We start from the raw sequence: 57671 nt of genomic DNA, 5'->3' as shown, positions 1-57671 counted from the left end.
TCTTTTTTGACTTGGATTTGAGCCTGTTCAAGTTGATTAGACAAAGTATTGTAAATATTGAAGGCCAGGTTATATTCAAAAGTAAGGTATTGCTCTCTTGATTCAGCCAATTTGGTCATCCTGCCCTGATTGGAATCCCGAAACGTTGCCAACTCTTTTTGTGCCTTTAAATATTCGGTTTCAGCCTCTGCTTTTCTTTCGCTAATGAAATCCAAGTCCAGCCTCAGTTTTTCTGTTTTATAGTTGGAAAGGTAAGTTATGAGTTTTTCAATTACTATAGTGTTCAACTGTGCGGCAACATTTCTATCGGGCATTTTAACTGTAAGCGATATAATTCTTCCATCGCTAGCGATACTTATCCGCCTTTTAAGCTGAGCCATCACCTTTTTTTCTTCCCCAGACAAAATGAGCACGGAAGGATAGTCTTCCATTTTCTTTCTGATATGTTTAGGGGTTACTTGCTTTTTCTTTTTAGCAAGTCCCAGAAGAATTTTGACATTTAAGGGGAAGTCCTTCAAATAGTCTGCTGCTGCCGCAAAGAAGTGCTTAGGTTCTGGCTGAAGGAAAAATTCGTAAAGAGACATTTTCCTTTTTCTTCCAAATTGGAACTCCTCATCCATTAATTCCAGCAGGAAGGGACTACTTCGGAGAATCTGCGGGTACATGTCGGAGTCTAAACCACCAGAGCCGCCACCGCTGGATTTTCGGTTTGTTCGAACACCCGCCAGGCCGATAAGGTCACTAAGTCCGCCGACGGATCCGTCATCACCTCCCTCCGATAGAATCTCAACTGTAGCCTCGTATTCTACAGGTGTGGTATTTGCGACAATCACCCCTATTATAAGAAAAACAACAACTGAAACTGCCAGGTAAATTTTTCTGCTATAAAACAGCCAGAAAATATCAAGCAGAGCAATTTCTTCCCCAGAAAACGTTTCTCTTACAGTAATTTTTTTATTCCTCATAAAAAAGCTCATCAATTCCTAAGCACCTGAGAATTTACCAGTAAATAAAGCGTCAGGAGGCTTGTAGACAGGCCTACAATTTCCTGGATCGAAATGGGTCTACGGGCTGGCGCAAGAGGAACTATAATTTCTGCTCCGGGTTCAATTTGAGGGTAAAACCTGAACCCGAAAAACCGCTTCGTTCGCTTTACTTCCCCGTTTGCATAAACAACATAAGATCGTTTTCTACTAGCTACCTCCGAGAAGCCGCCTGCATTTCCAATATATCCTTTTAACCCTTTTCCGGTTTCATAGCGAGTCGTTGTCGGGTAAAGTACTTCACCCCTTAGCCTCACAGTTTGTAGCTCTTTTGGAATAGTTAGCAGATCGCCATCTTTCAGTATCAAATCATAGGGAGAACCCGGGTTTCTAATAATTTCACCAAGATTTATGCCCACCAATTCTGCTTCTTTTGCTTTCATTTCCTTCTCCTTGACCGCACCTGTACGAATAAGTCGTTCCGTCCTGGCCTCCTCAAGAAGCTCGTCATCGGATCGATTTAATTCACTCATTAGAAGTGCTTCTTTGCCCTTGGTAACATTTGCATCCACTCTTTCAAGTATTTTCTTTTCAGATTCGATATTTTCAGCATCCTTTCTAAGGGTGTTTGCCTGCAAATCCGTCAATTTGTCCAACCTTATTTCTTCTTCTGGCTTGGGCTCATAATACTCTGTCCTCCTCAGAAGCGTTGCTCCCTTAGCATAAGCAAATTGATTCAAACCTCCGGCTCGCTTTACAAGGTCTGATATTCTCATTGTGACGATATCGAGGGCATATTCTCCCGGATAATTGACCTCGCCTTCAATGGTTACCAACTTTTGTTCCTGATAACCGGGGCTTTTTCGAACAAAAACATGATCAAACGGGCTTAGAATAATCTCTCTTTCTTCATCGGCTATCGACAAATTGTTATTGACTGGAAAAGTAATAATTGAAGCTATTTTTCCAGAATTATCGTTGCTAACTCTTCTAGCAATCTCTATAATTGAGTTGGCCGCTGATTCTTTCAAACCTCCTGCTCTAATTAGCAAATCACCGATTGTCATGTTTTCGGCATATGGGTAGTTTCCCGCTTTATTAACCTCGCCGCTAACTTCCACAGAGTATTCTTCCCGAAGGTCAAAAATGCTCACAATACTCAGCAAATCTTCGTTTTGTAAAGGCAGGTCGTCAGCTTGCCCTTCAAGGATGGCACCCAAATCGATGGAAGCAGCTTTAAGGGTGAAGTTCTCGGAGGTCCTGTATAAGGTTGCCCTGCTCAAAAATGCATCCCCTTGAAGCCCCCCAGCTTTCTTTATTAGCTGTGAGACTGTCAATCCTTCAGTTAATTCATATTGTCCAGGACGAATGACCGGGCCTTGTATCTGGACACGGTTTGAAAATCTGTCCTGGATTTCACCAATGGTAAAAATATCCCCATCTCTGGGAAAAAACTGTTGCTGTAGGGCCTTGTCAAGGGTTTCAACAGTTTTCATTTCGTCACCTACCCTGGTAACAGTTACCATTTCAGTATAGGCCAGTTCATTAAAGCCACCTGAGAAGTAAATCAAATCTTCAAAAGTCTCCTGAGGTCTCATTTCAAAAAGTCCTTGTATTCTGGTAGCCCCAATAACTTCAACTCTATTTGAAATGGGTCTTGTGAGGATGACATCATTGTCTTCCAACCTTACATTGGCGCTGTCGTCACCTTTGGTTAAGAACGGATACGTGTCGACCTCGGTAACGAGTTTGCCCGATCGGTAGACCTGAATATGGCGAAATGTACCATTGGTAGTCGGGCCACCAGCTGCATAAAGGGCGTTGAAGACTGTAGACATGGAGGGCAATGAATAAGTACCAGGACTCTTCACCTCTCCAACAATATTTACTTTGATCGTCCTCACATTTCCGACTGTTAGCGATAGAAATGTGTTAGGGTTATTTCCTCTCAGGCCCGAATAATAGCTGCCTAGTTTACCGGTAAGGGATGAGATAGCGGCATCAACAGACAAACCGCCGATATGTATCAACCCGATAAATTTCATGTTGATTTTGCCATCCGGAGTAATGATCTCTTTGAAGCTATCCGTTGTCGCACCGTAAATATTGATTATAACCTCGTCGCCAGGCCCTAAAATATAATTCTTGGGCGTAGGCATATTCAAATTTGGAGAAAAATCGAGGGGCTTATTGTGAAAAATAGAATATCCAAAAATCTTCTTCTCAAGGTCGTTCAATTCGTAGCCCAAGCTATCACGACCCGTTATTGACTCAAACAGGTTGTCGCTGCCAAACCTTTGAGTCTTCCGTAATGCCTCGGCTGAAGATTCTTCTCTTTTTTCCCTCCTGAGTCTTACATTGCTAACTTGTATTACTCTTCTTTCAAATTTCGCATGCTCAGCGGGGAGCATTCCTCTTTGGCGTGCCAAAGCAATCAACCGATCTTGCGAAACGCCCAGGCCCTCTGCTTTTATCAAAAGATCTTCAATTTGTTGGTCCGTCAACAAATCGACTTTGATCGAGCCCAAATCCCCAAAGGACTGCGACTTCAGATCGTTTGGAGCCAGAATGACGATCAGAAGAAAGATTATTGAAGCTAATTTAAACAACCCTTGCAACCGAGAAAAGGATATACCTAATTTTACTAATTTCATTAAATGTTTTGAGTTTTCGTTTAAGAGAAACACTGTCTTTTATATTTCTGCCTAGCAGGGTTTATTACCAATGCCTGGTTGTAAACGGTCGCAAATATAAATAATTATAGCAAGAGTGCGCAGAATTCCCATATTTCTGAGGCATTATCGCTTTTACCTTATTTGCTGGTCAAAGTAGGGCCTAATCTGCTGACACAAGCTTAGTCCATTGGGCCAGAACGGGTTGTCTAAGTTCTTCTCAAGTTCACTCTTTTCTTCAATTGCAATAAGGGTGCACTAAAGTCGTTGCAATCAACGCACATCGCAACTTATTGTAAATCTACCTGCCAAAACGGTAAACAGTATTGACATTTACAAAGGCATTGAATTTCCTCTCGCCTCTCGGAAGTACTGCATTTTCTTCGCCAGGCCTAAAGCCCCATTGATAATTGTTCGAATTGACAAAGGAGAGGTTGGCGCTTATGAAGAACCTGTTGAAGTTTCTGTCAAAGAGCAAAGCTGCTGAGGTGTCCACCCATGGAGAATGAAGAGGGTTGTAACTAAACGCCACATTATAAAAGTCATTGTTGCGAGTCAGCCTTTCTATTCGCATTCCTATCTTATTTAATCCATTTACCCAACTTACCTCCAACGACTGTAGGTTACTCCCAGGGCCAATTCCAGCTCCAATCACTTGCCCAAGATGCGTAAAGCCGTTGGTGACTTGCGAATGGAGGTACCAACTCTTGGCATCTCTATTGATATAATTGCTGGACTGCTGCAGCTGTGTAAGCTCTGCATTCAGTTGAAGGTAACGATCCTTCCCAGGCAATGCAAAAAGCTTCGAAAAACCAAGTATGTATGCCCTTGAGTGCTCAGGAGTCATAATAAAATCCCTAAGGTTCCAGGATGCGTCATTGCGGCCGTATTCTGCATACAACTCAGCTTGGACCTTTTTCCAAACCCATCTAAAATACACTGAAATCATTTGATCCCTGTTAAACAAATCATCAGAAACCGGATCGTTGGCTTTAAAAATATTTAGTATACCAGGAAAATAATCTTTGTTCTTTTTGGTGTCGCCAAAATATTGTTGAAAAACTCTGGAGGCTCCAAAATGAAAGCCAGAGAACCACGATGGAGAATAATTAAAGGTGAATCCAGATAAATACCTCCAATCATCTATCGGAGTCAAATGAAGCGGATTGATAATCTGCGTTGGCAGGTAGCCAGAACCTTCGAGCTTTCCAACCAGCGTTTGAAATTCAAAGGCTCCTATCGAAGTCTCGATTGGTCTGGTAGTTTTTAACCCCAAGTGATAAAAGCCAGGAGCATTATTGCTAAAAATCAAAGCGTTTCTTTTTCCCGGGCCCCACCAGATGTTCTGAGAAGAAGCTCCAATAAAAACTGGCCCCAGGTTGAGGCCTGCAAAGCTCTGGCCGGGATGAAGCCTATAGTAAGCACCTTCACCAAATCTTTCAGGCGAATCTATATAATTATAGGTGTACCGGTAGTAAAAAGGCAGCACATAGGGATTGGTAAAACCTTGATACGCTTGGTTTGCCGACCAAACTGCTTCAGGACGTAGCTGCACTTGAAAGGGCCCGGCTTTAAAATAAAACCCTCCTGAGATGTAAGACTGAAAGCCCCTGGAGGGAATCATCAAACCATCGTTCCACCCATATGGATTAGTAGTGTTCAATTGGGCAGTTAATTCAAAAGGGAGCAACTCTAGGCGAGCCTTAGACTTCTTCCCACTGAAAACAATACCACTAAATGCATAGAGCTTTGTCGCTGAATCTGCTAAATAAACCTTACTGCTAAATGGCCGAATATTAAAGGATGGCCTAATCAAAGTATCTCCCAATAGCTGTAGACGCCGTATTCGCTCCTCAAAGGATTTAAAGCCAGTAGGCATATCTTGAGCATTGACTACAATGGAAATAGCCAACGTTACTATGAAGCCAAAAACTTTTATTCCCTTTTTCATTAGCCTATTTCTCGTTAGCGTGTTGAAAAGCAATGCCACCAAAACCTCAAACTTTGCCTGTCTTTCCTGCTAAGTAGTATTGAAGCAAAACACCTCAAGATACTCATGTGCACCGACCTTGTTTCAAATTAGCGTTGCCAAGATATAAATCCCACAGAAAAGCTTAGACGATATTGTCATCTACCTTTCCGGCGGGCAAATTTGAAAGCAACAATGGCAGATGGGTTTCATCAAACTATAACAGAACTTTCAGTATTTTGGTGGTTCCAGCTTCCAGGAACCCTCCTTAGCCACTGTAACTAACACTTCAAGCTCTTCAGAGAAAACATAACTTGTATTTCCAATTGATGAGAGGATCTTATAAATGCCTTCAACAGGGGTTTCCCATGAATACTGCTTATAGTGATACCTCTTAATATTCACGTGAAAGTCATCCGACAAAAGGTGGAAGTATTTTCTTATCTCTTTTGCAGAATACTCTTTCCAATGGTGGCCATACGTAACCCTCTCAAATATCTCCCCAACGCCAACACCAATCCCCGTCATAGTCAATAAGTTTTTTATGCTTCTGACGATGCTCATCAAAGTCAAAGAATTAGGTGTCGATATATAAATGATCCCTCCAGGCCTTATTATCTTATGAACACTCTTCCAAAATGAAATGGGGTTGAATGTTATGTGCTCCATAATCTCGGTAAAAAGAATCAAGTCGTACCTGGAATCAACGCCTTCCATGGACGTCAACTGTTCGAGATCGTTTTCAACTATCCCTACTATCCCAAAGCCTTTTTCTCTCTTCCTGACAAATTCAAGATCCCAAAAAGGACTTACATCCATGGCGTCTATCTGGTAGCCCAGTTTGGTAAGAATCATGGAAGAATGTAAATAGTGGCTGCCTATTTCCAAAATTTTGCTGCCTGGCGGCATTACCTTTACTACCGAAGACGCCATTCTCCGATACCTGCGTTTGTGGTAATTGAAATATTCCAGATCGCTTTCTTTTTCTTCAGCAAGTTGAGAATGCACCTCTTCTATTGCTTTTTCGACGTCAATAACTGACCTCATTAAGTTGCTTTATAAAGTTTATCCCGCAAGGAAATAATTTGTGAGGGTAAATATCTAAAGCTTTTTGTATTTATGTGACTTAAATTGAAAATAGATGATCCAATGGTAGTCTGAGAGAACAGACCTATTCAGTTTCCTTGAAAGATTTTCATCTAATGTCGGGTTGGGAGTCGCCTCCTCTAGCTATGAAAAGAAACTATTTTTATAATCTTATTTTTTCATTTTCGAATATCCTTTTTCCTATCATAACCTTTCCGTACGTGTCAAGGATATTGGGGCCCTCTGGCATTGGAAAGGTGCAGTTTGTCACTTCCTTCTCTCAGTACTTTACTCTTATAGCAGCGCTGGGTATCCCCGTATATGGTATTCAGGTAATTGCAGGGGCAAAAGGCGATTTTTTTAAACTTTCAAAGGTCTTTTCTGAGTTGACAAGCATATACATAATTACCAGTTTGTTGCTTTCATTAGCCTATTTTGCCCTAATTTTTTCGGTTCCTTTTTTTGGCAACCAGTTTCAACTGTTTCTATTTGCAGGTCTAATAGTGGTTCTGAGTTTTACTTCAATCGAATGGTTCTACTCAGGCCTCGAAGATTTCAAGACCATTGCTGTCAGATCCGTCGTCATAAAATCGATAGCACTTGTACTTACTTTCACTTTCATAAAGGAAGCTGACGATTACCTGGCCTATTTACTTATTGTTCTATTCACAATACAGGGAAGTCACTTCCTGAATGTGGTCTTGCTGAGAGGAAAAGTCTCTTTGTCATTTTCAGGTTTAAATCTAAAAAGACATCTCAAACCTCTTCTGTTTATCTTTAGCACTACCGTAGCCGCAAGCATGTATACTGTGCTTGACACGGTCATCCTTGGCTTCCTAACAAGCGACGAGTCTGTTGGTCTATACACAGCTGCTGTCAAGCTGACAAGGATCACTATTCCGATCGTGATTTCATTGGGTGCCATATTAGTGCCCCAGGTTGCACGGGCACTTGCAAGAAATGAGCAGGAAGACATGAAGGTAATGGTCAACAAAGCTTTTGGTTTTGTCTTACTTCTGGCTATACCAATTAGCGTGGGACTTCTGCTGCTGGCCCCCGAATTTATTGAAGTGTTTTCAGGTGAGGGATTTTTACTTGCAGTGCCAAGCATGCAAATACTTTCAATATTACCACTTCTTGTTGGTCTCGGGCATCTATTTGCCTTTGTTATTTTGGTTCCTGCTGGCTTTCACAAAGAAGTGTTTTACTCCGTAGCACTTGGTTTGGGCCTTTGCCTTGCCCTTAATTTTGTTTTGATCCCAGCCTTTCTGGAAGTCGGCGCTTCAATTGCCAATGTTCTAACCGAAGTGGTTGTCACCTGTTCCTACCTTTATTTTATTCAAAGGAACTTTCGCCTTTCATTTAACTGGATGCCCTCCCTTAAGTCGATTCTCTGTGCTTCACTGTTTGTCCCCATTATATTTGGGCTACGGCTGTTATCTTTAAGTGCGGCACTTACACTAACATTGTCAATAGGGTCCTGTGTACTTGTCTACATGACTTTGCAAATGCTCGTGCTAAAGAACGTGCTCATGATGGATTTATGGCAGGCCGTAATGAAAAAGCTTAACCTCTGATGCCTCGAAGGGTTATGAAAGAAAGAAAAGTTTCTGTGGCTATGGCGACATTTAACGGCGGTGCATTTCTGGCCGAACAGATTAACTCGATAGTCAACCAAAGCCTACCCCCCTCAGAAATTGTAGTCTGTGATGACTTATCCCAGGACAACTCTGCGGAAATTCTTAAGAGTTACGAATCGTCAGGCTACCTGCGCTACATTCCCAACGAATTGCGGCTCGGCATTATTGAAAATTTCAAAAAGGCCGTTTCCCTAACTGAAGTTCAAAACTACATTGCATTTTCGGATCAGGATGACATTTGGATGCCGCACAAGCTGGAGATGTTGTTACATCGCATGAGCGAAATAGACGATGGAACCACTCCAGCCTTGGTGTATTCAGACTTGGCTGTAATTGACAAAAAAGGTAAAGTGATTAGAGAATCGTTTTGGAACGAGCTTGGACAGGACACCTATGTTCACTGTTTCGAAACACTGTTATACGGAAATTTTGTTACCGGCTGTAGCATGTTGATAAATCCGCCAATGCGAAAGCTATTTCTCGAAATGCCCTCCTCCTCACCAATGCACGACCATTGGATGGCTTTAATTGGATATAGTTTCGGCACAGCATCCAAAATTGACCTGCCGCTTGTAAAGTATAGAAAACATGGCAGCAATGCTGCCTTTTCAGCTTCTCACTTAAAAAAAACTGCTTTCAGACGACGACTACAAAATCTTAAATTGTTAGTTACCGGGGATCAAAACTATTTAAAGAGTGAGATAGCAATCGCTTCGCTTTTTTTAGAAAAGTTCAAACCATTACTGTCAAAAAAACATCATACTCTGTTACTCCTTCTCTCACAATTGAGAGGACGTTCCTTCTTGAAAAAGAAAGTTTCACTTCACTTGGCCCTTCGCGGCCCGGGAAGAAAAGAGAAGTAGTTCTTATTCCACTGGAGCGGGATTGTGCAGGAAATAGCAGGGTGAAAATTTGTCACATCACGTCCATTGCGGAACCAAGGCAAATCAGGGTCAAACACTAGTTCCCACTGATAGTTAATTGACCTGACATAGACAGCTTTTGCGGATAACAATAGGTTAGAAATTTTCCAATCGATATGTAGCCCTGCTGTAAAATCGATCCAATGTCGTCTATAATCGCCTGTTCGGGAAAAAGCGTATAGCATCCAGTCATTGTCATGTGTGATTCTTTCTAATTGGATGCCTATTCTGTTAATACCCCTTATCCAGCTGAAATCCAAATACTGCGAGTTGCCCCCTGGCCCAATTCCTGCACCGAGAAGCTGGCCCTTGTGAGTAAACCCTTGACGAATATAGTCGTCGGAATACCAACTATCCGCATCAAAAATTCCTTCCCTTTGTGATTGTTGTAACTGAGTGACCTCTATTTGGAACTGCAAGTACTGTTTGTTCCTTAAGGGGAACAACTTAGTGAGACCCAGAGTATAGCCTCTGTTTTTTTCGGGCTCCTCAAGCCATCTCCTGAATTTTCTAGGTTTCCCATGGTTGCCGTATTCAGCGTAGATCTCTGCTGATTCTGGTTGAAAGACCCACCTCAAAAAAACAGAAGATTGGTGACTACTGTTTGATTGCCCAATTATTGGAGCCTCAAAGGGGTTTTCTTTCCTGTTAAAGACTGGAATAAAATCTTGAAAGTGCGCTAAATCGTCATGATAGAGCTGCTTTGTTTTATTGTAGCCGAGGAAAAGCCCTTTGACCCATTTTGGCTGCCACGAAAAGTTAATCCCCGAAATATATCTCCATTTATTTCTTTTAGGAGAAAAAAGAGTTGCTCCATAATATGTTCTGGCCTGCTGCGGCAGGGGTTTTCCGGAGTTTTCTATTTTCCCTGCAATAAATTGCCCTTCGAAACTGCCGACGGCAGTAACCACCGGTGCGTTTGTTTCCACAAATAGGTGGGGGAATCCCTGCGCATTGTTGCTCAATATTATTGCGTTTCGATGACCAGGCCCCCACCATATGTTTTGGGTTGATATTCCCACGGAAAAGTGGTCAAAGCTGTATTTCACGAGGGACTGACCCGGAAGAATTTTGTTGTATTTTCCGTTTGTCAGTTTTTCAGGTTGGTCTATTCTGTTCCACCAAATATACCTCCACATCCAAATGATGTCGTAGTGCACCGAAGGAAACCCATCGTAGTCGAGATCCCGTGCGAAAATGTATTCAGGCCGTAATTGAGAGGTCAATCTTCCATACTTAATATGCAGCCCAAGGCTTAGGAGGTTTTGGGCGCCGACAGCTGGTATAAAAGCTCCATCATTGCTACCATAAGGAATTTTTGTGTTGCTCTGAAAGCGATTTTGTAGAGGAAGGACAGCTACCTTAAATTTCTCTTGATCAAAAACCGAATTCCCTTCCCACAGATACCGGACATCGTTAATGTAAGACGAATCGTCATTTACAAAAGACAGTGATCGCCTGGAAAAAGAATATTTATCCGAAATGTTTTCCAATAGCTGGCCCCGTCTCAAATAGTCCTCGACAGCACCATACCCCACAACAGGGATCGACTGCCCAAAAACTTGATTGAACAAACATAAACTCAAAAGCCAGAACAGGTACTTTATCACATTAAATGTACTTTGAGCTTGATCCCGCTCTATGAGCTGGCATAACAATTAACATATCAGTTATATTCACCTTCATTCAATTGAAGCAAGACACCTCTTGATGTATTCGTAAAGTACGGTTGCCTACTCCCTTTTTTACTACTAGCATGTCAAAATAAACACACTAAGCCTGCAGCTCTCCCACTGAATATTTCCCTTTAGAAAAGAAGAATAGTAAATCAATTCAATATGGTCTAATTTAAAGTAAGCGTTTTCAAAGTCAAATTATCAAGAGACCAGCTTTCGTCGCATATGTCATTTGGAATAGGTTGGGTAAGCCTATCAAAAAATCTGACTTCCAGCTTACGTCCTGAATGGCCAACTGTTTTGCTGATTTTGTAAATACTCGTTCCATTACTGAGCTCAGAATAGTAACACAGCAATGGGAGGTCGGTCTTAAAAGCTCCGGTCTTCGGGTCATTCATCCTCCATCCGTTTTGAGGATAAGATTGTTGTATGCACCATAAAGCATTACATATCCCATTGGAAAAAGTGGTTTCGATGATTGACTGCCCGTCAACCAGCATCAACCACCAATCTGGCCCAGCCGGATACGATAAATTGCCATCCCACGAATCATGAATAAACAAGTCAAAGGAAATAGTTATATAATTATGTTCAGGGAGATCGTCCATTGCCATAGAAAATCCATCGTCAAAGTAATTTCCAATTACCTGATTTCCATTATAATTCATAAGCTTACCTCCGACAATATTATCCATATTGGTACTCTCAAAATCGTTGAAAAATACAATAGCGTCATTTTTCACCGTGGGTTCACACGAGACAAAAAAGATCGCAAAACCCATCCACCAAGAGTATTTAATTGATAGTGACATAGTCCCGATAACTAATTCCGCAGCTTCTTTGCGACTTTATTAAAAGTTTCAATGTACTGGTTGCTCACATTGTCCCAGTTGTACTTAGCTGTCAGCCCTTGCCGGACAACGACCCTAAACTCATTCGCCAGCTTTTCATCCATATCCAACACTTCTATTTTTTCCACCACTGAGTCAGCGTTTTTTTCGAAAAAAAGCCCATACTTGTCTACACCAAGTACTTCTCGACTAAATGGCGTATTCAAAGCCAATATACAACATCCATACGCCATTGCTTTGAGTAAAGTGGGGTTGGTTCCTCCAAATTCGTGACCATGCAAGTACACGAAGGCATTGTGATAAAGCTCGGCCAATTCCTCTGGATCTGTCACATATCCTGTAAATAGTAACCTGTCATCACTTTCAGCCATTGATTTAATGTTTTTGGCATAGTTGTCTTTGTAGGGCACGTCACCAACAATGACAAGTTTTCTTTCAGAGTTCGAGCGTAGAAAACCCTCTACCAAGAGGTCAGCGTTGTTGTCAGGTACAAGACGGCCTACAATTAGAAAATATTCTCCTTTAGTAAGGCCCCACTTCGATATTTTAGAGGGATCAATAGATTCTCTAACATTCGCTCCGTACGCAATAACAACTGATTCTCTTTTAAACAGATTTAGATATACCCTCCTCATTTCATCAGAATCATTGACCAACTGATCATATAGCTTTGTGGAAAGCCAGGATGCAAAATAAAAGTAGCTGGCACCTAATCCCTTCCATTTCGGGCGCAGCCATTCCAACCCATCAACATTAATAACGGTCTTCTTTTGGAACAACCTGGTTAGTAGGCCAAATGGCCCATTTGCAGAGTTAACAACAAATATCACGTCTACGTTACTAAAGCATGCATGTACAACCGAAAGAAAGGAATGGGTTAGCTGACTAAGCACTTTTGTCTCCAATGAAGGCAGGTAAACCAAATCGATGCCTTTGAGCCTTTTAGGCTTATCTTTGAAAAGATTTTTGTGACAATAGACAGTAACCTCGATGCCCCTGTCGACCAACCTTTCAGAAAGTTCTTTTACAAGGGTTTCATAACCACTATAAACGTATGGATAACCCCTTGAACCAATGATTGCAACCCTCATTCGAAAAATCAAGTTTTATTTTTTATCAAAAAGAATCTCACTTTTGCGCATTATTGCATTGTAACAATCTTTCATGAATCCGATAGTTTCAGCTATTTACGTTAATCACAACACCTCAGCCCTTTTGCTGGAATCGGCATCCTCGCTGATTGAAAAAAACGTCTCGTCTTCTTTCGAAATTATAATCATTGACAATGCCTCCAACGAAAAAGAAAAATCGATTTTAAGGTCAGCGTCTCAAAAAAAAAAGACTCAAAATATCAGACTTATATTTTCTGAGGTAAATCTCGGATTCGGCAAAGCTAACAATCTAGGGGCAAAACATGCTTCGGGAAAATATCTTTTCTTTATCAACCCAGACACGTTGATTTTGAACGATGTCCTCGAAATTTTCATCAGCTTTATGAGAGATTCTGGGCCCGCCGTAGCTGCGTGCGGAGGAGGCCTACTAACAAAAAACCTTCAGCCAAATCATTCTTATGGTAACTTCCCCGGCATACTGCTTGAAGTTTGTAATATAGGGCTTGGACTTAGTTTTCTTCTGAATGGATACTATGAAAGAAAAATAGCGATTGGTGCTAAAGTGCATGGGAGTGGAAAATTACAGGTTCCATATGTTGTAGGCGCAGATGTTTTTATAAGAAATGAACTCTTTTGGAAGGTGGGTGGCTTCGACGAAAACTACTTCCTGTACTATGAAGAAACTGACCTTTTTCTTCGCCTCAGCAAACTGGGGTTAACCTCTTACATACTCCCAGAAGCCAAAATTATTCATTTTGAAGGTGGGGCAGTAGGGAATAATCAACCTAGTACTTTCAACAGGTTTAAGCATGAAGTGCTTTTAAGAAGTAAACTTTATTATTATAAGAAGTGGTACCCAGCGGCTTATTTGCCAGTTGTAAAGACGCTTATTTTCTTTCAAATACTGGTTCAGTTCTTAAAAGGCAGGATGGGTAACGATATTAAGTCACTGATTCGTTCCTACCTTACTAGCATTTCGCAAGCCAACGCTCAAAACAGCGTGACAAATGAGTAGAGTCAAAACAATACTGGAGGAATCCACCAACAAGCCGCTTCAGGCCATGCTTCCTTCCAAGGCTTATCTCGATCTTCTCATCAGGAAACGAGGAAGTGAGGAGCCTGAGATGAGACAGGTTTATGATCTCTTCAATCGACCATCTTCTTTTGAATGATAATATGAAAAAATGCAATCCGGATGAAACTGGCAATTGATACTCACCATCTTCTTACTGAAAAGGCAGGCACCAGGAGAGTGACCGAAAATTTGCTTGAGCAACTAAAAGCAGCGCCCAATACAGAGCTGCTCGAGTTTCAGCCAGGATACACGTTAAAAAAAGGCTCCGGTCTACTCGTCAAACTCCGAAGCCACGCACTTCGATTTTTTTGGGTGCATATTCAACTGCCGTTTCTGTGCGCTAAACATAGGGTTGATTTCTTGCTTTCTCCTGAATTTAATACCCCACTTTTCACACCCTGTCCAAGGGCCGTAATCGCCCACGATGCTCACATGCGGGCTCAGCGAGAGTTTACCAGCACTTTATGGTTCTATTTCTACTATGTTCCATTTATAGAAGTTGCCATCAGAAGAGCTGACTTGATATTCACCGTTTCACAATTTGCTAAAAGACAAATCGTTGATTTAATGAGTTTGGACGAAAGGAAAGTTCATGTAGTATATAACGGAGTCGATCAACTATTCTTTAAAAGTACACCTAAGCTCAATTCAAAGCTTCCCGGTGGACTTGTAGCAGACCAATATATTCTTTTCGTTGGCACGTTTGAAGCAAGAAAAAATATCGGAAGGCTTCTTGAAGCTTTCAGCGTATTGAAAATCAGACACACCGAATCACTTCAAAAATTAAAGTTGGCGATAGTAGGGCAATCTGCTTCCGGGAAGCACTCCGATAGCACTCGGCAAATACGATCGCTGATTAAGAGCCTAAATCTAACGAACGACGTAATACTTTGCGGGTATGTGACCGACGCTGAGCTGCCAATAATTTACCAAAACGCTAAGGTTGTGGCGTTTCCATCTTTGCACGAAGGGTTCGGACTCCCGATAATAGAAGGGTTTGCCAGCAATGTACCTGTATTAACCTCAAATCTGTGTTCAATGCCAGAAATAGCCGGAGGCGCAGCTCTGTTGATAGATCCTTACGAAATAGACGATATCAGCAGCAAACTTGAAAGGCTACTTTTCGATGAGGCACTTCGCCAAGTGCTAACTACCGCCGGTACTGAAAGAGTGAAGGAGTTTACGTGGGAAAGATTCGGCTCAAAAGTGCTAGCAAAAATCACATCCTTTTTGAATAAAACAGATGTCAGCGCTGATACATAACAAAAAGAAAAGGCTACTGCTATATGCGGTTAATGCTGTTCTATGGCTACTTTTTCTGCCTAAGAATGTGTTTGGCAAAAGTGTGAAGTTTAAGTCCTTGCCAGCAAAGAAAATTCTATTGGTAAGGCTAGACTACATAGGTGATGTAGTTATGACGAGCCCCTCCTTTTCATTTATAAGGCACCGGTTTCCCAACGCCAAAATCACACTATTGACTAATCCTTCCGCCAAGGTGCTTTTTAGTAAAGACCCAAGGATTGACGAAATCGATACTTTTAATTGGCCTTGGGGGCATTTGAGAGCAAATAACCGATTTAGCTTTTCCTTATTCAAAGAGTTATTCCACCTCGTTTTTCGCCTAAGAAGAAAGAAATTCGATTTGATGGTAGATTTTCGAGGAGACATGAGGTTTGCGTTACTATTCGGCTTCTTTACAGGCGCAAAGGTGCTGGTTGGTAACTCAAGGTCAGGAAACAAATTCATGCTGGACTACGCATCGGAATATGATGCCTCAAAACACGAACTGGAGAGGACTTTAGATGTATTGGCCTGTTTCGGGGAGATTCCTATAGTGCGTCACCCTGAGATATTTCTTTCAGACGAAGCGAAGCTTCTGGCAACAAAACATTTAGAGGAGCTTCTGGGTACAAGCTCGCTAAAAAAACTTGCTATGATTGCTCCTTTCTCTTCAAAGGATATCAAGTCCTGGCCCCTTCCTTATTTTGAAGCCGTTATTAAGCACCTTTTAACCCTGGATTACAAAGTAGTTATAGTTGGAACAAGGGAAGACCAGGAAAATTCTGCATCACTTGCGAGTGTTTTTCCTTCAAAAGTGTACTCTTTGGCAGGCAAAACAAGTCTTAATGAGCTAGCTTGTATGACGTTAATTTCTACACTTGTGGTTGGAGTTGACACCGGTGTTCTGCACATAGCGTCTTGTTTTGACACTCCGATCATAGCCATTTTTGGACCAACACGCTCTTGTGAATACCGGCCTTATTCCAAATTTTCGATAGTAGTGGATAGTGGTGAATGCAAGTGCGATCAACTCACCCACGCAAAGTGTGATAGTCAAGTTAATGGCTATGCAAGATGCATGTTTGAACTAGGCCCACAGGCCGTAATAAGAGCTATTCAGAGCATATAAATCAACCATTATTTCCTTCCGCATGTGAGTTGTTGGCAGCATAAATCCTTATGATTCCGCCTCGTTGAAACAAGCTTGCCACCACTTCCAAAACTGTCGACACCGGTAGTAACAGTCCTACTAACAGATAAAGAGGAATATTTTTCTTGTTTTTTAGACTGTGAATAAGGTCTCCTTTGTAGCCCACCAAGCCCAGGCACGTACGCAACATTCCCAGTAGGCCCACGTGCGAAGAGAAGTAGCTAATTTCGACTGGGCGAAGGCCACAAGACTCAATTAGAGAGATAATAGAGTCTTGGCTAAAATGATTTATATGACGAGGAACGTCCAATTGCAGCCAATTCTTGCCAGCCCACTTTGATTGCCAGCTATCTATATTGGGAACTTCCACAACTACCAGTCCTCCTCGAATCAAATTATCGCTTATAAGATTCGTAAATAGGTCGTGGGGTTTGTTTAAATGCTCTAAAACGTGGAATAAACTTATCACATCAAAAGGAGCGCCCAAAAGTTTGCCTTTGGAATAATAGCTGGAATCTATTTCTAATTGATAAAATTTCCTGGCAAAGTCAGCTCTTGGTTCCGAGGTTTCCACTCCGTTTGTCCTGAAACCAGCCTCCTTACACAAGGAGAGGAATTTACCCTTCCCACTTCCAAAATCAAGGACTGCGGGTTCCGAACCATACCTCTTCTTAATCTTGCCAACCACTCGATTGTACTCAAAAGAAAGCATTTTGTCAAATATCGAATTTCGATTGTCAATCACTCTATACCGCTCGTCCCTATAGATTTCTTCTTCAGAAACATTCACAAGAAAATAGGTGTACTTGTGATCGCATATTCTGCATGTCACTATTGTGAAATCTTCTGAAATCTTCATTCCGTTCTCCAATACCAACGCATCTGGCTTGGTTGAACACAAAGGACAGGAAGCTTGTTTCATATGGTGTTTAACTTGGGTTGAAGTAAGGGCCTTCTGTTGATCTGATAAACTGAAACACTATATCCCACCATCCACCACGATACAAAGGCGACATAAAGATATATCTCGGCATTGGAGGTAAAAAGTGGCAAAAACATACCCACTTTCACCGTAGCAGCTGTAAACGGTATTACTTGATGCTCTTTAGAATTCGCTAGCCTATAAGCCTTAAATGAATACCAGACCGACAGAAATAGTAAAAGGCAATAAAGAAAAAGCCCTAAAACTCCCAGCTGAACGCCAAATATGATGAATTGGTTTTCGCCGCCAACACGAAGACCCTCTACGACACCTCGGGCATTCCCACTCATCGCCAGCCCTATGCCCTGAGGTGATGCAATCATACTATCAATTCCCTCAAACCATTCTATGGCATGACCCAGGGTGGACGGCTCTTGAAAAGTAACTGTATCGTAAATGAGATCGACTGTATCCTTTGGAGCCCAAAAATAGAAATATAAGCCAGCGAGTGCCAACAATCCGACCCCAACAAAAATCATTCTGTAATACCTAAATATGATCGTGACGAATACAAGCTCAACAAAGAGCGATGCCATAGAGGCCCGGGAAAATGTTAGCACAAGTGTAATCAGGAGCAGAACTATTAATGCGGCATATTTCCCTCTTGACAGATTTTCTGTGGCATTTAACAGCAAAATGAGCGAAAGAGGGAAGGCAAGTACTACAGCACTTGCGAGCTCTAATGGGGTAGAAAAAAAGGAAGAATACCGTTTATGGCCGGCCGCAGTTTCAAAAGTCCATGAAAGCATATATTCGCCAGTTGGTTCTATTTCATTTAAGGCTTTGTTATACTGAGCATATCCGGTAAAACTATGAAAGTGCGTTCCCATTGCGGCTTCCGCGGCAACAAAAAAGAATGCTATAACCGCTACGAAAAGTATGACGTTAGTAACGATTGTGGTATCACGACCACTTTTCGAGAAGTTTCTCCCAAAAAAGTACATGATCCCAAGCATAAGAATGTTTTTAAAATAGGCCAGCTTTTCTGTAATCCCAGCCCCTCCGAGGGGCAATATTACATATGTAAAAGCAAGTAGAAGGAAGGACATAAATACTATGTCAATACTTAGAAGCTTATAACTCCAGGAAAAAAAGTCTCTCTTAAAAAAAATGAAGGTGAGAAATGCAAACAGGACAATGAGCTCTTTTGCATATTGGAAAAAAACAACGGCTGCCGTTGATCCGGTTTGCTTGTACACTAAACTTAGAATGGTAATATATGCCGGCAGGTATAGACACATAAAAACAATCACATACTCACTCCCACCCTTAAAAAGGATTTTATAAGATGAATAGCCAATAGCCAAAAGTGCGGCCAAGAAAAACAACAGAAATAAGATCATTGTTTACTGACTCTTGTCTTAAAAAGCATGGTCGATCTGTCTTTCATCCCTGGCCGAAATTCTCATTGAGAGTTCTACCTTGCTTGCAACGCATGTGCAAAGAAAAACTTCACAACAAAAAACCCTGTCGAAAGTAATCCAGAGACGAACATGCCTACAACTAGGCCTTTATACCAGCGCCATTTGTTGTTTTCAAGATGCCTCATAGGTCTGTCAATTATTTGAATCAGTGGTTGCCGATCCAAGTGGTTTAGCTTCGCCAGTTCGAGATTCTTCACAATTTCTGAATATGCAGCGAAGGACGATTGTAAATCCATCTGCTTTTGCTGAATAGGTACATTTTGCTTTCGGTTCAACACATTGTAATTCAACGTTCTCTCTAGGTTTGTTGCAATATCAAGAACGGAACTGTCAAGCACTTTCTTTACACTGTCTGCTTGATGCTGTAGAGTAGCCACTGTCTCGGTCGTCTTTCTTGTTTTACTATAGAGGTAGAAGTCACTCACTTTTTTCACCAAAGTCGTGTCAAAGGCCGCTGAAAAAAACGGATCCTTAGAATTTACCTGCACACTAATAATGTTGAGTCTCCTTGACGGTTTGTCGACTGTTATGTAGCTTTTCTTAAGTTGCTCAACTACTTCAATCAAAATACTGTCATGACTGGCTGTGAACTGCGAACGATCCACATCAAAGGACAATCCCTTAAGATAGCTCTTTGATTGCCAGGACTTGTCCCATTTCGACTCCCTTCCAAATGTATTAATGAGTCTTTCTTTGCTTCCATTGTGTTTTACCTCAGTCAGCAGCGTCTCTACTAGCATTCTCTTCGACCTGTAGAGCTCCAAAATATTCTCTCCCTTAAATAGCCCTTCCTCATCTCCTCCGAGAGATCCAAGGCTTAGGCCAAGTGAAGAAGCAAGTCCGGAGATTTGACTCAAACTGCTAGACTCCTCAAGTGCGAAGGTTGTCTGCGCTGTATAAGTCGGCTTACGCAGCGTATACAGATAGCCTAAGACGCCCCCGACCACAACGACCAAGGCGATGATTTTCCATTTATGTAACACATAGTTCACCAGAGCTGCTATTCGTAACAAAAGCTCTCTAAGTGAAATGCTATCTTCCTGAATATATTTCTCTTTTGCCATGAGGTTCTACTTGAAAGCAATTTGACTAACCACCAAAGCAATGGTAGCTAAGCCCGTGGCAACACCAATAAGATCACCCGGCTTCAAAGGTATCTTTAATGGCTTAACTGGTATTATTATCTCAGCGCCAGGCTCAACATTTGGGTAGTTTCTCATAAACAAAAATCCTTTGGTTCTAGCCACCTCCCCGTTAGCATACACCACATAAGTGCGGCCTTTTCTCGCCCGGCTGTCGAACCCACCCGCCCTGTCAATAAAATATTTAACAGACTTGCTGTTTTCATATCGTACGGTGGTGGGGTAAAGTACCCTCCCCCTCAACCTTACTGTCTGTAGCTGTTTCGGAATACTGACCACATCACCTTCTTCCAAAATCAAATCATACTTTGATCCCGGATTCGACATTATTTCTTCCAGATTGATTCCTATAATTTCGGTTTCCTTCAGCCCTCCGCCAGCCAAAAAAGGATTAGTAAGTCCCATTTCGGCGAGCCTTTCCCGTTTAGCAAAACTGGAAAGGTCCTCATTAGAGGAAAGATCGGCTGCCTTCTCGTAGAGCTCTTCATCAATTTTGTTGGACAAAAGGTTCTGAGACTCTGTACGGTCTTTCTGGCTGCCTTCGATATTCTCCTGCACGCCCTCTAAGCTTTTCATCTTTCGTGAAAGTTCAGGTTCTTCGTTGAAAAACTCTGTCCGGCGAATAAGTGTTGCTCCTTTGGGATAGGCAGATTCTGAAAGTCCACCAGCTCGCTTGACAACGTCAGAAATCTTCTCATTCACATTCCTAATGGCATACTTGCCCGGATACAGCACTTCACCGTCAATTTGGATAAACCTCTCGATACGATAGTTGGGGTTTCTTCTCACAACTACATGGTCAAATGGCTCCAGCACTGTGCCCGTGGACGTCATGCCAAGGCTTTTGTCGACCTGAATCACTATTATATCAGAGATGTCTTTAGAGTTGAGGTCTTTTACTCTTCTGGTAATCTCAATGTTCGATTCCGCAGCAGCCTCTCTCAGCCCATTAGCCTGAGCGATAAGATCTTCCACCGTCATTTTTTCCGAATAGGAGAACTCTCCCGCCTGATTTACTTCTCCAGTAATCGTAACATAGTATTCTTCCTTGAGGTCATATTTTGAAAATATGGTGACAATGTCTTCCCTTTGGATAGCAATATCTTCGTTTTCGCCAGACAGAACTTTCGCAAGATCGAACGATATCGTTTCTGTCGACAAGTCATCCAGTGTTCTGGTAATCGTAGCCCTGGAGGCATATGCATCTCCGGTGGGCCCGTCGGCCCTTTTGATAAGCTCAGTCAAGGTGAGCCCGTCGGAAAGAGAATAAGAGCCCGCTCGGAAAACAGCACCCTTTATCTGCACCCTGTTAGCATAGCGGTCAAGGATTTTTCCAACCCTGTACACGTCCCCACTTTTCGGTGTGAATATTTCAAACTGGTCTTTAAAAACATCTGCCACCATTTTTTCGGCGTCATTGTTTCTGGTCACATTTACCCGATCCTTGTAGCTTTGATCGGTGAAGCCTCCAGCGTAGTGTAGCACGTCTTTAAACGACTCATCGCCGCTTAACTCAAATATGCCAGGTCGTTTTACCTCCCCTTTAACTTCCACTCTGGAGGTATACGGATCAACAATGATCACATCTTCCTCCTGCAGCATTATATTATTCTCAGCGTTTCCTCCTATCAGGAAATCGTAGGCGTCGACGGTGGCAATAAGTTTGTTTTTGCGGAAGACCTTTATATTCCTGAAAGTTCCATTAGTTGTAATTCCACCCGCAGCATATAAGGCGTTGAAAACTGTGGAAAGTGAGCTCAGCGTGTAGGTACCCGGTAGTCTCAACTCACCTACCATATTCACCTTAATAGTGCGCACCAGACCTAAAGAAACATTGATGAAAGTATTGGGTGTTGCTCCTTGGAGGCCAATATAGGCTACGGCAAGTTTGTCGGTAATTTGCTTTTTAGCCTGATCTATCGTCTGACCACTCACCGAAATCGGCCCAAAGTTGGCAATGACGAGCTTGCCTTCTGCATTAACCCTTGCTTCGAAGTATTGCTCTGAAGCACCGTAAATATCTATGAAGAGTACGTCGCCGGGGCCTAGCACATAATTTTGCGGCGTAGGCATATTGAGGCTTGGTTCAAAGGTGAGCTTGAGGCTTTCGTTGTTAAAAAGTGAATAGCCGAAAATACGTTCCTCAAGTGGGGCCTCTTCCTCCTTTTCTCCCGGCTTCTTAGGTCCCATAATCTTATCCCAATCATGCTGCCCTCTTATCTGGCTACCTGGATACGATTTTCCATCGCTCACCCGAGCCGAACTAATTTTATTGACCCTGCCTGAGAGTTTGTTTACCTCAGCAGCAGAAAGTCCCTGGCTCTGTGCCAACTGTAGCATCTGGTCTGGCGAGTACCCCATAGACGTGCCCTTGCTCATTAGCTCGACTATTTGAGCGTCAGAGAGGTTGTCAACATTGATAGTTGAAAGATCAGGGATGGCCTGACTACTTGCTTTTGGAGAGAGGCCAATGAAAATGGCCAGAAACAAAACGGTGAAGAGACGGTATTTTGCGTTCGAAAAGGTCATGATACCTTTTTGCTTAGTCTGGTTTCGAGAAATAATGCGCAAGATAGGATAATTAATTAGCTTACTAAATAGGAATACAGCCCTGACAACGAAGGCGACAGGATAGTTGGTGTGCTAAGAAAATAAAAAAGAGAACCTGTTAATCCTCTTTTTTTGCTTTTGCTATGAAAAAATTATTGAGCAATACCTCTTTGTTGTACCTAAGGGACTCGTTTGTTTTGTTGTCTATCACCGAGCCACCTGCTGCTTCCAGTACTGCCTGCGCTGCTGCTGTGTCCCATTCCATGGTAGGCCCGAAACGGGGATAAACATCGGCACCACCTTCCGCCAGCACCATAAACTTCAGCGAACTGCCCATTGATACTATTTCAGGCTTATCGTATTGACTGATAAACTCATGCGTCTCTTCGCTCATGTGAGACCGGCTGGCCACTACTCGTACAGAGCCTGAGTATCCAGACGATTTTCCACCATCAAGCCGAGTCGTCTGACCTTTTTCTTCCAGAAAAGCTCCCTGGCCAATAATACCCCAATGCAACTTTTCCTGCACAGGTGTGTACACCACGCCAGCCACTAGCTCCGTTTTGTTAACAAGGGCAATGTTGACTGTAAATTCACCGTTTCTCTTTATAAACTCCTTTGTACCGTCGAGAGGATCAACCAGCCAGAAATACTCCCAGCCCGATCTTTCGCTGAAATCTATCCCTTTGCCTTCTTCACTCAACACCGGGATGCCGGTGTTCTCAAGATGTTTCATGATCACGTCATGAGCTGCCTTGTCGGCCTTCGTAAGTGGTGAGTTGTCGCCCTTGGTTTCCACACCAAAATCTTCTGTGTCATAAATTTTGAGAATGGCCTTTCCACCTTCGATGGCTGCTTCTTTGGCTATACCTATCAGGCTCTTAATTTTAGTTTGCTCCATCAGATAATCATCCCCGCTGCAACGGTTTCGTTGGTGGCCTCGTCGACCAAAATGATACTGCCAGTATTTCTGTTTCTCCTATAGGAATCTACCAATAGCGGTTTGGTCGTCCTGAGTTGAACCCTGGCTATTTCATTGGACTTGATGTCTTTGTCCTCCTCCATACGGTGGAGTGTGTTGATGTCCACTTTGTATTGCACTTCCTTGATGATCGCTTTCACTTCATTGCTTGTGTGAAACAATGTGTACTTAGCTCTTGGCAATGGCCCTTTATTGTTCATCCAGCATAGCATTACATCTATGTCCTGGACTGCTTTGGGTTGATTGTTGTCACGCACGATCATGTCGCCACGGCTGATATCAATATCATCTTCCAGCGTCAAAGTAACCGACATAGGAGGAAACGCTTCTGCGATCGGGCCATCCGCCGTGTCGATCGATTTGATTTTCGAAGTAAGGCCTGATGGCAACACTGTTACAGCATCCCCAGGCTTGAAAATGCCGCCAGAAACCCTGCCGGCATAGCCTCTGTAGTCATGATATTCATCAGAATGAGGGCGTATGACCGTCTGCACAGGGAAACGACAATCGATATGATTTTCGTCGCTGGCGATGTGAATAGTTTCAAGTTCATGCAGCAACGTCCCTCCGTGGAACCAGGGAGTCTTCTCCGACTTGTTTACTACGTTGTCGCCATGAAGGGCACTAATAGGAATAAACCTGATGTCTTTTACATCGAGTTTGGCCGCAAAATCTTCATACTGCTTCACCACCTTGTCGTAGGCTTCCTCAGAGTAGTCAACAAGATCCATTTTGTTGACACACACAATAATGTGGGGAATTTGCAGGAGGGAGGCAATAAAACTGTGACGGCAGGTTTGCTCAATCACCCCTTTTCGGGCATCTACCAGAATAAGTGCCAGGTTGGCGGTAGATGCGCCAGTCACCATGTTACGGGTGTACTGGATGTGTCCGGGCGTATCGGCAATAATGAATTTCCTTTTTGGAGTAGCAAAGTACCTGTAAGCTACGTCTATCGTGATTCCCTGCTCTCTTTCATCCTTCAAGCCGTCAGTCAAAAGCGAAAGGTCCACGTGACCAAGTCCCTTTTTCTTGCTGGAGTTCTCGACTGAAAGTAGCTGGTCTTCAAAAATCGATTTTGAGTCAAAAAGCAACCTTCCTATCAAGGTACTTTTCCCGTCGTCTACACTTCCGGCTGTAGTAAACCGGAGCAGTTCCATGTCCAAATATCCGTCTGACATTATCTTCTAATTAAAAATAGCCTTCTTTCTTTCTGTCTTCCATAGCGGTTTCAGATCGCTTATCATCCGATCTGTTGCCTCTTTCTGTCTGCCTTAGCGCCGACACCTCAAATACGATCTTCTCCAGCGTATCGGCATCAGATTCTATGCCTCCGGTGATAGTGATATCGCCCAGCGTTCTGAACCTGATCTTCTTCTTTTCAATTTTTTCTCCTTCACGAAGCTGCGTGAACTCTGACTTGGGCAACCATGTGCCGTCACGCCTGATTACCTCTCTTTCATGGGCAATATAGAGCGACGGTATATCGATGTTCTCTGACAAAATATATTGCCAAACGTCCATCTCAGTCCAGTTGCTTATAGGGAACACCCTGAAGTGCTCTCCCTGGTTTTTCTTGCCGTTGAAGAGGTTCCAAAGTTCCGGGCGCTGATTTTTTGGATCCCACTGGCCAAATTCATCTCTATGTGAGAAAAAACGCTCCTTGGCACGAGCCTTTTCTTCGTCTCTTCTGGCACCTCCCATCAGGGCATCAAACTTATTTTCCTCTATGGAATCCAGCAGGGTTGTAATCTGCAGCCAGTTGCGGCTCGCATTTTTTCCGGTTTCTTCCCGAACCCGACCGGCATCTATAGACTTCTGCACAGATGCAACAACTAAATTTACTCCCAGCTCTTTTACCAGATTGTCCCTAAAGTCAATCGTTTCAGGGAAATTGTGACCCGTGTCGATGTGAACGAGGGGAAATGGGATTTTGGCCGGCCAGAAAGCCTTCCTGGCCAAATGGGTAACCACTATGGAGTCTTTCCCTCCGGAGAAAAGTATCCCGGGGTTTTCAAATTGAGCAAAAACCTCTCTGATAATAAAGATGGATTCTGCTTCCAGCTCCTTCAGGTGAGTAAGATTGTACCTCGCCATTAATTTTTAATTTTTTTCAAAACTACTTCCAAAATCTTTTTTGTGCACACTTCCAGCGACTCTTCGTTGGTTTTTACTACCACATCTGCATTTTTGGGTTGCTCGAAAGGTGAGTCGATCCCGGTAAAATTTTTAATTTTCCCTTCTCTGGCCTTTTTATAAAGTCCTTTCACATCTCTTTGCTCGCACACTTCCAGAGGGCAGTCGACAAACACTTCTATAAAGTTATCCGCCCCAGCCAGGTCTTTGGCTTGCTTTCGGTCGTCAATAAACGGCGAGATAAATGCCGTGAGTACAATAGTGCCCGAATCGATGAAAAGCTTCGATACCTCACCAATGCGGCGGATGTTCTCTTTGCGTGCGTCATCACCAAAATCCAGGTCTTTGTTGAGGCCTGACCTAATATTGTCTCCGTCGAGAATGTAAGTATTAAGCCCCTGGGTAAAAAGAGCCTTTTCCACTTCACTGGCTAATGTTGACTTGCCGGAACCCGACAAGCCAGTTAACCAAACCAGCACGGGTCTGTAGCCATTTCGCTCTACTCTGTCAACATGAGTGATACTGTGCTTGTGCGGAATTATATTTTCTGAAACCGAATCAGCAGACATATTTGAAGCCGGAAAAATGAATTAACTATATTCTCTATTGGGTTAGTATAGAATTGAGGCACAAAGATAATTGAAGGTTTCCCGAAAACAAGATGAAAACCCCCATAAACCAATAAAGGGCCATGAAGGCCCTTTATCAATGCTTATCAATGTAAATGCGTTACAATCTTCGAAGGAGTATGTCTCCACTGATCGACTTGAGCTGAAGGTTCTTCCCTCCGTTGTTCAGTTTGGCGTCCAGCTTTACTCCGACAATCTCTTTCAGCCCCTTCCCGCCATCAAGGTACTCGAAGGTCAGGTCGCTATAGATGTCGCCAGAAATAGTTGACGCCTTCAACGAAACGTTTTGTGAGGCTGGCAGCTTGATGTCTACATCACCAGAGATGGTCTCAAGGGTCAGCTCACCGCCTTCAAAGGTAGTTTCAATGTCGGCGCTGATGCTTTTCACACCAATATCTACTCCTTTTGGCAACCACACCTCCACCGTCATAGTGGGAGTGGAACAGTAACAGTTTTCCCGGCCACTTCTTTGCTTCTTCCAGTAGTCCTCAAACTGTTGCTTTTTCATGTAGATGCTCAGTGCCGAGGTAGTATTGTCTACGCTGATCGTGAACTCAGGAGTAGGCCAGTCTTCTTTTTCCTCCACACTTAACACTGCCTTTGCTTCCTGTTGATCCCAGTGATTAATCTTTATCACCGACGAGAAATCAAACTCAAGGTATATCTTCTGGCCTGCTCTCACCGGGCTATTGGCTTCGGTGATGTATTGGGCCAGGAGGGTGGTCACGCTTCCCAGAAACGTGACCAAACCCATTGCTATGGCTTTCATGGCTGAATTATTTCTTCCTTAGAAAAATATCACCACTTACCGCCCGGAGCGATATTTCAACACCGCCACCGTTAAACGTTGGGTTGGCATTCATGCCTCCCCACGACTTGAGGCCTTCCTTTTCAGCAAACTTTAAATCAAGGTCAGTATAGATTTCACCAGAAACCACGCTTAGCTTAAAGTTAACTTTAGCATCCGAGGGCATGGTAATATCAATGTCGCCGCTGGTGGCTGCAAGCGAAGTTGGCTTGGTTGAATTCATTTTGGTAAAGACGATATTAATATCTCCGCTCACTGTGTTTGCCACTATCGGGCCCGATACGTCGGTCAAGATGATATCGGAGTTTTTCGACTGCACATTAACTTCGCCACTAAGGCCTTTGACTACAAAGTCACCTCCTCCGTGCCATGATTCCTGCTCGTAGGACAATCCCATGGCAGTCGGCATCTTGATTATGTAATCAGAGTCGCTGGCCGCTTTGCCTGCCCCTGAAAGCGAGATGACATTTCCTTCTGTCTTGATATTTAACCCTATCTCCGTGTTGTCGGGCCCGGTAGCTGAAAGCGGCTTCAGTCCTTTCGCTTTCTCAGGAATCCCCTCGTAGTCAAGGGCTGTAATGACCAGTTCCGTGCCGGAATAAGCCTCAAAAGTAATATCGGTTTGGAGGTTTGACACTTTAAGAGTGTATTGCTCCGGCGAGCCAGGAACCTTAAATTTGAATTCCTTGGTTTGGCCATCATCGTCACCATCCCTAACCCTGTCAACCCTGGCCAGCGACCTTGATGCGACTTCCTGAGAGTTTGCCGGAAACTGACTAAACATTGTCAGCGCCAACACTGCTGTAAATAATTTGATTGTTTTCATTGTCCTATATGTTTTGTGCTTATCAATTATTGAATGCTTTATATCAATACTTCTATGCCCAACTGGGCTTGTTTTCTCACTTCCGGCAGCGTCTCTGTGTTGTCAATCAGCGATTTCAACTTGTTCACCGCACTCTTTTCTTCGAGTTCCACCATCATGTTGATGAGTGAAATTTGAACAATCGGCTCCGTCTGAAATTCCAGGGAGCGAACCAGCTCGGCTCTCACTGTGCTGTTGACAGTCGCAAACTTCTGCAAAGCATTGGCTGCCGCCAGCCGCACATTGGGGCTGGCATCGGTATTCAGTGTGGTCACCAACGCTTCAATCAGCTTCGGGTCAACCTTGTTGTAGCTTTCGACCTGGCTAACGGCTTGTATGCGCTCGCTTGGATATTGCGCCTTCAGGTTCGCCAGCATGAGCATTTCCTTTATTTCGCTAATCTCCTCCTTCATTTCGGCGACCTGATTGTTGTCGGCGACCGGAGCATCGTCTTTGTTTCCCCACCAGTAGCCCACTGCCAGCAGCATTACCGCCGCCGCCACCCTCGACATGGCTTGCCAGGAGAAGAAAAAGACCTGCCTTGCTTTCGGACTTGAATTCAAGCCTTTCTTCTCCTCCTCAATCATGGCAAACACATCCTTTTTGAGTTTTTGGCCTGGTTGAGCTGGCTTCACCAGAGAAAATTCTTGCTCCAGCTGCAATTCCTGCTCATAGGCCTGTCTACAACTTGCACACTCATCAAGGTGAAGCTTCACTGCTTCCTCCTGATTTTTTGAAAGCATTCCGCCGATGTACTCCGGCAAAAGCTCCTCTATATGTTTGTTAGTTTTCTGCATGATTGAAATATATTTCCCTCAGTTGCTGGATGGCCCGGTGCATTTGCACCTTGATGTTGCCAACCGTCGTATTCCTTATTTCTGCTATTTCTTCGTATTTCATTCCTTCCAGTTTACCTAGCACTATCAACTCTCTTTTATCTTCCGGCATTTTGTCGAGCGCCTGGAAAAGCACCGACTCCCGCTCCCTATCCATCTCGTCTTCTTCATCGCTGTGATGTAGGTCAGCCACGTCTTCTACTTTCTTAAAATCGTCGGTAAGCTGCTTGTTCTTCCGGTAATGATCGTGGTGCACATTGCGAGCCATTTGATACACCCAGGTTTTAAATTTATACTCAGGGTTGAACGACTTGCGGTATTTCATTAACCGCATGAACACGTTCTGCACCAAATCGTCACTTACATCCTGATCGAATGTCATGCGGAGAAAGAAATTGTACAGCCTCACCTGGTACCGCTCAAACAGGTCCTTCAAATGATCCAGGTCATCGTTTTGCACCTGAATCATCAGCCACTCATCCGTTATCATCTCCACAGTTTTGGTCAGGCGATTTTGCAAGCTTTTTCGATCGATTTGGTTTGGTTACCAAAAAAGGTACGGAAGGTTACAAGAGGGAAAAAGATTTATTTGGGAAATGATAAGAGCCAGGAGTTCGAACAAGCGAGGAAAATTCTTCCTTGCAACAGCCGCAGGAATTGAAGCAGCCTGTTAAACCGATCTTGAGTTGCTGCGGGACAACTGCTTATAGAAATAGAATAAACGAAACCTTAGGAACAGATTCTCAATAGTTATCTTTCCGAGAGTAGACAATCACATCAGCTCCAGTGGCTATTGCCAAGAATTGACCATTCGAAGAAAAGCCGTAGGCTCTTAACTCAGAATCACGAAAAATGTTAAAGCAATCGTGAGAAGATTTCTCTTGATATATCGAATTCCAATTGGGTTGAAACACAATATCACAAATCGGCCAGTCAAGCGCCATGAGTTCTAAACTATCTCCGTTTTCGGTAAGAGTTGAAAGGCCTCCTCCATTTAACCCGGCAATCTTTATTTTTTCTTGGCTGACCTTACCAATCCCAAAAGACCAAAGTTCTTGATAATTCAACCAATTTCCATCAACCTCGCTATCTCTGTCACTTAGAATAAATTTTTTGCAATCTATTAGTCCACGGCCTTGGGCTGAAACAACTAACAAAATTTCAGGATATAACAGCGAGAAACCAACATCAGTTAGGCCGCCCACTGAAAATGACTTCATCTCCCAGCCAGGTGGGCAAATCGTCGTGGTGGCGCTGTCGATCAGCTTCCGCAACCTTTTCCTATTTTCCCATTCTGGGCTATTTCCAAAGAGTCTCACTGCTACAATACCTACGTTCTCTAAAACAACCTCTTGAACAGTTTCGTAAACTTCAGCATCTCGTTCAGGTCGCTCACTTTGATTTTGCCCATCATAAAGGCCATTTCGGCGCTGCGTTTGCCCAGCTCAATTTCTTCATATACGGCGTCGCTTGTTTTTATTGTGCATTTGGCTTCACCTTCCAGGCCCTGGCTGACACGGCAGGCGCCTTTCTCGATCACAGCGGTAAATTGCCCGCCGTTCTTTCCTTCTATATCAAAATGAAATATCGTTTCAAATCCTTCCTCCAATTTTTCAGGCCTGAAGCGATCCTGCAATGACAAAACTATTTCCCGTGCTATCTCTGGTTTGGTTTCCATGGTTTCTTATAGGTATCTAATGCTATTTGTCTTTCTTTTATAAATTCTCTCCAATGGTTCAAGCGTCCGCTTGGACCTTATCCGCACCAGCGTCCGCTAAAATCTCTGCCTTTCGTGCCACTAGCTTGGCTTCCAACCCTCCAAGGGGTTTTGAACCCTTGGAGGGTTTTTAATAAGACTTCTATTGTCCAGGCAAGAGGCTTGAACAATCTGCCGTATCTGCTAATAAAAATTCTTCCCGTTCCCAGCCTGCTCCACCAGCAATTCGGCCGGCTTGAACCTGGCTCCTATTTCTTTCTCCAACTGAGTCATCTTTTCAACAATAGTTTTGGCTCCTCTGGCATCGACGAACCGGAATGGGCCACCCAGAAAAGGAGGGAAGCCCAACCCAAAAACAGCCCCGATATCTCCATCTCTTGGCTCTTTCAATATGCCTTCCTGCAAACAATAAATCGCCTCATTGATCATGATCAATGATAGCCTATCCTGTATTTCGGAATCTTTAAAGGCTTTGCTTCCCCGGCTTTCTATGAACCGCAACGCCTCCTCATTCACTTTACCTCTCACTTTCTTGCCGGTTTTTCCATCGTATTGCAGAAAACCCTTTCGGTTCTTGCGCCCTTTGAATCCAGCTTCTGCAAGTTTATTCAGTAAGTCCGAACTCTTCGCTCCCCGCTTGTTGAAGAAAGCTTCCAAATCGCCTTTGTTGATATGAGCACCTACATCAATACCTACCTCATCAATCAATGTAATCGGTCCGACAGGAAAGCCGAATTTCTTCATTGCCTTGTCCATTTGTAGCGGATCGGCTCCTTCTTGCATGAGCAGCAGCGCTTCATTGATGAAGGGAGCCAGGATACGGGTAGTGTAGAAGCCCGGGCCGTCTTTCACTACAATACAAGTTTTGCCCTGCTTCACACCAACTTCCAGCGCTGTGGCGGTTACCCAATCGGCTGTTTTACCCGTAACAACTATCTCCAGCAGGGGCATTTTGGGCACTGGCGAGAAATAATGCATGCCGATGACTGTCTCCGGCCGGGAGGAGGCTTCAGCGATTTTCGTAATCGGCAATGCGGAAGTGTTGGAAGCAAAAACACAATCCTTGCGAATAGCGGCTTCAGTCTCTTTCAGCACTTTGTGCTTAATATTAATGTCTTCAAACACAGCCTCTATGATCACATCCGCTTTGTGGAATCCCTCGTATGTAGTCGTGGTGTGTACTCTGTTGATGATAGTTTCGGCGTCCGCTTTGGTGATGGCTCTTGTTTTCATCTTTTTCATCAGCACCGACCAGATGTTCTTTTTGGCCTGGGCCAATGCTGGCTCCTGCAAGTCTTTCAGCAAAATATCGGTGCCATTTTGAACTGTGACTTCCGCTATGCCTTCGCCCATCAGGCCGGCACCCAAAACTCCTAAAGTTTTGACTGGCCTGGCAAGCTCTTTCATCGGGTTTTTGCGAAGGGCATTCATCGCAAAGAAAATATTGATCAGCTGAAATGCCTCGGGCGACTGAAGCAGTTGATCGAACAGTTCAGTCTCTTTTTCGGCAGCCTGCTCCCGGGTATGGCTCAATCCGTACTTAACTGACTCGAGTATTTTATAAGGAGCAGGGTAGTTGCCGCTAGTTTGGCGAAGCATCATTTTTGTTGCCTGGCTGAAAATAATTCCCCGGGTCAGCGGGTTGCTTTCAAGCACCTTTGAAGCCAGGGGCATTTTGCTTTTTCTCCTGTACTGACCAGTCGCCAACTTTCTGGCAAATTTGACAGCCGCATCAAGTAGCTTTGGTTGATAAACCAGCTCATCCACAAGCCCCATTTTCAGGGCTGGAAAAGCGTAAACATTTCTTCCCGTCAGAATCATGCTAAGGGCATTCTGCACACCTACGAGTTTTGGGAGCCGGTAAGTGCCTCCCAGGCCAGGAAGCAATCCTAGCTTCACTTCCGGCAAAGCCATCATGGTGCTGCTATGATTGCTCGCCACTCGTCCGGCACAAGCCAGGCTGATTTCCAGGCCCCCACCCATGCAGGCACCATGAATGGCGGCTACACAAGGTTTTTTGGAGTCTTCCAAGTCACGCAGCATAGCATGGCCAGCCTGCGCTGTTGCTTTCGATTCACCCGGCTTCATTTGCAAAAACTTCTCTATATCGGCACCAGCCATAAAACCCTTCTTCCTGCTTATCAACACAGAGGCTTTTAGGCCTGAGTCTGCCTCAATCTGCTGCATTACCTCCCGAAACTGCGCCTCAGTGTCAATGGAAATCTTGTTCCACTCTTCTCCAGGCAAATCCATCCAGATCACGCCTACGTCGCCGTGTTTTTCAAGAGTCAGAAAGGAGTTTTTTGCTTTTGAAGCCATGATAAATTGAATTAAGAATCGCCTGGAAACACTCCCAGACCTTTAGTATGCATGCAGAGTAAATATAGGCGATTATTTAGGATTATGTAAGGCAAATAAACACGAAGTTCTCTATTGGCTGATCGCCTTTTGTTGCGTACTATCTTTTCGTATTTCCTGCAGCCTTATTTCGGCCATGCCTCTCACCTGAATAATCATTTGGAGGTCTTTGGAAGTAATAAGAGTAGCCAGTGGCATAATCTCCCATGAATCAATATACACCTCCAGTGTCTGCGCAAGCTTTCCCTTTTCTATCCCGCTTGTGATGAGCATGGGGATCATGTCGGCATAGGGCTGGAGTTCATAGGTAAGCTGCTTTTCAACCATCACCTTTATGGAGCTATGGAGAAGCCAATCGGCAGAAGCCAGAACGGCATCATCAGAATCTACCACAAAGTCAAAATCTTCTATCCGAAAGCTTTTGGATGCCCTGTCTATCACAGGCCTCCCCTGAAGGTACACATCGCCCCTCACATCGCCTGTCAACCCCAGCTTCACGGCCAAACCATCCTTCGTGCCGTATACCTCCACATCCTTGATTTGCGCCGAATAACCCGCCGAATCGATCTTCATTCCCACAAGTTTTTTTCTACTGTAGTTGTTGACCCTGTCAAACGGAAGCGTACACAGCACGCTTGCCACCAGACTGTCCTGATGGTCTGTTTGAAAACTAAACTCAGGTAAGGGCACTGGCCAAACAGTCAGGTCATCTCCTTCTACGAGGGTTGATATTTGAGCCGTTAATTCAGCCTGAGCTGTAATTTGTCTTTCAGGGTCACGAGTCCATCTTGCTTTCAGCGTCTCGGCTTTGGCCAGCAGCCAAATCCTTGGCTCATCCTTTTTTAGTCGGATCGGTTGCTGCAAGTCGCTCCAGATTTTTTCAATGATTTTTCTCGTGTCGATGGTCTCTTTCATAAAACCATCCAGCTTCAGTGTAAGGCTGTCCTGGTGGTCGTTCAGCGCTTTCTCCACAGGTTTTCGGAAATTGATGGTCGCAATTCCAAGATTCATCACCGGGTCGCTTTTCCAAACTATCTCCTCAATAACAGTTTTGGGCCTGATGCTCCAGTCTTTTTCAAAACCAAGCTCCGTCTTAAAGAGCAGTTCCAATTCAAACTCTATCGGCGTTTGATTTTGGATCTTCACACCCAAAATATTCTTCATGTATTGACCTGAAACTTTCAGATGAGCCCGATAGCGAAGGTCTGGTGCTTTCCAGGTCAATATAATCGGCTGTTGCTTAGTAAGCTCAAAGTAAAGACTGTCGTTTGTATTAGCCGCTACTCTCTTTCTCAGAAAGGTACCATCGATTTTCTCGTTGATAAGGGCTTCTACCTTATCCAGACTAAAGCTGAGAGGGATGGTCAGCCTTGAAACCGGCGGAGCGAGCGTTGAGTCGAGCGTTGTTCTTTCCGGGGCATCGGTTTTTGTTTTCTTGCATGAAAAAAACGCCAATCCGAGGAAGACGGAAATCAGTACACATTTTAAGATATGCATTACACCTTTTCTAGGATCATGCCATGACCATGGGCCCCGGCAGCGCACGCTGCCAGCAAGGCCAATTTGCCATTCTCCCTTTTTAATCGATTCATGGCGGTTGTTACCAACCTCGCTCCAGTGGCACCAAAAGGATGACCCAAAGAAAGTGAGCCTCCGTGAATGTTAAATTTGTCCATATTTATCTCGCCAGCTTTTGCAGTCAATCCCATCTTCTCCTTTGCAAATTGGTCGGAATTCAATGCTTTGAGATTGGTGACAATCTGGGACGCAAAAGCCTCGTGAAATTCGATAACCTCCAAATCTTTCAATGTCAGGTTTTGGCGTTGCAGCAATTTGTAGGTGGCGTAAGCCGGACCTAATAGAAGCTCTTCATTCGGATCCTGGCCAGTAAAAACGTAATCCCTGATTTGAATGGATGTGTCATAACCCAGGGCCTTGGCTTTTTCCTCGCTCATCAGAAGCACCACAGCTGCTCCATCGGTAAGGAAAGAGGCATTGCCTGCCGTTATTGTCCCGTTCTTTTTGTCGAAAGCTGGCCGCAGCTTAGCAAGTTTTTCAACAGTCGTATCACCACGATAGGTATTATCCTCTTTGATCGCCTTGAATGATGGCGGAAATTCAGCTGCTGTAATCTCACGGGCCAATATGCCTTCCTCGGCGGCTTTGGCAGCCAATTGGTGCGATCGGGCAGCAAATTCATCCTGCTCTTCCCGGGTAACACCAAATCGGGTGCCCATCAGCTCGCAATCCTGCCCCATGGTGCGGCCAGTGGAATATTCTGCAATTTGGGGCACCTCTGGTTTGAAGTCAGCCGGACGGAGAGACAACACAAACTTCAGCCATTCACCGGTCGAACGAATCTTCTGAGAAGCGAAGAGTTTGGTTCTCATTTTCTTGGGAAAGCCTATCGGAATATCCGACACACAGTCGGTTCCACCCGCAACAACCAAATCGGCATGACCAAGCCTGATCAGGTCAGCTCCCTGAGCAATGGCCTGGTTGGCGGAAATGCAGGCCTGGGAAACAGTATGTGCCGGTGTGGTAAAAGGAATACCGCCGGTAAGGGCACATTCTCTGGCCACATTGGATGTCACAATATTATGCACCACCGTACCCATGATCACCTGTTCAACCTGAGCCGCATCGAGAGAGGCTTTTTTCAAAAGACCCGAAATAGCCACAGCGCCCAGTTGATAGGCCATAAGATCCCGGTAGCCCGTGCCCGACTTTAGAAAAGGCGTTCGGGTGCCATCGACTACTACTACTTTCCTTCCGACATATGATTGCTTTGCCATATCTGGGGCTGTTTAATTGGATATAATTATACAAAAAAACCCTCAGGACAATAAACATCCCGAGGGTTTGAAACGTCTCGTGAGGGTGGGAATTATTCTCCTCCTCCTTTTTTCTTCTTAAGCAGCCCCTTTAGTTTGTCGGCAGCCTCCTCTTTCACTTCTTCTTTCTTCTCTTCGACTTGTTCCTTCACTTCCTCCTTGGCTGCTTCTTTTTTCTCCTCTACCTCTTTAACAACGGCTTCTTTCTTTTCTTCAGCCTGCTTCACAGCCTCGGCCTTGGCTGCGTCAGCTTTCTGTGCGGCCTCTTTTTTCTTGGCATCCATTTCTGAAGCTATCTTAGCCTTGGCAGCATCTGTGGCCGATTTTCCACCCTCGCCTGCATCTACGCTTTTCAATGTCACTTTTGGATCATCATAAGTGCCACCAACGCCGAAGTTCATCACAATATTGGAGGAGATAGCTGAACTCACTCCAGTAACAGATGCTATGGCCTGATTGGCTGCGGCAGATGCGGCACCAGCAGGCACATTCATCGCCATTACGTAGTCCATTGTGCCATCTATACCATTACTTCCGGCAATCGTGGTTTTGTATTTGCCTACATTCACATCGAAAGGCTTCAGCCACACTCTCCCGTCCCTAATTTCGGCTTGCATAATCACGTCCTTCAGGCTCAATGTCCCTGAGTCGTCACCAAGTTTTGAAACAGACGACAAAGTGGTCAGCACTTTAAGGTCATTTACTTTGCCCTCAGCGACTTTCACCACACCCTGCCCCAGGATAGACTCCATCACAGGCATCATATCCTGACCCAAAGCACCAGCCATAACGAAGTCGGTAGAAAACTTTCCTTCCATTTTTTCGGCTATCGGAGCTAATTGTTGAACCGTTGTGAATGTATTATACGCCGACTTGATAGACATATCAGTGATTGAAAAGTCAAAGGCAAACACGGGCTTCTCAAGGTCACGGCTATCGTACTCCCCATCCATAGCAAACAGGCCATCCATTAGGTTGAACTTACCATCGTCAAGTTTTACCACACCATCCTTCACAATGATATTGCCCTTCATGTTTTTGATCTCCATGTTGTCATACAGCAGACTAGTAATGCTAGACTTTAAAATGAAATCAATGTTTTTTGGCACCTCCACTACTTCAAGGGCAGCGGTGTCGGCTTCCACGGTTGCTGTGGTATCCTCGTCGGTCATCCACTCGTTCAGATCGAACGAGTTCGAAGAAAAGTTCAGCTCACCTTTGATGGTCTCGTCATTCATAGCATACGCCATATAGTTGGTGATAGCTCCGGTCATGACCATGTCGCTACGGCCAAGCATAGCGTTGAATTTGTTCAAACGAACCTCTTTCGGGTTGAAACTCAGCTCAGACTCAGAAATGGCAAAGCCCTGCGGCAGGTCAGCATCGGCATAGTAGAAGTTGCTTACGGTCATCCCTCCGCTGGTAGCCAGCTTGTCGTATCTCTCCGCATCCACATCCGACATTTTACCTTTGGTCTGCATGTTGGCGGCGATTTTACCCTTCAGCTCCATGCCTTCCATTGGGAAAATCTGCATAATCTTTTCCAAATCAACACCACCGTTTACCGCCAGATCCCAGGTATAATCGTCGAGATTTTCAAATCTTAAAGTAGACTCAAGCTTTTCCCCATCTACCAACATGGTAAATTTGTCCATCAGCACCACTGTCTCTGCCATCTTACCACTTTCGTTTTTAATGGTAGTGTGCATGTTGATCTGCTCCATGGGGACTGGGTAGTCAGCATATTTGATGAATCCATCTGTCAGCCCCATTTCCATGTCGATGGTTGGGATGGTGTTGGCAATGCTATCATACACTCCCTGAGATTTGGCATTCATGCTAAACATACCCTTCATTTCAAGTCCTTCCATGGGAAACATAGTGGCCAGCTCACCCAGATTCAGTTTTGCCTGAATGTCAGCCACCATGTCGTAGTTGACCAGGTTCTTGATAGTCAGCTTGGCATCAACGGGATTATTGCCGAAGTCAAGATGAAATTGCTTGATGTCAACCAGCGTATTGTCTATGTTGCCATCAGCACAGTCGATCAACATATCAACATTCACATTGCTCACTGCAGAGGGCAGATCTGGATATTTGAAATTGCCGTCGATTACCTTCATGGCAAAGTTGAATGCCGGCATTTGAGTGTCGTTGTAGATGCCTTTAACAAACCCGCTGAACTGGGTGTCGCCAGAGGCTGTCAGCCCGGTGAAGCTATCACTGTACATACCAGGCACAAGCGACAACAATGACTTGAAGCTATTTTCAGGCGATGAAAAATTAATGTCCATGTCGTACCCTTCTTCTGGCATGGCAAAATACCCGTCAAAGTTGAGGCCGAAGTCATTGAGCGACACCACATTGTCCTTAAAGGTAAATTTCATCTGGCCTAAGTCCATATTCAGAGCCATGTCGGCTTTGAGCCTTTTATTGGACATGTATTCTACACCATCATAGGCGACAACCAGATTTTCTATTTCTGTATAAGTGTCCATATCAAACACCTCCAGCGTAAAGTCGCCGCTTCCCGTGTGGTTCATGCCTTTCATCGCCATGTAGAAAGGTATGGTAGCGTCGTCATAAACAATGTTGCCATTTTTGATCTCCCATTTGTCGATGCCAAACTGAACATCACCACTTTCTGTTGGGGTTTCTTCGGCAACTGGTTCCTCCGAGGGCTTGGCTATATCATAATTGGCTTTGCCATTGGCCAGCACCTTTACATAAATATTTGGCTCGTTGAGGTACAAGCCGCTGATACGGTAGTTGCCGTTGATCACAGACATGATGTTGACCACCACGTCTACCTGATCGACCGCAGCCAGAGTGTCTTTCTTAAATTCATCTATGCCAACAACCCCCAGGCCACCGAGTGTTACTGTTAGATTGGGAAAGTTTTTGAAAAGTGTAAGGCCAAAGCGTGATTCATCAAAATAGACTTTGGCGTTAACATTCTCCCCAATTGCATCGTCGAGCGCTGCCTTAATATCATCTTTATAGATGAATGGTAGTATGGCTGCTGCCAAAAGCACTACTACAATGAATCCACCAACAATCAATAGAAACTTTTTCATGGCTGAGTGATTTTAAATTCGGAAAGGACAATTACCCGTATATATTACGTTTTCGTTTGAAGTAATTAGATGCAAATTAACAATTTAGAATGCTGAATGATAATAACGAGGACATGATTTATTTATGATGTTTATGCATCAGCATCTATTGATTTTATAATTTTCGCAAACAATGATCTTTACACCCAAAATAATTCTTAGAATACTGCTATGGGCGCTCTTGCTGGTCGGCGGGGTAGTACTGTGGTTCAACAGTGGGTTGTTTGTTGAGCCAACCACAGTGAACCAGCGACACCAGGTGCTGCTGAAAGAAATCGAAGCTTTGGGCAAGCTGGAGTTGGTGAAGTACCGGATGCAGGATGTAGTGGAAATAGAGAGGCTTAGCAAGCGCTACCTGGATCTGGGCATTTTCAGGATTCAGGACGGTGGCGACTCAAGGGCGGTGCTGATTGCCGCCGGAGAGGCAGTAGCATGCATCGATCTTTTGAAAGTGACGACATCGGACATTATCGACGGAGACACGCTGGTGATTCAACTACCAAAACCGGAGCTTTGCTACCACAAAATTGACCACAGCAAAAGCAGGTTTTACGACTTAAAAAGGGGCATTGGTCTGGAAGACAAAGAGTTCAACCAGTTTATTGACACTGCTTACGCTCAGGCAGAGGCTCAGATGATGAAATCTGCCCTTGAGGGTGGCATCCTTGAGGAGGCAGAGGAAATGGCTTACAAAATTCTCTTGCCGCTTCTCAATAAAGTTGCGTCCCGGCCTGTAATCATTTATTTCAAAGAGGAGGACGTTATCCGCTTAAACTAAGCCCGTTGAAAACTCTCTACATCAAATGAATCTAGACTTTCAGGAAAAAGAATTCCGCCAATACACCGAGCAAGCGGTATCCATCTACTACGACTGGTTAAAGCACCTTAGGGGCTCCAAAATCTATCACAACTATACACCAGCTCAAATTCAGGAGCGATTCAATGAAAAGCTGCCAGAGGAAGAAACACCTATGGAGTCGCTGCTGGCCACGGTTGGTTCCGAAGTTTTCGAGATGTCGAATTTCAACCCGAGCCCCAACTACTACGGATACATCACAGGCGGAGGCAATCAGGTTGGCATGCTCGCTGAGTTTCTGAAAGCCGGTCTTAATCAAAACAACCTGAAGTGGCACAACGCCCCAGCCAACTCAGAAATGGAGAAAATAGTCATCAAATGGCTCTGCCAGTTCATGGGCTATCCTGATGATAGCGCAGGTGTGTTGGTAAGTGGAGGTTCGGAAGGTAACTTCCTTCACTTGGCTGTGATGCGAAAAGTGATGGGGCCTGCCTCTCTTTCTCAGAAGGGCCTTTATAGCCAAAAACCCATGACAGTTTATGTTTCTAGTCAGGGTCACTCTAGTTTCGACAAGGCCATGGATCTGCTGGGCATGGGAAAAGAATACCTTCGGAAAATCCCCGTAGATGATCAGTTTCAGGTAAGGGTTGATTTGATGGAAGAGGCCATTCAGAAAGATCTGAACGAAGGCTTATTGCCTATTGGTGTCATCGGTATTGCTGGTTCTACCAACAACGGCGCCATCGACAGGCTCGATGAACTCGCAACGCTTGCCAAAAAATATAAATTGTGGTACATGGTAGACGCTGCCTACGGCGGCCCTGCGGCTGGCACCGCTGTTGCTGGTCATCTTTTTAGGGGCATGAGCGAGGCCGATGCCGTTCTTGTGAACCCACATAAATGGCTCTATGTGCCGTTTCAGGTGGCAGCTGTTATTGTGAGAAAAAAGGAGCACCTCAAAAACACTTTCAGCCTGGTGCCTGACTACCTCCGGGGAGGTTTGGAAAAAACCGAGCGAGAAGACCTGATGGATTTGACGCTACAGCTCACCAAAGACTTTAAAGCGCTCAAGGTATGGATGACGTTCAAAGCCTATGGTGCCAAAAAGCTGCGGCTGGCAATCGAGAATGATATTGCAGTAGTGAGGTATTTCCAGGAGCTAGTGAATGCCTCCGAAGATTTCGAAATGCTGGGGCCAGCCAATTTGTCGATAGCTACCTTCCGTTATGTTTCCGAGAACGATGGAATAAAGAGTAACCAGGCAAGAGTTGACGGAGTAAACGAGCGGATACTCGAACTGATTGAAGAAGACGGGCGCATCTTTTTTGCTGGTACCCGTATTAATAACAGACCTGCTTTGCGCATCAACTGCAATAATTACAGAAGAACAAAAGCCGATATTGACTTTTTACTGATTGTACTGAGAGAATTGGGGGAGAAGGCACTGTTGAGATCCGTTTAGTCGATTTTGCATTATATTTGTCTTACATGAAATAGCCATAAGGAAAGCCATACCCAGCGGAATGAATAAATCGGTCACGAGACTAAATATCCATTCCTCAATGGTAGAGGCTATTCCATCTGGCCGCTAAAAATTAAGTTTTATACAGATGAAAACAATTACGCTCAATCTTCCGGAAGAAACCGACGAGAAAGAAGTCAAAATGATCGTTGCTTCATCACTCTTCGAAAAAGGGATATTGTCATCTGGCCAGGCTGCCACCTTTGTTGGCATCTCCAAACGAGAATTTATTGAAACCGTTGGCAACTACGGAGTGTCGATTTTCGGAGAAACAGCAGATGACCTGAAGAGGCAGTTTCCCAATGGCTGAGATTATTATCTCCGACACAAGCTGTCTAATTGCTTATCAACGAATTGACAGGCTAGACATCCTTCAAAAGTTATTTCATGAGGTGATCATTACTGAGCAGGTTCTCTCAGAGTTTGGCTATGCTGTACCTGAATGGATAAAGGTCAAATCAGCGCCGCCCCCGTTCAGTCATAGCATTCTTGAAACGCTCGATTTGGGAGAAGCAAGTTCAATTTCGCTTGCTCTAAAAACACCTGGTTCAATTCTAATCCTTGACGAGCGGAAAGGAAGGAAAGTTGCCACCGACCTGGGCCTGGAAATTATAGGATCATTAAGAGTCCTCCTCCTCGCAAAAGATAAAAAGATTATTCCAAGTGTGCGTGAGATGGTGGATCAGCTTTCAGAACACAAATTCCGATTTTCCACACACGTCGTCAGGCAGCTTTTGATAGAGGCAGGAGAAGCATCGCTACACCGCCACCATCACCCTCTTATAAAACTTCTCTATAGAAGCGCCAATGGCTTCCCATTCTATAAGAAAGCCATCATGCCCATAGAGCGAATCGATGATATCCAGCGAGGCATCGTCTACGTGGGAGGCCAAAAACACCTGCTCATCTATGGGGAACAAAATGTCAGATCTGATGCCAACAAAGTGTGAATTGGCTTTTATCTGCGAAAGAGCTTTCTCTATGCTGCCTCTTCCTCTGCCCACATTGTGCGAATCCATTGCTTTTGACAGCCTCCAGTAGCTATACGCATTGAACCGCTTCTTCAGCTTTTCGCCCTGGTACTGCTGATAACTCGACGCCAAATAGTCGTCTGTTTTCTCCGTTGTATCCTCCTCCTGGGTTCTTTGGTAGGTGAGGTAGTGCCTGTAGGAAAGTAAGGCGATTGTTCTGGCGGTCTTCATTCCCTCAAGTCCTGCATCCGGTTTGCTTTCTTTAAAGGTAGCGTCGTTCGCAATCGCCATCCTCTGCGACTCGTTGAAAGCAATGCCCCAGGGTGAATGGTGGGCGTTGGTGGAAACACCAATGAGATTTTCAAACACGTCAGGCTCAATAATGGCCCACTCCAGTGCTTGCTGCCCCCCCATAGAGCCGCCAATCAGGGTGTGGACTTTTTCAAAGCCAAGGGATTTTCTCAATTGAATAAAAGCGCCAACTATGTCTCTATTGGTGGGTGTGGGAAAATCGTGAAAGTAGGGCTTGGCTGTGGCGGGATTTTTGTCGAGTGCATTGGTTGAGCCGTAACAACTCCCCAGCATGTTGGCACAGATCACAAAAAACTTCTCAGGATCATACACTTTACCGGGCCCAAACAAACCTGGCCACCACTCTGAAGGATTGGAATTGCCTGTAAGTGCATGACACACCCACACAACATTGTTCCTTTCGGGGTTTAGCTTACCAAATGTCGTATAGTGCAAATGGTACTCTGTCAATTCCCGACCGGACTCAAGTTTCAATGGCTGGGTCGATCTGTATAATTCCTCGGTTATTTTCACTAAGTCCTCTTCTTTTGGGTTAAAATTCCTCCCGGCCACTGGATGTATAGCCGGGAGGTAAGTCATCAATTAACCTGTATATATATAATTAACTAAAATTTACTTTTTCAGCTGGTCAAAAGCCTGTATCAAGTCAGCTTTAATGTCATCTACATGCTCGGTACCAGCCGACAGTCGCAATAAATTAGGATCGACCCCAGCTTTTAGCTGCTCCTGCTCGCTCAACTGTTGGTGCGTCGTCGACGCTGGGTGAATAATCAGCGTTTTCGAGTCACCCACGTTGGCCAGGTGGCTCACGAGTTTCAGCGAATCAACAAACTTTTCTGCGTTGGCCTTACCTCCTTTGATTTTGAATGACAATACACCACCAAAGCCTCTTTTCAGGTATTTCTTGGCCAATGCGTGGTATTTGCTGCTAGCAAGTCCCGGGTAGTTCACGCTTTCAACCAAAGGATGTTTCTCTAGCCATTGCGCCAGCTCAAGGGCGTTTTGCACAGTTCTGTCTAGCCTGAGAGAAAGCGTCTCAATGCCCTGAAGCAAAAGGAAAGAATTGAATGGGCTTATGGCCGGACCGAGGTCACGCAAACCTTCTACCCTGGTTCGGATAGCAAAAGCTATATTAGGCAGCCCCAGTGGGTTTCCTTCACCAAACACTTCCCAGAAGTTCAGGCCATGGTAGCCTTCAGACGGCTCCGAAAACTGCTTGAATTTCCCATTGCCCCAGTTGAAGTTTCCACCGTCAACAATGATTCCTCCGATACTTGTGCCATGACCACCTATCCACTTAGTGGCAGATTCAACCACCACATTGGCCCCATGCTCTAGCGGGCGAAACAGGTAGCCACCGGCGCCAAAGGTGTTGTCAACCACCAAAGGAATATTATGCTTCTTCGCTACTGCTGCTATCGCTTCAAAATCGGGAATATTGAATTCCGGATTGCCTATCGTTTCAAGGTAGAGTGCTCTGGTATTTTTGTCGATCAGCTTTTCAAACTCGGCTGGTGAGTCATTTTCTACAAACCTCACGTCAATCCCCAACCTCTTGAAGGCAACTTTGAACTGATTATAAGTGCCTCCGTACAGGTGATTGGTAGATACCAGGTTTTGGCCTGCCTCCAAAATGTTGTGCAAGGCCAAAAGCTGTGCGGCCTGGCCCGATGCTGTTGCCACTGCAGCAACACCACCTTCCAGGGCCGCTATTCTCTTCTCAAAAACATCCGTTGTCGGATTCATGATCCGTGTGTAGATGTTCCCAAATTCTTTCAGGGCAAACAGGTTGGCACCATGCTCAGAGTTTTTGAATGTATAGGAGGTGGTTTGGTAAATAGGCACCGCCCTCGACTGTGTGGCTGAATCTACTTCCTGACCTGCATGTAATTGCAGTGTTTCAAATCTTAATTGTGACATATTATAAGGTGTTTTTAAATTGAAGTTGAATTAAAAAATTGCCTGTAACGGGTTGGCTCCCTGGCCAATAGTCCGTCGTTTGCTGCTAAGCGACAAAGGCAAAAGCGCCTAGCAGCACATACAGCAACAACAGCAGGCAAAAGCCGCCCTGATTGAAAAATTTAATACACGAAATGTGTGAGCCGATGACCGGCCGTGCGATGAGATAGCGCTTGTCGCTAGAAGAGATTCCTGATTTTTCATTTTGCTCTCAATTTATATTCTCCGCCAACCGACGGATCAGGATTTAGCACCTTACCACCTTGAGTGGCCGGTTGCTAGCGCTTCATAGAGCCTGTCTCTCCACGCTTCTTTATAAATCAATTGCTAAGAATTGACTTGAAGGCACAAACGTAGATATGCCGAATTATGTTTCCAAACATTTTGTAGAAAATTTCCTGAGCGCCGATTTTGGAGGTATTGCCTCTAAAATGAAGCATTTTATTTTGTGCTCTCCTGACAATTAACTCAAATGCGGTCTTCTAAATATTCATATTCAGCTATATTTGGGCCCGATTAAAATGAAAATCATGAGAAAGAAGATTGTAGCAGGAAACTGGAAAATGAATAAGAACCTGGAAGAAGGACATCAGCTAACTTCCGAGGTGGTTAACATGGTGAAGGATGAAGTGACCAGCGACGTGCAGGTGGTTTTATGTACCCCTTTTGTTCATTTAAACTCTATCAGCAAACTTTTGGCAGGAAGTAAAAACGTAATGCTTGGTGCGCAAAACTGCAGCGAACATGCGTCAGGTGCTTACACAGGCGAAACGTCAGTTTCGATGCTCAAGTCTGTCGGCACTCAGTTTGTCATCATAGGCCACAGCGAGCGAAGGGAATACTTTGGAGAAACAGATGCTCTTTTTGCAAAAAAGGTTGATGCGGTGCTTGCAGCTGGCATGACGCCTATTTACTGCTGCGGAGAGAAGCTGGAAGTGCGTGAAGCCAACGATCATATTAAATTGGTAACTGCGCAGGTATCTGAAGCGCTTTTTCACCTTTCAGCAGACGCTCTTCAAAAAGTAGTGATTGCCTATGAGCCTGTTTGGGCTATCGGAACCGGTAAAACAGCCTCCTCTGCACAAGCGCAGGAAATGCATGCTGAAATCAGGGCTCACCTGGCTGGAAAATATGGCAAGAATGTTGCCGAAGAGATTACTATACAATACGGAGGCAGTGTGAAGCCGGACAATGCAGTGGAAATTTTTGCCCAGCCCGACGTGGACGGCGGGCTGATCGGCGGCGCTTCACTAAAGTCACGTGACTTCGTCGACATTGTAAAAGCAATGAAGTAAATGAACATTTTCGTTTTCCTCGGTTTAATTGGTCTAAGCCTTTCTTCTGTTGACGAACCAATGGTTGGTGCAGATCAGGATTTCTGTGGTGTTTATGGTGCCATATATGTGGAAACTGACAGAAGAAGGGCTGACTACCTGGTTTTTGAAGATGAAAACGAAGCTTTTGCCGACATGCTGATTTTCAAAGAAAGCAGCAGGGTTTTCGCCGACAGGCAGGGGATTTGGTACTTCACCAAAAACCGGGGCATGGCCGACTTCACGATATATTATGTCAAAGAAAAAGGCCAGCAACACTTTTCTGTTAATTTCACTGACACCGAATCATTTGTCGGCTGCAGATAGGCAGTTAACCACCCTAATCCAGGTCAACGATGGACTTTATCGAATTGCAAATTAAGACCTCCAGGGATCTTGCAGACATTCTCATAGCCGAGCTGGGAGAAATTGGCTTTGACACCTTTGAGGAAACTGACGAGGGGTTTAATGCCTATATTTTGGAAGGGAGCTTCAAAGAGGCTGACGTCAAAGAAATTATCCAGAAGTATTCTTTCCTTGGCATTGCCAGCTACGAAACAGTGAAGATTCCAAAGGAAAATTGGAACCAAAGCTGGGAAACAAACTACCACCCCATCGAAATCCCTGGCCGCTGTAGGGTCAGGGCTTCTTTTCATAAACCCGACCCATCTTTTCCGTTGGAAATAGTCATCAACCCAAAAATGTCGTTCGGCACGGGGCACCATTCCACCACCTATCTCATGATGGAACTACTGCTTGATAGTGACTTGCAGGGAAAGTCAGTGTTTGATTTTGGTACTGGCACCGGCATATTGGCCATTTTGGCCGCTAAACTTGGTGCAGCGCACATCGACGCCAGCGACATCGATGAGTGGTGCATAGAAAACGGCATGGAAAACATCGCTATTAACGATTGCAGTAATATCAAAATCCAGCTAGGCACTGTAAAGGAAGTAAAAAAGAACCCTTCTTACGACCTCGCCATCGCCAATATCAATCGAAATGTGTTGCTGGAAGAAATGCCGGACTATGCCGCTGTGCTTCCGGAAGGCAGCAAGCTGTACCTAAGCGGCTTCTACGAAACTGACCTGCCAGTAATTGAGGAAAAAGCCTCGTCACTTGGCTTTCGCAAGACCACCCATAGGGTGCGAGAGAAGTGGGTGGCTACTGCTTTCGAAAAAAAGGCGGTTGAATAGATAGTAACAGGCCCTCATTTTTCGTTACCTTTGAAGTTATGCAGGTGTTTTTAAGGGAACGGTTATCTCTCAAAATGAGATTCTTAGCAATATTGCTATTGCTGTCCTCACATCTATGGGCTCAACAGTTTACCTTTTCGACTGACCCCAACACATTCGGGCAAGATTTATCAAACGGCATAAGACAGATTGACAATGAAGGTGCGGCCAAGATCGCCGCTGACTTTGTCACCGTGTGGAATTCGGGTCAGATCAATGCCGACCAGAAGAAAATCATTATCGACATCGCCGTCAAAATGCGGGATCGGAGAATGCGCACCTACCCATATTTCGAGTTCTTCGGTGCCTACATAGCCTACGCCATTCAAAAGGAAAATATCAGCTCCACCGAGCTCACAAATCTTCTCAAGATCAATAACCAGGTAGTCGACACCTACCGCAACAAGGAGTACAGCGAGTTTTTGCTCATGCTCAATCAATTCTTTGCCCGAAGGGCTTTGTACTACACCAAATACTTCAAACTATATGCCGAGGGAGGCACTTATGGCTTTGAATTGGACGAGGCGGAACCGGCTTATGTATTGCCTGCTGAGGAGCCCCCGATCGAGGAGGAAATTCCGGCAGATAGCGGCTGGGGAACCGCCGACAGCAGCAACGATGGTTGGGGCACACCGTCTAATAGCGGATGGGGCAATGACTCAGGATGGGGCAACGACCCGGTAGCGGAGCCTGCGCCAGTGGCTGATGCTTTTGTGGCCGAAGTGGTTAGTCAAGCACTACTCCCGGAAGTGAGCGGCCCTGTGATAAAGCTCAACAATGTAAATTTCAGGTTAGTAACACCCTATGACTCCGTCGGCATCCAAAACACGTCGGGCTCGGTTGTCATCCACGACAAAGTGTTTGTGGGCAGCGGGGGTAAATTTAGCTGGCCCGGCGAAGCAAATGGTGCCGAAGCCGCCTCTGTTACCTTTACCGATTACAGCTTTGAAATCACTAAACCAAGAATAAGTGCGGAGAAGGTCACTCTCAGCTTCCCTGCCTGGTTTGACGGAGAAGCAGAGGGAATTTTCGACTTCAAGAGCTATCAGAGAACAGACAAAGAGGAGCTGTATTTTCCCCAGTTTACTTCCTACTATGCCGACATCACTTTAAAACTCAAAGCGCCAAATGCTGCGTATACGGGGGGCTTTTCTATTATAGGGAACAAATTTTACGGCACCTCCGCTCTCAAGCGACCATCTGTACTAAATATTAGAGATGACTTTGGTCGTTCTTTTACAGCAAGGGGCGTCAAGTACGCCTTCGAGGACTCCTTGATAACGTCGGACAAGGCAATGGTCGCTATTTACCACAATGGCGATTCGATCTTCCATCCGCAGAATAAACTGGTTTTTGATGAGGGCAAAAACCTACTCACTCTATACAGAGACCAGAATAAATTCAAAGGCACGCCTTACTCTTCGTCGTTTTTCGTGATGGACTTTAGCGCCGACAAAATTAGCTGGGATTTGAAGACCGACAGCCTCGATATCTCTATTATGAATGCTCGAAATCGTGTCCCAGCGGTTTTCGAGTCTCAAGACTACTTTAGCGAAAAGAGGTTTTCAATGTACCCGGGCTTGTTCGGATATCATCCTATCATGGCCGTGGTTCGGTATGCCAGGAATTCAGGAGCAAGTGAATTTTACCTTCGCGACATGACAACGGCCTATAAGCTTGACTACAATCAGGCGCTTGCGGCAATGAATTTCCTTTACCAAAATGGCTTCATCAATTTCCAGGCTGAAACGGGGTTCATAAAGGTGAAGGACAAATCTTTTCACTACATTCTATCTAATCAGAACAAGAAAGACTACGATAACCTTATCGTACCTTCTCTTACCGAGCGGTATCCTAACGGCACGCTTAATTTTGGCACCAAAGAACTCACTCTCAGGGGCGTTGACAGGGTATACATTACTACCGACCTGAAGGTTTACATGGAACCAGACAGCGGTGTAGTCAAAATTCTGGAGGGTAGGGACTTGCTGTTTAATGGAATGGTGAATGCCGGAGATTTCGTATACAAAGGAAAAGATTTTCAGTTTCAATATGCGGACAATCTTTTTGCCATGCCGACAATTGACTCCATCAGGATTCAGATTCCAGTGCCAGACTCGCTTAAAGTTGAAGGCGGTGAAGAAAAGACTGCCTTGCATAACCACCTTGAGCTTACCTCCGGAACCCTATTTGTAGAAAGCCCCGACAACAAGTCAGGGAAAAAGCAAAACCTCCAGTATCCTTACTTTACTTCCGATTCCGAAGCCGTTGTTTTCTTCGACTCTAAAGAGATTCTTAAGGGAGCTTATAACAAAACAGTCAGATTTGTGATACCGCCATTCGAAATAGACAGCTCCAACAGAAGTGATGGGGCAAGTATAAGTTTTGAGGGCACCTTCTATGCAGGAGACATATTGGAGCCGTTTGAGGAGAAGCTTGTTATTCAACCTGATAAGTCGCTGGGCTTTGAGCACAAAATACCTGAGAGCGGCTACAAGCTGTATGGGGGCACGGGAACACTCTACAACAACCTAAGCCTGAGCTACCAGGGCTTGAGGTCAAATGGAAAGATTGACTATTTAACGACTACCGTATACTCTAACGACTTTATTTTCTATTTGGATTCTACTTCAGCCATTGCTCAAAGTGGCGAAATCAGGCCGGGCAACTTAGGATCGGCGTCCTTCCCACAAGGAATAATGGGAGCCCTGAGAATGAAATGGCTGCCCAAAAAAGACAGTATGTTTCTCAAAAATATCGGTGACCCCATTGAGTTGTACAATGGCACAGCCAAGCTTCAGGGGGCTGCAAACATTACTGCCAAAGGGGCCTTTGGGCTTGGCACGCTGGAGACACGTGGGTCGAGGGTGAAATCGAAGCAGTTCAGTTTTTCAGAAACAAAATTCAGCGCCAGGCATGGAGCGTTTGAAATTTTGACTGACAACCCACAGAAGCCAGCCATGGCTGGAGAGGATATTGCGCTGAACTTTGACCTCGCCAGCAACATTGCAGACGTGCACCCTGAAAAGGCCGGTGTAGCGGCCATAGGCTTCCCTTATGCGCAAATGAAGACGTCAATCACCAACGCCATTTGGAACCTAAACGACCAAAAGATTACGATGAGCAAGCCGGCCAACGTTGCTATTGAAGACTCCTACTTCTACTCAACCCGACCCGACCTCGATTCGCTGGCGTTTAACGCAACGGCGGGTATTTACGATATCAACCGCTACGAGTTGAACCTGCAGGGCATTCCGTACATCACGGTGGCGGATGCGGAAATCACGCCGGAAAACGAAGAGATTACGATCCTTGAGAACTCAACTCTACAGGAGCTTAAAAATGCTATTGTAAGGATTGACACTGCCAATCGTTACCATACCCTGACCAGTGGACTCATCACCATTGTCGACAGAAATAAATTCACTGGCAGCGCACTGTATCAGCTCGTCAATGCGGCGCAGGACACTTTTACGATCAAGTTCAATCAATTTGAGCTTCAGAATGTGCCCATAGCCAAGAACAGGTTCAAAACGATGACCGTGTCGGAAGGCGATGTGCTGGAAGATCAGGATTTTGTGATGTCGCCGGGGTTTCTGTACAAAGGTCGGGCGAAAATGTATGCAGACCGGAGGGCGCTTGAGCTGATTGGCGGAGTGAAGCTCGACTGGAAGAAAGAAAGAGACTCTCAGTGGATCAGCTACACCAACAAAACTGAAAACCCTGAAGTGCTTGTCAACTTTGATGCCTCAACAGCGGAAACAGGCCAGAAACTAGTCGCAGGCCTACACTATGACTCATTTGACGACATTATATACCTGACCTACATTAACGACAAAAACGACCCGATTGACTTTGATCTTTTTACACCTCATGGCACCCTTTCTTATAATCTTGAGGGGGATTTCTACAAAATAGAAGACCAAGCCAAGTCAGACGGGAATTCCTATGCTGGTAGCACGTTCATTTACTCCGAAAACACCAATAGTGTGATCTTTGAAGGCCCGGTAACCTTTATAAAAAACAGCCCCGATTTCACTTTGAAGGCATCTGCAAAAGGGATTGGCCGACTCGACTCCTCCTACTTCAAAATGACGGCTTTTTTAACGGCCGACTTCAAAATTAGCCCAGCGGCAACCGAGGTTATGACGAAAGACCTCGTTGACATTATTGAGCGCCTGGGGGCTCCACAGGCAAATAACATACAGGGTGACTTGGTTTATCTCCTCGCCAACCTTACCAGCGATCAGATAGCCAAAAGCTATGAAAACAACACTTTGAAAAATTACGTGCCGTTGGTATCTGTGTCACCAGAGCTTCAAAAAGCACTGTCTCTCTCGGAGGTCAACCTGCAATGGAATGCTACTCACAAGGCCTGGTACAACGATGGCAAGATTGGCATTTCAAACATTTTCAGAAACGACATAAATGCAGAAGCTGACGGCTTTGTTGAAATTAAAAGAGACCCCCTTGGAGACATCGTAAATATTTTCATCATGTTTTCAGAAGCCACCTGGTACCACTTCAGGTTCGACCAGAACAGGCTCCTTATTCTCTCTTCCAACCAGAAATTTAACGAGGAGATAAGAAACTCCTCTACACTTGAAAAAGCCGCACTAGGTGCTTTTGCTCTTGGGCTTGGCGAGGAGTCCGAAACGATGACTTTTATCAATAATTTTCGCAAAAATTACTATAATATCGACAAACCTTTCAAACTACAATTCACTACCGACCCTGCCTTTGGAAAGGACAGCTTTGATACAATTGAAAAAGACAAAGACGGTTTCTAATCCTGCGACTGCCAGGGTAAACAAGCCCTTCCCGAAAGTTCAACCTGGTTGTAACTTTTTTCAATACAACCATGGACAAATACCATTGATACATAGCAGATTTGCCTTTGCAGCGTCTTGGTAATATTCCTTACTTTTACCTGATGAACACACTGATGTTTCATTCCGAAGAAATGCAGCACAGCAACCTTTAAAACATTAGCCCGATAAATTAAAATTTCATGAGTGTTAAAACCAAGATTCCCTACATCGAGGAAAACCAGCAAAGGTTTTTAGATGAGCTTTTTGAGTTGTTGAGAATTCCATCGGTGAGTGCCGACAAAAAGTTCAAGGACGATGTAAAAAGAGCAGCGGAGTTTATAAAGAAGAAGCTAGTCGAAGCTGGCGTCGATAAGGCTGAAATTTGCCCTACTGATGGCCATCCCATTGTTTATGGAGAAAAAATAATTGACCCCACACTTCCAACTGTTCTCGTATACGGGCACTACGACGTGCAACCTGCCGATCCTTATGAACTTTGGGAAACCCCTCCGTTTGAACCCACCATTAGAAATGAGAAAATCTATGCCCGGGGTTCTGCCGACGACAAAGGCCAAATGTACATGCATATTAAGGCCTTTGAAACGATGATGCAGACCAATTCACTCACCTGCAACGTAAAGTTCATGATCGAAGGTGAAGAAGAAGTGGGCTCCAACAATCTGGGCATTTTCACCGAAGCCAACAAACAGAAGCTGAAGGCTGACATGATTATGATTTCTGACACGGGCATCATCAGCAATGAACATCCTTCCATCACAGTTGGGCTTCGTGGTCTCACTTATGTGGAAGTGGAAGTAACAGGGCCAAACAGAGATCTTCATTCGGGTATGTATGGCGGCGCTGTAGAAAATCCCATCAATGTTCTTTGTGAAATGATCCACAAAATGAAGGACGAAAATGGTCACATCACAATTCCCGGGTTCTACGATAAAGTCGTGGAGTTGTCAAAAGCAGATAGGGAAGCTATGGCGAAGCAGCCCTTTTCTCTTGAGAAATATAAAAAAGACCTCGACATAGCCGAAGTTTTCGGAGAAGACGGCTTTTCGACTATTGAGAGAACCGGCATCAGGCCGACTTTCGATGTCAACGGCATTTGGGGTGGATACATTGGTGAGGGTGCCAAAACAGTGCTTCCCTCGAAAGCCTACGCCAAAATCAGCATGAGACTGGTGCCAAACCAGAACTCTGATGAAATCACAAAACTGTTTACGGACTATTTTCTGAGTGTGGCCCCTAAAACAGTTAAGGTCAAAGTAACGCCCCACCATGGCGGCGAACCCGCTATGGTATCTACCAAGTCCACGGCCTACCAGGCTGCGGCATTGGCAGTGGAAGAAGCCTGGGGAAAGGCCCCGATACCCACCCGGGAAGGGGGGAGCATACCGATCGTAGCACTGTTTCAAAAAGTATTAGGCCTCGACTCTTTGCTGATGGGATTTGGGCTTGACGAAGATGCCATCCATTCTCCTAATGAGAGCTATGGCATATTTAACTACATCAAAGGAATTGAAACCATCACGCTATTTTATAAACACTTTGCTACTTTAAGCAAAGCGAAATAAAAACAAGCAAACAAACTCTCTGCGAAGGGATTGCGTTAAGGAGTGAAATTTGGCTCTTTCTCTTTTTGAAAAAAGAAGAAACTGATGAAAAGAATACTATTAAGTCTGGTTGGAGTTGTCACCATTTTTGCCTCCTTTGGGCAGGTACAAAAGCCCATATCGTGGAGTTATGAGTTGAGCAATAAAGACCCCAAGGTAGGCGATACGCTTAGCCTCGTTTTCAAAGCTAAAATAGATAATACCTGGTACTTATATTCTTCAGACTTCGACCCTGATCTCGGTCCTATTGTCGCAGAGTTTGACTTCGTGGGCGATCCTTCTTACGAAGCAATCGATAGCATAAGACCCATTGGCGCCAAAAGAAAATACGACGACCTATGGGAAGGGGAATACACGTATTTTAGAGAGCACGCTGAATTTCGTCAGACCATTCTCGTCAACAGCCTGCCGGTTAACCTTTCAGGCAGCTTTTTCTATCAGGTTTGCACCGATGTAGATGGCAAGTGCATCAATTTAGATGAAGACTTCACATACGCCACCTTCACTGGCGATTCCAAGAAAAGCCCCACCGAAGTTAAAAAGGGTTCGGAAGGCACCGAAACGGCAGTCTTGAACAAAAGAGATTCAACAGATGCCTATTCGCTCTGGGGCTTTATGGTCGTTGCCTTTTTAGCAGGGCTTGCGGCGCTGCTTACGCCCTGTGTGTTTCCAATGATTCCCATGACCGTCACCTTTTTCACTGGAAAAGGTGATAAGAAAAGTGGCAAGGGAATGGCTTTGTTTTATGGCTTCAGCATCGTGCTTATTTATACCCTCATCGGCTCTCTTGTTGCTCCATTTATGGGGCCTGAAATTGCCAATGACCTGGCCACTGGCTGGGTGCCCAATGTCATTTTCTTTTTGGTTTTCATTATTTTTGCACTGTCATTTCTTGGGCTTTTCGAAATCACTTTACCACATAAGTGGGTCAATGCCATGGATCGAAACGCTGACAAGGGCGGAATGATTGGCGTTTTCTTTATGGCCTTTACGCTGGTGTTGGTTTCTTTCTCCTGCACCGGCCCCATCGTCGGAAGTATCCTGGTGGAGTCCGCCGGAGGATTGATCTTGAAGCCGATTTTGGGCATGGCGGCGTTTTCAATGGCTTTTGCAGTGCCATTTACATTGTTTGCTTTTTTTCCGAATTGGCTAAGCACACTGCCAAAATCAGGCGGCTGGCTCAACTCGGTGAAAGTAGTGCTGGGCTTTCTCGAACTCGCTTTGGCGTTTAAATTTTTGAGCATTGCCGACCAGGCCTATCACTGGAATATCCTCGATAGAGAGATCTACCTGGCTATCTGGATTGTGGTTTTCACCTTGTTAGGCTTTTATCTGCTTGGCAAAATTCAGCTGCCTGGCGACAGCAAAATGGAGAAGCTGCCAGTGCCAAGACTAATTCTCGCTGTCGTCACCTTTACATTCGTGGTTTATATGATCCCAGGCATGTTCGGTGCCCCCCTGAAAGCCCTGGCTGGTTATTTACCTCCACAATCCACAATGGACTTTGACTTACCTGGCATTGTTCGTCAGCAAGGGGGTTCTTCTAATTCAGGCACAGCATCCAACAGCATCTGCGAACCGCCAAAATACGCCGACATGCTTCACTTCCCTCATGGTCTCACTGGCTATTTCGACTACGACCAGGCCATTGCCTGCGCACGGGAACAACAGAAACCGCTTTTTATCGATTTTACCGGACATGGCTGCGTGAACTGCAGGGAAATGGAGGCAAGGGTGTGGTCTGACCCTCAGGTGCTCGAAAGACTAAAAAATGACTTTGTACTAGTGGCGCTTTACGTGGACGAAAAGACCGAGCTCCCCGAATCACAGTGGTATGAGTCGGAATATGATGGTAAAATCAAAAAATCCATTGGGAAGCAAAATGCAGACTTGCAGATCACGAGGTTTAACAACAATGCCCAGCCTTTTTACGTGATTTTGGATCCAAACGAGAACCTTTTGGCTGCTCCCAAGGCCTATGACCTCAATATTGCTAACTTTGTAACGTTTCTGGATGAGGCGAGTTCTTCTATGACGAAGAACAAACCCGTTTTTTCGACCATAAACCCCTGATTCGACCTGATGAAGAAATACGTTCTGGCAGGAACCATCTTAGTAATAATCTCTTGTTTATTTTTCCTCGCATATAAACACCAGCAAGCTACCTACCAACCTGAATACACCGGCGAAACGGAATTGGTTACGGTAGACACAGTCACAACGGTCTACGAACCCGAAAGACTCTACGGTTTTAATTTGGATTCTTTTAACGTTTACGAAGACATCGTTAAAAGAAATCAGACACTGTCTGATATTCTGAAGACCTACAATATTGACCCCACCAAAATTTATGAGGTGGCCACTAGCTCAAGAAAAGTCTTCGATGTAAGGAAAATTGGCTACAGAAAAAACTACACCGTTTTCACCACAAAAGACTCTGCGGCGAAGGTCGTAGCCATGGCTTACGAACCGGACAAAACCGAATATGTGGTCTTCCACATGTCCGACTCTGTTTATACAGAGCGAGTACAAAAGGAAAAAGCGCTTCAAGTTCGGGCTATTGCTGCCAAAATTGAGTCTTCGCTCTATGAAACGCTCATCAACGCCAATGTTTCACCTATGCTTGTTTCGAAGCTGGTAGATATGTACGCCTGGCAAATCGACTTTTTTCATATTGATGCCAACGATTACTTCAAAGTCATATTTGAAGAAGAGCTAATTGAAGGCGAGGTGGTAAACATTCCAAGGGTGGTGGGGGCCTATTTTTATCATGCTGGCCGTGATTTTTATTCGGTGTACTACAACCAGGGAGACGGGCTGGATTACTTCGACGAGGAAGGAAACAGCCTCCGAAAGGCTTTTCTTAAAGCCCCGGTTAATTTTAGCCGGATAAGCTCACGGTATTCGGGTAGACGGTTTCACCCCGTGTTAAAGAGGTACAGGTCTCACCTGGGGACGGACTACGTAGCAGCTAAGGGAACACCAATTTATACCGTGGGTGATGGTGTTGTCACGGAAGCCACCTACCATTCAGGAAACGGTAATTATGTGAAAATACGGCACAACGCCACCTACACTACTCAGTATCTGCACATGAGTAAAATAGCCAGCGGCATGCGGCCCGGCAAAGCGGTGAAGCAAGGTGAGGTCATTGGCTACGTGGGAAGCACAGGGTTGGCTACGGGGCCGCATGTTTGCTTCCGGTTTTGGCGCAATGGCGTTCAGGTCGATCCTTTCTCTGTCGAAATCCCACCGTCGCAGCCTATTGCTGAGGCGCATAAAGAAGCATATTTCAAAGAAAGGGATAAGATTCTTTCGGCTATTGATACCATCTCCTTTTTAACCGAAAAGCCAGTTCTCAATGCTTCTGTAGATTAACCTTCTCTTCCTGCACACTTTTATTTGTTGCCAGCAGTTTTGACAGTATATTCTCGCAAAATTTTCTAAAACTGTCAAGTATGGGGAAAAGGCTGACTTTGCTCCTTTCAATGTCACTCATTTACTGTTGCAGCTTTTCCCAAAAAGTGGCGCTTGTACTTAGCGGCGGCGGCGCCAAGGGGCTGGCACATGCTGGGGTAATCAAAGCCCTCGAGGAAAACAACATCCCTATCGACTACATAGTGGGCACTTCAATGGGCAGCATCGTAGGTGGGTTCTATGCCGCCGGATACAGTGCAGACCAAATCATGGAAATAGCTCTATCACAAGACATCCAAAACTGGGTCAAGGGAGTGATCAGAGATGACTATAACTACTACTATACCCAGAAGGATCCTGACTCCCGATGGATGTCAGTCGAATTGTCACTTGACTCTGCCTTTACGGCCTCTTTCAGTGCCAATATAGCTGAGGATCATGCGCTGAACTTCGCCCTGGCCGAACACCTGGCACAGGCATCCCGAAGGGCTGGCTACAATTTCGACAGCCTTTTTGTGCCCTTCAGGGCAATGGCCGCAGAAGTTTTCACTCAGCAGGCAGTGCTGCTGAGTGATGGAAACTTGTCGGATGCACTCAGGGCTTCAATGACGGTTCCCTTCTTCTTCCGCCCTATAAAGTTTGATGGAAAGTATCTTTTCGATGGTGGCATTTACAACAACTTTCCCGTGGACATTGCCATCGAGGAATTTAAGCCCGACATCATCATTGGTGTTAATGTAGCCTCAAAGGTTTACAAGGAATACCCCTCCAAAGAAGCCGACCACCTTGTAAACGAGCAATTGCTCTTTCTTATGCTTGATAAGTCTGACCCAACCAGACTGGAGGGTAACATCTACATCGAGCCCAACCTGGAAGGGCTCAGTTCAACTGATTTTGCAAGAGCCAAAAGTATAAC

44 protein-coding genes, 1 pseudogene and 1 riboswitch (2 of these 46 cut by a window edge) are annotated in these 57671 nt (G+C 44.7%); of the genes and pseudogenes, 18 read left to right on the top strand and 27 right to left on the bottom strand.

What is annotated here, in order from left to right; genetic code table 11:
- The 4 genes from GC130_RS26155 to GC130_RS26140 all read right to left on the bottom strand — a co-directional run.
- On the bottom strand, positions 1-620 hold the 5' portion of the coding sequence (locus GC130_RS26155; protein WP_201568584.1) for a hypothetical protein. Its footprint begins 178 nt before the window's first position; 620 of the gene's 798 nt are visible here — the first part of the coding sequence; it begins with the start codon at positions 618-620; its stop codon lies beyond the left edge, outside the window.
- 356 nt (positions 621-976) lie between these two features.
- Positions 977-3637, bottom strand: coding sequence for an SLBB domain-containing protein (locus tag GC130_RS26150; RefSeq protein ID WP_152001327.1), 2661 nt, complete (start codon positions 3635-3637; stop codon positions 977-979).
- A gap of 319 nt (positions 3638-3956) precedes the next feature.
- Positions 3957-5606, bottom strand: coding sequence for a capsule assembly Wzi family protein (locus GC130_RS26145; protein WP_152001326.1), 1650 nt, complete (start codon positions 5604-5606; stop codon positions 3957-3959).
- 249 nt (positions 5607-5855) lie between these two features.
- Entirely contained in the window at positions 5856-6671 is an 816-nt protein-coding gene (locus GC130_RS26140) for a bifunctional 2-polyprenyl-6-hydroxyphenol methylase/3-demethylubiquinol 3-O-methyltransferase UbiG (protein WP_152001325.1), read from the bottom strand.
- 155 nt (positions 6672-6826) lie between these two features.
- Between GC130_RS26140 and GC130_RS26135 the strand changes: the two genes are divergently transcribed.
- Both GC130_RS26135 and GC130_RS26130 read left to right on the top strand, forming a co-directional pair.
- Positions 6827-8287, top strand: coding sequence for a flippase (locus GC130_RS26135; protein ID WP_370455861.1), 1461 nt, complete (start codon positions 6827-6829; stop codon positions 8285-8287).
- Positions 8288-8301: 14 nt separating this feature from the next.
- On the top strand, positions 8302-9213 hold the full coding sequence (locus GC130_RS26130) for a glycosyltransferase family 2 protein (RefSeq protein WP_193218025.1): 912 nt from the start codon (positions 8302-8304) through the stop codon (positions 9211-9213).
- Here the strand turns inward: GC130_RS26130 and GC130_RS26125 are convergent.
- The 3 genes from GC130_RS26125 to GC130_RS26115 all read right to left on the bottom strand — a co-directional run bounded on the left by GC130_RS26125 (position 9174) and on the right by GC130_RS26115 (position 12891).
- The gene (locus GC130_RS26125) at positions 9174-10883 is read right to left on the bottom strand and encodes a capsule assembly Wzi family protein (RefSeq protein WP_152001322.1); all 1710 of its coding nucleotides are present in this window, start codon (positions 10881-10883) and stop codon (positions 9174-9176) included. The two genes, GC130_RS26130 and GC130_RS26125, sit on opposite strands and share 40 nt — an antisense overlap.
- 233 nt (positions 10884-11116) lie before the next feature.
- A complete protein-coding gene (locus GC130_RS26120) occupies positions 11117-11761 on the bottom strand; it encodes a hypothetical protein (RefSeq protein ID WP_152001321.1) in 645 nt (214 codons plus the stop codon).
- Positions 11762-11772: 11 nt separating this feature from the next.
- Complete coding sequence (locus GC130_RS26115; RefSeq protein ID WP_152001320.1) at positions 11773-12891, bottom strand: glycosyltransferase; 1119 nt, start codon at positions 12889-12891, stop codon at positions 11773-11775.
- A gap of 73 nt (positions 12892-12964) precedes the next feature.
- On the opposite strand from GC130_RS26115, the gene GC130_RS26110 reads away from it, so the two are divergent.
- The 4 genes from GC130_RS26110 to GC130_RS26100 are packed head-to-tail and all read left to right on the top strand — an operon-like array spanning position 12965 to position 16397.
- Positions 12965-13927 (top strand): glycosyltransferase family 2 protein, encoded by a 963-nt coding sequence (locus tag GC130_RS26110; protein ID WP_152001319.1) that lies wholly within the window; start codon positions 12965-12967, stop codon positions 13925-13927.
- On the top strand, positions 13920-14084 hold the full coding sequence (locus GC130_RS28760; RefSeq protein ID WP_193218024.1) for a hypothetical protein: 165 nt from the start codon (positions 13920-13922) through the stop codon (positions 14082-14084). Before GC130_RS26110 ends, GC130_RS28760 begins: the two co-directional genes overlap by 8 nt.
- A gap of 23 nt (positions 14085-14107) precedes the next feature.
- Positions 14108-15250: a glycosyltransferase family 1 protein gene (locus tag GC130_RS26105; RefSeq protein WP_152001318.1), complete on the top strand. Its 1143-nt coding sequence runs from the start codon at positions 14108-14110 to the stop codon at positions 15248-15250.
- Positions 15231-16397 (top strand): glycosyltransferase family 9 protein, encoded by a 1167-nt coding sequence (locus GC130_RS26100; protein ID WP_152001317.1) that lies wholly within the window; start codon positions 15231-15233, stop codon positions 16395-16397. Before GC130_RS26105 ends, GC130_RS26100 begins: the two co-directional genes overlap by 20 nt.
- A 1-nt stretch (position 16398) precedes the next feature.
- Here GC130_RS26100 and GC130_RS26095 read toward each other — a convergent pair whose 3' ends face one another.
- The 18 genes from GC130_RS26095 to GC130_RS26010 all read right to left on the bottom strand — a co-directional run bounded on the left by GC130_RS26095 (position 16399) and on the right by GC130_RS26010 (position 38758).
- Positions 16399-17340 carry a class I SAM-dependent methyltransferase gene (locus GC130_RS26095; RefSeq protein WP_152001316.1) on the bottom strand — a complete coding sequence of 314 codons (942 nt, stop codon included), beginning with the start codon at positions 17338-17340 and terminating at the stop codon, positions 16399-16401.
- Complete coding sequence (locus GC130_RS26090; protein WP_152001315.1) at positions 17337-18743, bottom strand: O-antigen ligase family protein; 1407 nt, start codon at positions 18741-18743, stop codon at positions 17337-17339. Before GC130_RS26090 ends, GC130_RS26095 begins: the two co-directional genes overlap by 4 nt.
- A 74-nt stretch (positions 18744-18817) precedes the next feature.
- Positions 18818-19888, bottom strand: coding sequence for an exopolysaccharide biosynthesis protein (locus GC130_RS26085; protein ID WP_152001314.1), 1071 nt, complete (start codon positions 19886-19888; stop codon positions 18818-18820).
- Between the two features lie 6 nt (positions 19889-19894).
- On the bottom strand, positions 19895-22495 hold the full coding sequence (locus GC130_RS26080; protein WP_226940613.1) for an SLBB domain-containing protein: 2601 nt from the start codon (positions 22493-22495) through the stop codon (positions 19895-19897).
- Positions 22496-22634: 139 nt separating this feature from the next.
- On the bottom strand, positions 22635-23417 hold the full coding sequence (gene cysQ, locus GC130_RS26075; protein ID WP_152001313.1) for a 3'(2'),5'-bisphosphate nucleotidase CysQ: 783 nt from the start codon (positions 23415-23417) through the stop codon (positions 22635-22637).
- A complete protein-coding gene (gene cysN / locus GC130_RS26070; protein ID WP_152001312.1) occupies positions 23417-24679 on the bottom strand; it encodes a sulfate adenylyltransferase subunit CysN in 1263 nt (420 codons plus the stop codon). Before cysN ends, cysQ begins: the two co-directional genes overlap by 1 nt.
- A 10-nt stretch (positions 24680-24689) precedes the next feature.
- Positions 24690-25595, bottom strand: coding sequence for a sulfate adenylyltransferase subunit CysD (cysD, locus tag GC130_RS26065; protein WP_152001311.1), 906 nt, complete (start codon positions 25593-25595; stop codon positions 24690-24692).
- Positions 25595-26203, bottom strand: a complete 609-nt coding sequence (cysC, locus tag GC130_RS26060) for an adenylyl-sulfate kinase (protein WP_152001310.1) — start codon at positions 26201-26203, stop codon at positions 25595-25597. The genes cysD and cysC overlap by 1 nt, the downstream gene beginning before the upstream one ends.
- 160 nt (positions 26204-26363) lie before the next feature.
- Positions 26364-27032: a DUF4097 family beta strand repeat-containing protein gene (locus GC130_RS26055; RefSeq protein WP_152001309.1), complete on the bottom strand. Its 669-nt coding sequence runs from the start codon at positions 27030-27032 to the stop codon at positions 26364-26366.
- Between the two features lie 7 nt (positions 27033-27039).
- Entirely contained in the window at positions 27040-27897 is an 858-nt protein-coding gene (locus GC130_RS26050; protein WP_152001308.1) for a DUF4097 family beta strand repeat-containing protein, read from the bottom strand.
- 38 nt (positions 27898-27935) lie between these two features.
- Positions 27936-28733 carry a zf-HC2 domain-containing protein gene (locus tag GC130_RS26045; protein WP_152001768.1) on the bottom strand — a complete coding sequence of 266 codons (798 nt, stop codon included), beginning with the start codon at positions 28731-28733 and terminating at the stop codon, positions 27936-27938.
- Positions 28720-29292, bottom strand: a complete 573-nt coding sequence (locus GC130_RS26040; protein ID WP_152001307.1) for an RNA polymerase sigma factor — start codon at positions 29290-29292, stop codon at positions 28720-28722. Before GC130_RS26040 ends, GC130_RS26045 begins: the two co-directional genes overlap by 14 nt.
- A gap of 223 nt (positions 29293-29515) precedes the next feature.
- On the bottom strand, positions 29516-29992 hold the full coding sequence (locus GC130_RS26035; RefSeq protein ID WP_193218023.1) for a hypothetical protein: 477 nt from the start codon (positions 29990-29992) through the stop codon (positions 29516-29518).
- Positions 29993-30111: 119 nt separating this feature from the next.
- Positions 30112-30450 (bottom strand): SCP2 sterol-binding domain-containing protein, encoded by a 339-nt coding sequence (locus GC130_RS26030; protein ID WP_152001305.1) that lies wholly within the window; start codon positions 30448-30450, stop codon positions 30112-30114.
- 222 nt (positions 30451-30672) lie between these two features.
- Entirely contained in the window at positions 30673-32808 is a 2136-nt protein-coding gene (locus GC130_RS26025) for a 3-hydroxyacyl-CoA dehydrogenase NAD-binding domain-containing protein (RefSeq protein ID WP_152001304.1), read from the bottom strand.
- A gap of 111 nt (positions 32809-32919) precedes the next feature.
- Positions 32920-34344, bottom strand: a complete 1425-nt coding sequence (locus GC130_RS26020; protein ID WP_152001303.1) for a DUF4403 family protein — start codon at positions 34342-34344, stop codon at positions 32920-32922.
- On the bottom strand, positions 34344-35642 hold the full coding sequence (locus GC130_RS26015; protein ID WP_152001302.1) for an acetyl-CoA C-acyltransferase: 1299 nt from the start codon (positions 35640-35642) through the stop codon (positions 34344-34346). Before GC130_RS26015 ends, GC130_RS26020 begins: the two co-directional genes overlap by 1 nt.
- A 92-nt stretch (positions 35643-35734) precedes the next feature.
- Positions 35735-38758, bottom strand: a complete 3024-nt coding sequence (locus GC130_RS26010; protein WP_152001301.1) for an AsmA family protein — start codon at positions 38756-38758, stop codon at positions 35735-35737.
- Between the two features lie 172 nt (positions 38759-38930).
- On the opposite strand from GC130_RS26010, the gene GC130_RS26005 reads away from it, so the two are divergent.
- The 4 genes and pseudogenes from GC130_RS26005 to GC130_RS29300 all read left to right on the top strand — a co-directional run.
- A complete protein-coding gene (locus tag GC130_RS26005) occupies positions 38931-39575 on the top strand; it encodes a DUF4230 domain-containing protein (protein ID WP_152001300.1) in 645 nt (214 codons plus the stop codon).
- A gap of 25 nt (positions 39576-39600) precedes the next feature.
- On the top strand, positions 39601-41055 hold the full coding sequence (locus tag GC130_RS26000) for an aspartate aminotransferase family protein (RefSeq protein ID WP_152001299.1): 1455 nt from the start codon (positions 39601-39603) through the stop codon (positions 41053-41055).
- A gap of 148 nt (positions 41056-41203) precedes the next feature.
- The gene (locus GC130_RS25995; protein ID WP_152001298.1) at positions 41204-41425 is read left to right on the top strand and encodes a UPF0175 family protein; all 222 of its coding nucleotides are present in this window, start codon (positions 41204-41206) and stop codon (positions 41423-41425) included.
- Positions 41418-41843 (top strand): annotated as a pseudogene (locus GC130_RS29300) (DUF3368 domain-containing protein); the annotation flags it as partial. The gene GC130_RS25995 and the pseudogene GC130_RS29300, both read left to right, overlap by 8 nt.
- Positions 41844-41873: 30 nt before the next feature.
- On the opposite strand, the gene metX reads toward GC130_RS29300, so the two are convergent.
- Positions 41874-42977, bottom strand: a complete 1104-nt coding sequence (metX, locus tag GC130_RS25985; RefSeq protein ID WP_152001296.1) for a homoserine O-acetyltransferase — start codon at positions 42975-42977, stop codon at positions 41874-41876.
- A gap of 33 nt (positions 42978-43010) precedes the next feature.
- On the bottom strand, positions 43011-44318 hold the full coding sequence (locus tag GC130_RS25980) for an O-acetylhomoserine aminocarboxypropyltransferase/cysteine synthase family protein (protein WP_152001295.1): 1308 nt from the start codon (positions 44316-44318) through the stop codon (positions 43011-43013).
- 252 nt (positions 44319-44570) lie between these two features.
- Positions 44571-44679, bottom strand: a riboswitch (SAM riboswitch).
- 208 nt (positions 44680-44887) lie between these two features.
- On the opposite strand from GC130_RS25980, the gene tpiA reads away from it, so the two are divergent.
- The 8 genes from tpiA to GC130_RS25940 form a co-directional block, all read left to right on the top strand.
- Positions 44888-45652 (top strand): triose-phosphate isomerase, encoded by a 765-nt coding sequence (gene tpiA / locus GC130_RS25975; protein ID WP_152001294.1) that lies wholly within the window; start codon positions 44888-44890, stop codon positions 45650-45652.
- Complete coding sequence (locus GC130_RS25970) at positions 45653-45997, top strand: DUF6150 family protein (RefSeq protein ID WP_152001293.1); 345 nt, start codon at positions 45653-45655, stop codon at positions 45995-45997.
- A gap of 29 nt (positions 45998-46026) precedes the next feature.
- Positions 46027-46866: a 50S ribosomal protein L11 methyltransferase gene (gene prmA / locus GC130_RS25965; RefSeq protein WP_152001292.1), complete on the top strand. Its 840-nt coding sequence runs from the start codon at positions 46027-46029 to the stop codon at positions 46864-46866.
- A gap of 74 nt (positions 46867-46940) precedes the next feature.
- Positions 46941-51695 (top strand): hypothetical protein, encoded by a 4755-nt coding sequence (locus tag GC130_RS25960; protein WP_152001291.1) that lies wholly within the window; start codon positions 46941-46943, stop codon positions 51693-51695.
- Between the two features lie 221 nt (positions 51696-51916).
- On the top strand, positions 51917-53299 hold the full coding sequence (locus GC130_RS25955; protein WP_152001290.1) for a dipeptidase: 1383 nt from the start codon (positions 51917-51919) through the stop codon (positions 53297-53299).
- 84 nt (positions 53300-53383) lie between these two features.
- Positions 53384-55411: a cytochrome c biogenesis protein CcdA gene (locus GC130_RS25950; protein ID WP_152001289.1), complete on the top strand. Its 2028-nt coding sequence runs from the start codon at positions 53384-53386 to the stop codon at positions 55409-55411.
- 9 nt (positions 55412-55420) lie between these two features.
- Positions 55421-56716, top strand: coding sequence for a peptidoglycan DD-metalloendopeptidase family protein (locus tag GC130_RS25945; protein WP_152001288.1), 1296 nt, complete (start codon positions 55421-55423; stop codon positions 56714-56716).
- A gap of 80 nt (positions 56717-56796) precedes the next feature.
- A protein-coding gene (locus tag GC130_RS25940) for a patatin-like phospholipase family protein (RefSeq protein WP_152001287.1) crosses the window boundary here: on the top strand, positions 56797-57671 show its 5' end (the start). 1417 nt of this gene lie beyond the right edge of the window; only the first 875 of its 2292 coding nucleotides appear in the window; it begins with the start codon at positions 56797-56799; the stop codon falls past the right edge of the window.

This window comes from Imperialibacter sp. EC-SDR9 (genome assembly GCF_902498805.1).
GTDB lineage: Bacteria > Bacteroidota > Bacteroidia > Cytophagales > Cyclobacteriaceae > Imperialibacter.
Note: the sequence above shows the minus strand (reverse complement) of the source record. Positions and strands in the feature narration are given on the sequence as shown.

Bases quoted from the DNA above. Each gene is read 5' to 3' on its own strand.
- GC130_RS26050 (WP_152001308.1), bottom strand. From the start codon at position 27,897: ATGAAAACAATCAAATTATTTACAGCAGTGTTGGCGCTGACAATGTTT.
- GC130_RS26090 (WP_152001315.1), bottom strand. From the start codon at position 18,743: ATGATCTTATTTCTGTTGTTTTTCTTGGCCGCACTTTTGGCTATTGGC.
- GC130_RS25960 (WP_152001291.1), top strand. From the start codon at position 46,941: ATGAGATTCTTAGCAATATTGCTATTGCTGTCCTCACATCTATGGGCT.
- cysN (WP_152001312.1), bottom strand. From the start codon at position 24,679: ATGTCAGACGGATATTTGGACATGGAACTGCTCCGGTTTACTACAGCC.
- GC130_RS26025 (WP_152001304.1), bottom strand. From the start codon at position 32,808: ATGGCTTCAAAAGCAAAAAACTCCTTTCTGACTCTTGAAAAACACGGC.
- GC130_RS26055 (WP_152001309.1), bottom strand. From the start codon at position 27,032: ATGAAAGCCATAGCAATGGGTTTGGTCACGTTTCTGGGAAGCGTGACC.
- GC130_RS26010 (WP_152001301.1), bottom strand. From the start codon at position 38,758: ATGAAAAAGTTTCTATTGATTGTTGGTGGATTCATTGTAGTAGTGCTT.
- GC130_RS26130 (WP_193218025.1), top strand. From the start codon at position 8,302: ATGAAAGAAAGAAAAGTTTCTGTGGCTATGGCGACATTTAACGGCGGT.
- GC130_RS26020 (WP_152001303.1), bottom strand. From the start codon at position 34,344: ATGCATATCTTAAAATGTGTACTGATTTCCGTCTTCCTCGGATTGGCG.
- GC130_RS26000 (WP_152001299.1), top strand. From the start codon at position 39,601: ATGAATCTAGACTTTCAGGAAAAAGAATTCCGCCAATACACCGAGCAA.
- GC130_RS26035 (WP_193218023.1), bottom strand. From the start codon at position 29,992: ATGAAGTCATTTTCAGTGGGCGGCCTAACTGATGTTGGTTTCTCGCTG.
- GC130_RS25995 (WP_152001298.1), top strand. From the start codon at position 41,204: ATGAAAACAATTACGCTCAATCTTCCGGAAGAAACCGACGAGAAAGAA.
- GC130_RS26150 (WP_152001327.1), bottom strand. From the start codon at position 3,637: ATGAAATTAGTAAAATTAGGTATATCCTTTTCTCGGTTGCAAGGGTTG.
- cysC (WP_152001310.1), bottom strand. From the start codon at position 26,203: ATGTCTGCTGATTCGGTTTCAGAAAATATAATTCCGCACAAGCACAGT.
- GC130_RS25955 (WP_152001290.1), top strand. From the start codon at position 51,917: ATGAGTGTTAAAACCAAGATTCCCTACATCGAGGAAAACCAGCAAAGG.
- GC130_RS26085 (WP_152001314.1), bottom strand. From the start codon at position 19,888: ATGGCAAAAGAGAAATATATTCAGGAAGATAGCATTTCACTTAGAGAG.
- GC130_RS26005 (WP_152001300.1), top strand. From the start codon at position 38,931: ATGATCTTTACACCCAAAATAATTCTTAGAATACTGCTATGGGCGCTC.
- GC130_RS25945 (WP_152001288.1), top strand. From the start codon at position 55,421: ATGAAGAAATACGTTCTGGCAGGAACCATCTTAGTAATAATCTCTTGT.
- GC130_RS26095 (WP_152001316.1), bottom strand. From the start codon at position 17,340: ATGAAACAAGCTTCCTGTCCTTTGTGTTCAACCAAGCCAGATGCGTTG.
- metX (WP_152001296.1), bottom strand. From the start codon at position 42,977: ATGACTTACCTCCCGGCTATACATCCAGTGGCCGGGAGGAATTTTAAC.
- GC130_RS26045 (WP_152001768.1), bottom strand. From the start codon at position 28,733: ATGCAGAAAACTAACAAACATATAGAGGAGCTTTTGCCGGAGTACATC.
- GC130_RS26100 (WP_152001317.1), top strand. From the start codon at position 15,231: ATGTCAGCGCTGATACATAACAAAAAGAAAAGGCTACTGCTATATGCG.
- prmA (WP_152001292.1), top strand. From the start codon at position 46,027: ATGGACTTTATCGAATTGCAAATTAAGACCTCCAGGGATCTTGCAGAC.
- GC130_RS25950 (WP_152001289.1), top strand. From the start codon at position 53,384: ATGAAAAGAATACTATTAAGTCTGGTTGGAGTTGTCACCATTTTTGCC.
- GC130_RS26080 (WP_226940613.1), bottom strand. From the start codon at position 22,495: ATGACCTTTTCGAACGCAAAATACCGTCTCTTCACCGTTTTGTTTCTG.
- GC130_RS25970 (WP_152001293.1), top strand. From the start codon at position 45,653: ATGAACATTTTCGTTTTCCTCGGTTTAATTGGTCTAAGCCTTTCTTCT.
- GC130_RS26140 (WP_152001325.1), bottom strand. From the start codon at position 6,671: ATGAGGTCAGTTATTGACGTCGAAAAAGCAATAGAAGAGGTGCATTCT.
- GC130_RS26115 (WP_152001320.1), bottom strand. From the start codon at position 12,891: ATGAGGGTTGCAATCATTGGTTCAAGGGGTTATCCATACGTTTATAGT.
- GC130_RS26110 (WP_152001319.1), top strand. From the start codon at position 12,965: ATGAATCCGATAGTTTCAGCTATTTACGTTAATCACAACACCTCAGCC.
- GC130_RS26135 (WP_370455861.1), top strand. From the start codon at position 6,827: ATGTCGGGTTGGGAGTCGCCTCCTCTAGCTATGAAAAGAAACTATTTT.
- cysD (WP_152001311.1), bottom strand. From the start codon at position 25,595: ATGGCGAGGTACAATCTTACTCACCTGAAGGAGCTGGAAGCAGAATCC.
- GC130_RS25980 (WP_152001295.1), bottom strand. From the start codon at position 44,318: ATGTCACAATTAAGATTTGAAACACTGCAATTACATGCAGGTCAGGAA.
- tpiA (WP_152001294.1), top strand. From the start codon at position 44,888: ATGAGAAAGAAGATTGTAGCAGGAAACTGGAAAATGAATAAGAACCTG.
- GC130_RS26120 (WP_152001321.1), bottom strand. From the start codon at position 11,761: ATGTCACTATCAATTAAATACTCTTGGTGGATGGGTTTTGCGATCTTT.
- GC130_RS26015 (WP_152001302.1), bottom strand. From the start codon at position 35,642: ATGGCAAAGCAATCATATGTCGGAAGGAAAGTAGTAGTAGTCGATGGC.
- GC130_RS28760 (WP_193218024.1), top strand. From the start codon at position 13,920: ATGAGTAGAGTCAAAACAATACTGGAGGAATCCACCAACAAGCCGCTT.
- GC130_RS26145 (WP_152001326.1), bottom strand. From the start codon at position 5,606: ATGAAAAAGGGAATAAAAGTTTTTGGCTTCATAGTAACGTTGGCTATT.
- GC130_RS26030 (WP_152001305.1), bottom strand. From the start codon at position 30,450: ATGGAAACCAAACCAGAGATAGCACGGGAAATAGTTTTGTCATTGCAG.
- cysQ (WP_152001313.1), bottom strand. From the start codon at position 23,417: ATGGAGCAAACTAAAATTAAGAGCCTGATAGGTATAGCCAAAGAAGCA.
- GC130_RS26105 (WP_152001318.1), top strand. From the start codon at position 14,108: ATGAAACTGGCAATTGATACTCACCATCTTCTTACTGAAAAGGCAGGC.